The organism is Dubosiella muris, from assembly GCF_004793885.1.
Taxonomy (GTDB): Bacteria; Bacillota_I; Bacilli_A; order Erysipelotrichales; family Erysipelotrichaceae; genus Dubosiella; species Dubosiella muris.
The window spans coordinates 1-57671 of sequence record NZ_SRYG01000015.1; the positions used below are offsets into that span (position 1 = coordinate 1).

General features: G+C 52.0%; 51 protein-coding genes, 1 tRNA gene, 1 pseudogene and 2 other annotated features (1 of these 55 running past the window's edge). Of the genes and pseudogenes, 11 read left to right on the forward strand and 42 right to left on the reverse strand.

Features of this window, described 5'->3' with window-relative positions; translation table 11 throughout:
- Positions 1–73: 73 nt before the first annotated feature.
- Genes E5336_RS07770 through E5336_RS07800 form a run of 7 tightly spaced genes read right to left on the reverse strand, consistent with a single transcriptional unit; the run spans position 74 to position 4798 of the window.
- Entirely contained in the window at positions 74–379 is a 306-nt protein-coding gene (locus tag E5336_RS07770; RefSeq protein WP_135980551.1) for a (Fe-S)-binding protein, read from the reverse strand.
- 2 nt (positions 380–381) lie between these two features.
- Entirely contained in the window at positions 382–576 is a 195-nt protein-coding gene (locus E5336_RS07775) for a hypothetical protein (protein WP_135980552.1), read from the reverse strand.
- Positions 576–1151: an electron transport complex protein RnfA gene (locus E5336_RS07780; protein ID WP_135980553.1), complete on the reverse strand. Its 576-nt coding sequence runs from the start codon at positions 1149–1151 to the stop codon at positions 576–578. The genes E5336_RS07775 and E5336_RS07780 overlap by 1 nt, the downstream gene beginning before the upstream one ends.
- Positions 1152–1155: 4 nt before the next feature.
- Positions 1156–1812 carry an electron transport complex subunit RsxE gene (gene rsxE / locus E5336_RS07785; RefSeq protein WP_135980554.1) on the reverse strand — a complete coding sequence of 219 codons (657 nt, stop codon included), beginning with the start codon at positions 1810–1812 and terminating at the stop codon, positions 1156–1158.
- Between the two features lie 10 nt (positions 1813–1822).
- A complete protein-coding gene (locus E5336_RS07790) occupies positions 1823–2332 on the reverse strand; it encodes an FMN-binding protein (protein ID WP_135980555.1) in 510 nt (169 codons plus the stop codon).
- Positions 2329–3492: an RnfABCDGE type electron transport complex subunit D gene (locus E5336_RS07795; RefSeq protein ID WP_135980556.1), complete on the reverse strand. Its 1164-nt coding sequence runs from the start codon at positions 3490–3492 to the stop codon at positions 2329–2331. Before E5336_RS07795 ends, E5336_RS07790 begins: the two co-directional genes overlap by 4 nt.
- 16 nt (positions 3493–3508) lie before the next feature.
- Entirely contained in the window at positions 3509–4798 is a 1290-nt protein-coding gene (locus tag E5336_RS07800; protein WP_135980557.1) for an RnfABCDGE type electron transport complex subunit C, read from the reverse strand.
- Between the two features lie 252 nt (positions 4799–5050).
- On the opposite strand from E5336_RS07800, the gene E5336_RS07805 reads away from it, so the two are divergent.
- Positions 5051–6157: an FAD:protein FMN transferase gene (locus tag E5336_RS07805; RefSeq protein ID WP_135980558.1), complete on the forward strand. Its 1107-nt coding sequence runs from the start codon at positions 5051–5053 to the stop codon at positions 6155–6157.
- 99 nt (positions 6158–6256) lie between these two features.
- Entirely contained in the window at positions 6257–6865 is a 609-nt protein-coding gene (gene epsC / locus E5336_RS07810) for a serine O-acetyltransferase EpsC (RefSeq protein ID WP_135980559.1), read from the forward strand.
- Positions 6866–6942: 77 nt separating this feature from the next.
- Here the strand turns inward: epsC and E5336_RS07815 are convergent.
- Positions 6943–7027, reverse strand: a tRNA-Leu gene (locus E5336_RS07815).
- Between the two features lie 93 nt (positions 7028–7120).
- Between E5336_RS07815 and E5336_RS07820 the strand changes: the two genes are divergently transcribed.
- On the forward strand, positions 7121–7375 hold the full coding sequence (locus E5336_RS07820; RefSeq protein WP_135980560.1) for a DUF2500 domain-containing protein: 255 nt from the start codon (positions 7121–7123) through the stop codon (positions 7373–7375).
- 180 nt (positions 7376–7555) lie between these two features.
- A complete protein-coding gene (locus E5336_RS07825) occupies positions 7556–7999 on the forward strand; it encodes a hypothetical protein (protein WP_135980561.1) in 444 nt (147 codons plus the stop codon).
- Positions 8000–8049: 50 nt separating this feature from the next.
- Here E5336_RS07825 and E5336_RS07830 read toward each other — a convergent pair whose 3' ends face one another.
- From E5336_RS07830 to hpf, 5 genes are all read right to left on the reverse strand, one after another.
- Positions 8050–9456, reverse strand: coding sequence for an amidophosphoribosyltransferase (locus tag E5336_RS07830; RefSeq protein WP_135980562.1), 1407 nt, complete (start codon positions 9454–9456; stop codon positions 8050–8052).
- 73 nt (positions 9457–9529) lie between these two features.
- Positions 9530–12259, reverse strand: coding sequence for an isoleucine--tRNA ligase (gene ileS / locus E5336_RS07835; protein ID WP_135980563.1), 2730 nt, complete (start codon positions 12257–12259; stop codon positions 9530–9532).
- Between the two features lie 245 nt (positions 12260–12504).
- The gene (locus E5336_RS07840; protein ID WP_135980564.1) at positions 12505–13239 is read right to left on the reverse strand and encodes a YlmH family RNA-binding protein; all 735 of its coding nucleotides are present in this window, start codon (positions 13237–13239) and stop codon (positions 12505–12507) included.
- Positions 13240–13304: 65 nt separating this feature from the next.
- Complete coding sequence (locus E5336_RS07845; protein WP_135980565.1) at positions 13305–13745, reverse strand: cell division protein SepF; 441 nt, start codon at positions 13743–13745, stop codon at positions 13305–13307.
- A gap of 224 nt (positions 13746–13969) precedes the next feature.
- Positions 13970–14503 (reverse strand): ribosome hibernation-promoting factor, HPF/YfiA family, encoded by a 534-nt coding sequence (hpf, locus tag E5336_RS07850; RefSeq protein WP_135980566.1) that lies wholly within the window; start codon positions 14501–14503, stop codon positions 13970–13972.
- 350 nt (positions 14504–14853) lie between these two features.
- Between hpf and aroF the strand changes: the two genes are divergently transcribed.
- Together aroF and mnmL are read left to right on the forward strand one after the other, a co-directional pair.
- Entirely contained in the window at positions 14854–15867 is a 1014-nt protein-coding gene (aroF, locus tag E5336_RS07855; RefSeq protein WP_135980567.1) for a 3-deoxy-7-phosphoheptulonate synthase, read from the forward strand.
- On the forward strand, positions 15864–16829 hold the full coding sequence (gene mnmL, locus E5336_RS07860; protein WP_135980568.1) for a tRNA modification radical SAM protein MnmL/YtqA: 966 nt from the start codon (positions 15864–15866) through the stop codon (positions 16827–16829). The genes aroF and mnmL overlap by 4 nt, the downstream gene beginning before the upstream one ends.
- On the opposite strand, the gene E5336_RS07865 is transcribed toward mnmL, so the two are convergent.
- The 5 genes and pseudogenes from E5336_RS07865 to E5336_RS12730 all read right to left on the reverse strand — a co-directional run.
- Entirely contained in the window at positions 16814–17728 is a 915-nt protein-coding gene (locus tag E5336_RS07865; RefSeq protein WP_135980569.1) for an alpha/beta hydrolase, read from the reverse strand. The genes mnmL and E5336_RS07865 overlap by 16 nt on opposite strands.
- 88 nt (positions 17729–17816) lie before the next feature.
- Positions 17817–19052 carry a tyrosine--tRNA ligase gene (gene tyrS / locus E5336_RS07870; protein WP_135980570.1) on the reverse strand — a complete coding sequence of 412 codons (1236 nt, stop codon included), beginning with the start codon at positions 19050–19052 and terminating at the stop codon, positions 17817–17819.
- Between the two features lie 35 nt (positions 19053–19087).
- Positions 19088–19274 (reverse strand) — a binding site (T-box leader).
- Positions 19275–19294: 20 nt separating this feature from the next.
- On the reverse strand, positions 19295–20584 hold the full coding sequence (locus tag E5336_RS07875; RefSeq protein WP_168353599.1) for a patatin-like phospholipase family protein: 1290 nt from the start codon (positions 20582–20584) through the stop codon (positions 19295–19297).
- A 130-nt stretch (positions 20585–20714) separates the two neighbouring features.
- A complete protein-coding gene (locus E5336_RS07880; protein WP_277820823.1) occupies positions 20715–28571 on the reverse strand; it encodes an InlB B-repeat-containing protein in 7857 nt (2618 codons plus the stop codon).
- 555 nt (positions 28572–29126) lie between these two features.
- Positions 29127–31070: pseudogene (locus E5336_RS12730) on the reverse strand (hypothetical protein); the annotation flags it as partial.
- Here E5336_RS12730 and E5336_RS12425 point away from each other — a divergent pair.
- Positions 30970–31242: a hypothetical protein gene (locus E5336_RS12425; protein WP_168353601.1), complete on the forward strand. Its 273-nt coding sequence runs from the start codon at positions 30970–30972 to the stop codon at positions 31240–31242. The pseudogene E5336_RS12730 and the gene E5336_RS12425 sit on opposite strands and share 101 nt — an antisense overlap.
- A gap of 1895 nt (positions 31243–33137) precedes the next feature.
- Positions 33138–33629, forward strand: a complete 492-nt coding sequence (locus tag E5336_RS12430; protein ID WP_168353602.1) for a hypothetical protein — start codon at positions 33138–33140, stop codon at positions 33627–33629.
- A gap of 60 nt (positions 33630–33689) precedes the next feature.
- Here E5336_RS12430 and leuS read toward each other — a convergent pair whose 3' ends face one another.
- The 13 genes from leuS to E5336_RS07945 form a co-directional block, all read right to left on the reverse strand.
- Entirely contained in the window at positions 33690–36086 is a 2397-nt protein-coding gene (gene leuS, locus E5336_RS07885; protein ID WP_135980573.1) for a leucine--tRNA ligase, read from the reverse strand.
- 41 nt (positions 36087–36127) lie between these two features.
- Positions 36128–36325, reverse strand: a binding site (T-box leader).
- A gap of 34 nt (positions 36326–36359) precedes the next feature.
- A complete protein-coding gene (locus E5336_RS07890; RefSeq protein WP_168353603.1) occupies positions 36360–36788 on the reverse strand; it encodes a hypothetical protein in 429 nt (142 codons plus the stop codon).
- On the reverse strand, positions 36730–37134 hold the full coding sequence (locus E5336_RS07895; RefSeq protein ID WP_135980575.1) for a hypothetical protein: 405 nt from the start codon (positions 37132–37134) through the stop codon (positions 36730–36732). The genes E5336_RS07890 and E5336_RS07895 overlap by 59 nt, the downstream gene beginning before the upstream one ends.
- A gap of 84 nt (positions 37135–37218) precedes the next feature.
- Positions 37219–37602 carry a prepilin-type N-terminal cleavage/methylation domain-containing protein gene (locus E5336_RS07900; protein ID WP_135980576.1) on the reverse strand — a complete coding sequence of 128 codons (384 nt, stop codon included), beginning with the start codon at positions 37600–37602 and terminating at the stop codon, positions 37219–37221.
- Positions 37580–37900, reverse strand: a complete 321-nt coding sequence (gene comGC, locus E5336_RS07905) for a competence type IV pilus major pilin ComGC (protein WP_135980577.1) — start codon at positions 37898–37900, stop codon at positions 37580–37582. Before comGC ends, E5336_RS07900 begins: the two co-directional genes overlap by 23 nt.
- A 9-nt stretch (positions 37901–37909) precedes the next feature.
- A complete protein-coding gene (locus E5336_RS07910; RefSeq protein WP_168353604.1) occupies positions 37910–38806 on the reverse strand; it encodes a type II secretion system F family protein in 897 nt (298 codons plus the stop codon).
- A 7-nt stretch (positions 38807–38813) separates the two neighbouring features.
- Positions 38814–39809 carry an ATPase, T2SS/T4P/T4SS family gene (locus tag E5336_RS07915; RefSeq protein WP_135980579.1) on the reverse strand — a complete coding sequence of 332 codons (996 nt, stop codon included), beginning with the start codon at positions 39807–39809 and terminating at the stop codon, positions 38814–38816.
- Positions 39810–39934: 125 nt separating this feature from the next.
- Positions 39935–40744, reverse strand: coding sequence for a tyrosine-protein phosphatase (locus E5336_RS07920; RefSeq protein WP_135980580.1), 810 nt, complete (start codon positions 40742–40744; stop codon positions 39935–39937).
- Entirely contained in the window at positions 40737–41495 is a 759-nt protein-coding gene (locus E5336_RS07925; protein WP_135980581.1) for a YveK family protein, read from the reverse strand. The genes E5336_RS07920 and E5336_RS07925 overlap by 8 nt, the downstream gene beginning before the upstream one ends.
- A gap of 155 nt (positions 41496–41650) precedes the next feature.
- Complete coding sequence (gene srtB / locus E5336_RS07930; protein WP_135980582.1) at positions 41651–42406, reverse strand: class B sortase; 756 nt, start codon at positions 42404–42406, stop codon at positions 41651–41653.
- A 23-nt stretch (positions 42407–42429) separates the two neighbouring features.
- Positions 42430–43455 (reverse strand): LCP family protein, encoded by a 1026-nt coding sequence (locus E5336_RS07935; RefSeq protein WP_135980583.1) that lies wholly within the window; start codon positions 43453–43455, stop codon positions 42430–42432.
- A 131-nt stretch (positions 43456–43586) separates the two neighbouring features.
- On the reverse strand, positions 43587–44219 hold the full coding sequence (locus E5336_RS07940) for a hypothetical protein (RefSeq protein ID WP_135980584.1): 633 nt from the start codon (positions 44217–44219) through the stop codon (positions 43587–43589).
- Between the two features lie 312 nt (positions 44220–44531).
- Positions 44532–45692, reverse strand: a complete 1161-nt coding sequence (locus E5336_RS07945) for a CHAP domain-containing protein (protein WP_277820824.1) — start codon at positions 45690–45692, stop codon at positions 44532–44534.
- 529 nt (positions 45693–46221) lie between these two features.
- Between E5336_RS07945 and E5336_RS07950 the strand changes: the two genes are divergently transcribed.
- Positions 46222–47169, forward strand: a complete 948-nt coding sequence (locus tag E5336_RS07950; protein ID WP_135980586.1) for an alpha/beta hydrolase — start codon at positions 46222–46224, stop codon at positions 47167–47169.
- A 41-nt stretch (positions 47170–47210) separates the two neighbouring features.
- Here E5336_RS07950 and E5336_RS07955 read toward each other — a convergent pair whose 3' ends face one another.
- From E5336_RS07955 to E5336_RS07990, 8 genes are all read right to left on the reverse strand, one after another.
- On the reverse strand, positions 47211–47969 hold the full coding sequence (locus E5336_RS07955) for an HD domain-containing protein (RefSeq protein ID WP_168353606.1): 759 nt from the start codon (positions 47967–47969) through the stop codon (positions 47211–47213).
- Positions 47962–49401 (reverse strand): glycoside hydrolase family 32 protein, encoded by a 1440-nt coding sequence (locus E5336_RS07960; RefSeq protein ID WP_135980588.1) that lies wholly within the window; start codon positions 49399–49401, stop codon positions 47962–47964. The genes E5336_RS07955 and E5336_RS07960 overlap by 8 nt, the downstream gene beginning before the upstream one ends.
- 23 nt (positions 49402–49424) lie before the next feature.
- Positions 49425–49907 carry a dihydrofolate reductase gene (locus tag E5336_RS07965; protein WP_135980589.1) on the reverse strand — a complete coding sequence of 161 codons (483 nt, stop codon included), beginning with the start codon at positions 49905–49907 and terminating at the stop codon, positions 49425–49427.
- A gap of 9 nt (positions 49908–49916) precedes the next feature.
- Positions 49917–50789: a thymidylate synthase gene (gene thyA, locus E5336_RS07970; RefSeq protein ID WP_135980590.1), complete on the reverse strand. Its 873-nt coding sequence runs from the start codon at positions 50787–50789 to the stop codon at positions 49917–49919.
- Positions 50773–51633, reverse strand: coding sequence for a Cof-type HAD-IIB family hydrolase (locus tag E5336_RS07975; RefSeq protein WP_277820825.1), 861 nt, complete (start codon positions 51631–51633; stop codon positions 50773–50775). Before E5336_RS07975 ends, thyA begins: the two co-directional genes overlap by 17 nt.
- Positions 51634–51721: 88 nt before the next feature.
- Positions 51722–52528, reverse strand: a complete 807-nt coding sequence (locus tag E5336_RS07980) for a MerR family transcriptional regulator (RefSeq protein ID WP_168353607.1) — start codon at positions 52526–52528, stop codon at positions 51722–51724.
- 219 nt (positions 52529–52747) lie between these two features.
- A complete protein-coding gene (locus E5336_RS07985; protein WP_135980593.1) occupies positions 52748–54016 on the reverse strand; it encodes an iron-containing alcohol dehydrogenase in 1269 nt (422 codons plus the stop codon).
- Positions 54013–54453, reverse strand: coding sequence for a MarR family winged helix-turn-helix transcriptional regulator (locus E5336_RS07990; RefSeq protein WP_135980594.1), 441 nt, complete (start codon positions 54451–54453; stop codon positions 54013–54015). The genes E5336_RS07985 and E5336_RS07990 overlap by 4 nt, the downstream gene beginning before the upstream one ends.
- Positions 54454–54568: 115 nt before the next feature.
- Between E5336_RS07990 and E5336_RS07995 the strand changes: the two genes are divergently transcribed.
- Positions 54569–54904 (forward strand): TfoX/Sxy family protein, encoded by a 336-nt coding sequence (locus tag E5336_RS07995; RefSeq protein ID WP_135980595.1) that lies wholly within the window; start codon positions 54569–54571, stop codon positions 54902–54904.
- Positions 54901–55506: a pyridoxamine 5'-phosphate oxidase family protein gene (locus tag E5336_RS08000; protein ID WP_135980596.1), complete on the forward strand. Its 606-nt coding sequence runs from the start codon at positions 54901–54903 to the stop codon at positions 55504–55506. Before E5336_RS07995 ends, E5336_RS08000 begins: the two co-directional genes overlap by 4 nt.
- A gap of 220 nt (positions 55507–55726) precedes the next feature.
- On the opposite strand, the gene E5336_RS08005 is transcribed toward E5336_RS08000, so the two are convergent.
- The 3 genes from E5336_RS08005 to E5336_RS08015 form a co-directional block, all read right to left on the reverse strand.
- Entirely contained in the window at positions 55727–56182 is a 456-nt protein-coding gene (locus E5336_RS08005; RefSeq protein ID WP_135980597.1) for a hypothetical protein, read from the reverse strand.
- Positions 56183–56256: 74 nt separating this feature from the next.
- Entirely contained in the window at positions 56257–57279 is a 1023-nt protein-coding gene (locus tag E5336_RS08010; protein WP_135980598.1) for a hypothetical protein, read from the reverse strand.
- Between the two features lie 200 nt (positions 57280–57479).
- Positions 57480–57671, reverse strand: the 3' end of a protein-coding gene (locus tag E5336_RS08015) for an oxygen-binding di-iron domain-containing protein (RefSeq protein ID WP_135980599.1). 996 nt of this gene lie beyond the right edge of the window; 192 of the gene's 1188 nt are visible here — the last part of the coding sequence; the start codon falls outside the window, past its right edge — the gene reads right to left on this strand; its stop codon occupies positions 57480–57482.

Consider the following 57671-nt stretch of genomic DNA (forward strand, 5'->3'; position numbering starts at 1 on the left):
CATCTGGAAATTAATCTCCAGATGGTTAAGCCATTTCTTAACTAAATGACATTGCGGGTTTCCCCGTTTTTTTTTATCCCTTGATCGTAATGGTGCTGCCATCCGGTCCGGGCGTGCTTTTCAAGTATTCGATGATTTCCGCTTTTTTGTCCGCTTTGCACGGCTTGCATTTGAAGTCGGTCACGTCGCCGCCAACCATCGCTTCCGCCAACGCGCCGCAGCCCGCGTAGCCGCAGCCGCCGCAGTTGTAATTTGGAAGGGCGGCCGTCACCCAGTCTACGCGCGGATCGGCTTCCACATGCAGAAACTTGCTCGCCAAAGCCAGACCGCATCCAAGCAAAGCGCCAAGGACAAGCATCATCAAAATCGCACTGACCATACTCAGGATCCTCCTTTTGTCTTATCATGATTGGGATTGTTCATGCAGGAATAGTCCTTGCATCCATCGCAATCCGCTTTTAAATTTTCACATCCAGGCGGCAGGGGCGTCCGCTTGTTCATCAAAAACAAGACGATATAGACGCCAACGAGTCCGCCGAATAAAATGATCGCGCCAAGAATCGTTTGAATCGGCATTAAACGATACCGGCAAATCCGCTGAACGCCATCGCCATGATCGCGGCCACGATCAACGCGATTGGATTTCCTTTCAATGGCGCCGGAACGTTGGCGATATCCAGACGCTCGCGAATCGTCGAGAAGATGTACAGCACGATCGCGAAGCCAAGCGGCGTTCCAATCGAGTATACGAGCATCTGCGCGAAGTTGTAGCTGTTCGAAATGTTCACAAGGCACACGTTGAGCACGACGCAGTTGGTTGTGATCAGCGGCAAGTAAACACCGAGCGATTTGTACAGCGCCGGACTTGTCTTTTTAATAAACATTTCCGTCAGCTGCACAAGTGATGCAATGACGAGAATGAACGTGATCAAATCCATGAATTGCAGCTGGAGCGGAACAAGTACCAAATAGTACAGGCCATATGTGACCAGCGCAGCCACGACGATAACGAACATAACGGCCACGCCCATGCCGATTGCCGAGCTCTTCTTTCTTGAAACACCCATGAACGGGCACATTCCAAGAAACTGGTTGAGCACGACGTTGTTGATCAAAACGCTTGTCACCAACAAAGTAACCAATTCACCCATAGTTCTACTTTACCTCCCCGGCCTGTGCCGCTTTTTCATCAGCGTGTTTTTTGTACGCGCCAACGAGCGCTGCCAAAATCGCGAAGGTGATAAACGCACCTACCGGCGAATTGAACAGCGAAATCGTATACGCTTCCGGAATCAGCCGCACGTTGAGCCAGACTTGCGCCTCGTTGAACGGATTGACTAAATTGAGAACGCCAGTCGCGAGCACTTCACGAATGAACGACATGGCCACGACAGCCAGCGTGTAGCCAAGTCCCATTCCCAATCCATCCAGCGCGGAATCCGCGATGCCATGTTTGCTGGCGAACGCTTCCGCCCGCCCGAGAATAATACAGTTTACGACAATGAGCGGAATGAAGACGCCCAGACTCGTGTTCAACGCCGGCGCGTAGGCCTCGATCAGCATTTGGATGATCTTAACGAGCGTCGCGATAATCACGATATACACCGGAATGCGGATCTCATCCGGCACGATTTTTCGAATCGCCGAAATAATCACGTTGGATAAGATCAAAACCATAATGACTGCCGCTCCCATACCAATCGCGTTGTTGACGGTTGTCGTGATGGCCAGCGTCGAACAAATACCAAGGTACAAGGAGAATACAGGGTTGTCTTTGATCAAACCGGCTTTAAAATTTTCAAATCGGTTCATGATAGTCCCCCTATTCTAATCCAGCCGCAATATCGGCTGCCTGATGAATGCCGTCGACGACTGGTGTCGAAGTCACGGTCGCGCCCGAAATCGTGTCGATCGGACCAGCTGCCTCTTTGCCGACAACGCCTTCTGCGAACGCCGATTCCATGATCTTGGAACCAATGCCTTTCGTGTCGCCGTTGGAAATCGCCTTGAAGGCCGTCACTTTCAAATCATTTTTGTCGATCGCGACAAGGAATGTCGTCCCGTCTTTGTAGCCGGAAACGCTCATATTGAAAATATAGTTGTTTTCAAACGAATAAATTTTATTGATGCTTGGATTGTCCGTCGTCACGTCCATGATTTCGAATTCATCGACGTTGGCGTCCGGATACATTTCAAGCAGCACTTGTTTTTCGGCCCGTTCGTTGTTGGCCTGGATGACCGGCGCGGTCATTTGGTTCGCAAACGCCAAAGCGCCGCCCGCCAGCGCGGATACGATCGCCAAAAACAAAGTCAAATGCAGGATTTGTTTCATAGCGCGGCCTCCCCTTCCGTCGTTTCAGGCACGACGTACGCCGTCGCGCTGGACGAGGTTTTCAATGTCGTGACTGGCTCGATCGTCTGCGCCGCGAAGAACGAAACGCCCAACGCGCATAAACAGAAGCAGGCGAACGAAATATACACTTTTTTGCGAATCTTGAGCTGGTTGCCGTCCAGTGCCGACTCGATCATCGGCGTGAACATGTTCATCAGCAAAATCGAGTACAGGCAGCCTTCCGGCAAGTTGGCCTTCATTCGGAACAACACCGTCAGGATCGCCGCGCCCAGCGCAAAGAGCACACGGCCCGCCGCGCTTGTCGGATTCGTTACCGGATCCGTCAGCATGAACACGGCCCCGAACACGACGCCGCCCGTCACCAAATGAAGCGCCGGATACCACAGGAACGCCGGAATGCCGTTGTACGATTCCAGTCCGGCCATGAGCGCGATCACCGCGGTCATCACCGCGATGCCGCCCAAATACACGACCGGCACGCGCCAGTCGATAACGTGGCGAAGCGCCAGCACCAATCCAACGAGCAAAATCGCGATCGTGAAGGTTTCTCCCATCGCGCCGGCGTAGGTTCCCATCGCCACCGACCCGAAGCCGCCAAACTGCTCCAAAAAGCTTTCCAGCACTTCCGGCGTGGCCGGCAGCCAATGGTAGTCGCCCGCGATCAGCGCGGTTGGCGTCGCCGAAGTCACAAGATCGGTCGTCGCGCCTGTGAACGCGGCGAAAATCACCGCCCGGCCAACACCGGCCGGATTAAAGATATTTTGTCCGAATCCACCAAAAAGAAGACGGCCGACAACGATCGCGAACACCGTCGCGATGATCAACGCGTACGGCGTGATCGTGATTGGGCACATCAGCGTCAAAATGATCGCCGTCACCCATCCAAACGAGTGCGCCAGAAACGGCTTGATTGGCTGTTTGGTCGCTTTGGCGAAAATCACTTCGCACACCAGCGTCGTCACGAGCGAGCAGACAAGCAAAAGCACCGCCTGCAGCAAATACTCCATACCGTACGCTGTGGCGTAATACGCGCAAGCGCAGGCGAAAATGATCATCAGTCCGATGGTCAAATCGCGCATGATGTGTTGTGTCGATTGTTTTCCTTTGATATTCGGGCTTACGTGAAAATTAAACTTCATATGTTTTCATGGCCCCCTATTTCTTTTTCTGCAAAGCCAACGCCCGTTTCGCTTTGCGTACATTTTCCGTCACGTCGATTTTGGACGGGCACACATACGTGCACAAGCCGCACTCGATGCAGCTCATCGCCTGCCGGCGCTCCATCTCCTCGATGTTGCCTTCCTTCATCGCCATGGCGATTCGAACCGGCTGGAGTCCGGCCGGACAGTGGTCGGAACAGCTGCCGCATCGCAGACACGCGATGGCGTTGTCCGCCGGATTGTCAAGAATCGTCAAGGCGTTCATCGCCCGGTCGATGACGAACATGTCGTTTGGAATGGCTTTTCCCATCATCGGACCGCCCGCGATCAATCGAACGGAGTCCAGCTTGAATCCTGTATGTTCGAAAATTTCCTTGACCGGCATGCCGACTGGCACGCTGACGTTCATTGGATCTTTGACACCCGCGCCCGAAACCGTCACGATTTTATTGGCGATCGCCTCGCCATGCTCCATCATGCGGGCCAGCTCGATCGCGGTGCCGGCGTTGTTCACGATGCATCCGGCCTCGGCTGGCAGGTTGCCGTACTCTTTGTGCAGCACTTCGCGGACAAGCACGCGCTCCCATCCCATTGGATAAACGTCCGGCACCTCGCGCACTTCCACGCCGGTGTTTTCAGCCGCCTGTTTCACCACGGAAATCAAATCCGGGTGCGTCTTTTTAATACAGATGATCACACGCTGCGCTTCCGCCATTTTCTTCATGATGAGCGCGCCGGTCACAAGATGCTTCGGATCGTCCATCATCATTTTATAGTCCGCCGTGATGTACGGCTCGCATTCGACGCCGTTGATGAGCACGGTGTCAATGCCGTTTGGCTTCAAGTATTTGACATACGTGGGAAATCCAGCGCCGCCCAAGCCGACCAAACCGGCGTTTTTCGTAAACTCCACCAGTTCCTCCCGGGACGCGTTTTCGTATCGAATCGGCGCAAACGCCTGGATTGCGGTTTGTTTATGATCCACTTGAATGACCATATGCGGTTGCGGACGCAGCGACGAGTGCATCCGTTTGGCGATCCCGGTAAACACGCCGGAAACGCTTGAATAAATCGGAACGACAAAACCGGATTTTGTCTGTGCCAGCTTTGTACCAACAAATACCTGGTCACCTTCGTGAACCAAGACTTCAAAATCAGTATTGTTGCCTGCGACTAAAGGAATGTAGACTTCCTTCGCGGGCATGATTTCCAGAACTTTTTCATGTTCGGTCTCGGCCTTATGACCAGGGATGTGTTGACACATTTTTCCTAGAAAAAGTGACATATTTTTCCCTTTACCTCCATTTGTTATACATGGATAATTCTATTCTATTTTCTTGAAAGATTCAATGACGTATGCTAAACTATTCACAAAAACAGTTTTTTAACTTTATCTAAAGAATTCCATCAAATAATTATCTGAACAAATTCCCTCGCGTTGTCTCTCTTTCCCTCGCGTGTTCCCCCTTTGGACAAAACCGGAAAATCTCCATGGATTTCCCTGTCGAATTCCGCGTTTGCGGGTATAATAGAATGTATGGAAAAGAAGAACACAAATACGAAATACTGGATCTTTGGCTCGATCGCGTTTCTGGTGCTTGTTATCGCGCTGGTCGCCTCGACCACTTATCGTCCTAAATCGGCCGTCCAGACGTTCAACGAAACGTATACGGATTTAGGTTTCGACACGCCAATCACATTTCAAGCCACGTGCACCGAGGCTGAATTTGAAAAATACGAATCCATCCTGAAATCGACATTTGTCGACTACAACAAGATTTTCGACCAATATGATGAATACGAGGGCGTCAACAACGTCTACACCTTGAATCAGGAAGCGTACGACCACCCCGTCGAAGTACCCAAAGCGATGATCGAATGTCTCGACATGGCGATACGGGCCGGCGAAATGGACGAGCGATTCGATATCAGCGAAGGCAAAGTGCTCACGCTTTGGCATGACGCCAGAGAAGCCGACACCCCCTATGTGCCAAAGGACGCCGACATCCAGGCCGCCCGCCAGCACGAAGGCATCGCCGCGCTGGCAATCGACCACGACAAAAACACCGTCGCCTTCACCGATCCGAACTTGAAACTGGATCTAGGCGCGATCGCGAAAGGATATACGGCGGGTGTGTGCGCCAAGCGCCTGCACGAGGCGGGTCTGGACAACGGCTACATCAACGCTGGCGGAAACGTTGTGCTGCTGGGTGAGAAGCCCGACGGCAAAGACTGGGTTATTGGCATCCAGTCGCCCGACCAGTCGCCAAGCGTCGTCCAGTTTGTCACCCGGCGCCCGGTCGTGATGGTGACAAGCGGCGACTATCAGCGTTATATGGAAGTGGATGGCAAACGCTATTCCCACATTATCGACCCGACGACCGGCTATCCGGCGGCGTTCATGCGCAGCGTGACGGTCATTGCCGACGCCGACCAGTCGGCATGGGCGGACGCCATGAGCACGACCCTGTTTTGCATGCGTGTGGAAGACGGCATGAAATTTTGCGAAGACAACGCGTTGCAAGCGGTATGGATTACCGACAAGGAGCAGTCCGTTCCCGGTTTGGAGCCGGATTTCAAGACCCCGCAGTACAATATTTACTGCACGCCGGGATTGAAGGACGCGCTCAAACTGACAATGTAAGCCCGAAGAGATCGCGAGATCTCTTTTTTTGTGCCGAAAATGCTTTTCATTTGTGGTCGCGTCCAAAATAAGGAACAATAAACCCGAGAAGGTGACGCTATGCAATTTATTCAGTTTATTAAACAGGAAATCGAATGGATCAAACACAACGATCCCTCGCTTTCTTCCACCCTTGAAATTTGGTTCATGCCAGGATTCCGGGCGTTAAAGACCTGGTATTTCACCCATAAGCTTTATCCCAGGCATCCGGCGCTTGCCCGGATCCTCTCGCTGCGCGCCCAGCAAAAAACCGGAATCGACATCCATCCCGGCGCCACGATTGGCGAAAAAGTGTTTATCGACCACGGCAGCGGAGTCGTCATTGGCGAAACGTGCGTCATTCACGACCGGGTCATGATTTATCAAGGCGTGACGCTTGGCGCCACAGGCAAAGTCACCGGAAAACGTCATCCGACCATCGAAAGCGATGTCGTCATCGGCGCCGGGTCGAAAATCATTGGCAATATCGTGCTTCACCACGGCTGCCGGATTGGCGCGGGCTCCATCATCATCAAGGACGTTCCGGCCGACACGACGATGATTCCCGCGCCGGCATACGCTATTCGCAACCAGTACGGCCGGATCGACGTGCCCAACATCGCCTCGCTGGAAGGCAAGCTCAACACCGTGCTTCGAAAGCTGGACGATGACGGTCAAAGAAAAAAATAAAAAAAAGATGTCGGCCGGCATCTTTTTTTGTCAGACGCATAAAAAAAAGCCCTTTATTCAAGGGCTGAATTTACACATGGTGCGGAGAACGGGACTCGAACCCACATGAGTTGCCTCACTAGCGCCTGAAGCTAGCGCGTCTACCAATTTCGCCATCTCCGCAAGTGCAGGACTATAATATCAAACCCCGCGGCCGAAGTCAATCCCGAAAGCACCATATTTTTAAATTCTTTTCTCCTGCCGTATAATGATCCCATGAAAAAAGCAGAAACCATTCGTGTCGAAGCGACACTCGTCAACAAAAGAGTTTCCTCCTACAACGCGGTCGAGGGACTCGAAAATCCAATGGATATGTATGAACTTGATTTTATGGCGGACGGCAAGCCCCTTTCTTTCGAAGTCAGCGTCTTCGAATTCCAGGCCGTGGAAATCGGCATGCAGGGACTTCTCGTGTATCAAGGCTACAACATTGTTTCCTTTGGTTCATGGATCAAAGATTTCAAGATGTAAAACCAGGCACGCAACCCAAAAAATCAATTATACTTATAGGAAAGTCCTATTTCGTTGAGGCTGTCGGCAATTTACTTTACTCAAGTAAATAGAAAATTTTATCTTACTCTTTCAAAATTAGGGATGATTTTTTCAGAAAATAGTCTTATAATTTTCTCATCCTAAAAAAGGAGGTATTCCATGAAAAACACCATTGTTATTGTTTTAGAGGTTTTGATCGTCGTCTGCGTGGCCGCGATCGGATTCGTGTTTTGGAAAAAGCATCAAAAGAATTCCCGACAGCAGCAAAAAGAAAAAATGTTCAAGGAAAAATTCGGCGTCGAACCGCCTAGATCCGGTCAGCTCACGCTGGAAGATCAAAAAGTGTTTCCTTCCTATTATCAGCTTAGCCTGAAGTACAAAAAGGAAAACGACCAATACGTCTGGGAACCTTCCCGCATCCGAATGGGACGGTTTCTCCTCTTGCTTCCCGATCCATACCAGGCAATCGAATACATTCAGTATTTATACAACGAAGGCGTTCCACTCGTTCAAAAAGGCGAGAAGGAGCCTTCCCTGCCAACGCTTGAGGACCTGAAAGCCGCGCTGCCGGCCAAAGCGTTTTTTGCTCTTCGTCATTCCTGAAAAAAAGCTTTCCACGACAATCCCTGTCCATGGAAAGCTTTTTTATTAATTTATTCCTTGCCGTTCCAGCAATACGTGCACAACTCGCACTCGTCGATTCCGATCGACTCGATCATATCGTCCAGACGATGATAGCGCAAGGAAGTGAAATTGAGCTTCTCGCGGATTTTCTCGCACATCGTCGCGTATTCCGGACTGTCGGGATCCGCGTACGTCCGCAACGTTTCCACCGAAACGTCCTCCCCTTCCATCTCTTCGATCACCCGGCGGGTAATGAGCTCGCGCTCCGAATTGGAACGGGAAAAATTCAAATACTTGCAGCCAAACATAATCGGCGGGCACGCCGGCCGGACGTGCACCTCTTTCGCGCCGCTTTCATAAAGAAACTCGGTCGTTTCGCCCAGCTGCGTTCCCCGGACGATGGAATCGTCGATAAGCAGCAGTTTTTTATCCTTGATTAAATCCGCCACGGGAATGAGCTTCATCTTCGCGATCATGTTGCGCTGCGCCTGGCTGGTCGGCATAAACGAACGCGGCCACGTCGGCGTGTATTTAATAAACGGTCTTGAAAACGGGATGCCGGTCACATTCGAGTAGCCAATCGCGTGCGCGATTCCCGAGTCGGGAACGCCGGCCACGCTGTCGACCTCCACATCGTCGCGGGCGGCCAAAATTTTTCCGCAGCGGTTGCGCATCGTTTCCACGTTGACCCCTTCATAGGTCGAAGTCGGATACCCGTAATACACCCACAGGAAGGAACACACTTTTTTTTGCGTATACGGCTTTTGCAGCACTTGCACTTCCTTTGGCGTGATCAAGTCGATTTCCCCCGGTCCAAGGTCTTTCATATGGGTGTAGCCCAAATTCAAAAACGCGCTGCTCTCAAATGTCACGCAATATCCGTTGTCCTTTTGACCGACAATCACCGGCGTTCTTCCCGCTTTGTCGCGCATCGCGTAAATGCCGTCTTTGTTCATCAGCAAAACGCTCATACTGCCGTCCACCAAATCCTGCACCGATTTCAAGCCTTCCACGATCGAGTTTTTCTGGTTGATCAACGCGCCGATCAGCTCGGTCGGGTTGACGCCGCCCACGCTCATTTCCTGAAAATGCGTCATTCCTTTTTCAAAGCAATGCGCTTTCAAGCCTTCCAGATTGTTGATTCGGCCAACCGTCGTGATCGCGAAGCTGCCCAGATGGGAATGCAGCAGCAAGGGCTGGGATTCGTAGTCGGAAATGCAGCCGATCCCGATCTTTCCTTCAAAGCTGTCGAGATCCTTGTCGAATTTCGTCCGAAACGGCGTGTTCTCGATATTGTGGATCGCGCGGGAAAAGCCGTTTGCCCCCCATACCGCCATGCCGGCGCGGCGCGTTCCTAAATGCGAATGATAGTCGATGCCAAAAAACAAATCCAGTACACAACTTTCTTTTGAGGCAACCCCAAAAAAGCCACTCATACTCAAAATCCTCCCTTTCTTTGTCTTTTTAGTATAACACCAAAAGCAAGATCCGAAAATCTTGCTCTTTTTTTTATTCGAGATTTAAAATTTGCGCGCATCGGTCGCACAATCCGTCTTCGTGTTCGCTTTCCGTGTAGTTCCAGCAGCGAGGGCACACATGGCCTTTCGCCTTCTCTACTTCCACGCCGCACACGTCGAAAGCCGTCAACGGCTCCTCGACAAATTCAACGCCGGACACGATCAGCCACTGCGCCGGATTTGGCACGATTTCTTCAAACAGCGCTCTGATTTCGTCGCTGACAAACAAACGAATCGAAGCTTCCAGCGATTTTTTGATCAAGCCGTCCGCTCTGGCGATTTCGAGCGCTTTCAGCACGTCTTTGCGCACTGCCAGCAGCTTGCCCATTTGTTCGACGAGGCGGTTGGCATCGACATCGAGATCCACGCTCGCAAACGAGCTCAAGTGAATCGACTCGTCGTCGAAATGCATGAAGTCGTTGACTTCCTCAGTCGTATGGCAAAGAATCGGCGCCCACAGTCTTGTCAGCACATCGAGGCACAAATACAAAACGGTTTGCACCTGCCGACGCTGCGAATCGTCCACATTTAAAATGTATAAAATGTCTTTCGTGTAATCCAAATAGTAGGCGGACAACTCGTTGGTCATGAAATTCGTCAACTGGCTGACAACGTCCGCGAACCGGTACTCGTCATACGCCTTGATGCACTCCTGTGCCACGCGGTTGAGCTTCACAAGCACATACGTGTTCAGCGGGCTCAGTTCGCCGGTTGGTACAAGATCGGCTTTCGTGAAGGTGTTGTTATCCAGGTTGGCCATGAGGAAGCGGAACGTGTTGCGCACTTTCCGATAGTTTTCCGCCACCTGTTTCAAGATGTTTTGTCCCATCGAGCAATCGGCCTGGTAGTCGACGCTCGTCGCCCACAGACGCAAAATATCCGCGCCGAACTTTTTCGTGATCTCGCCTGGCGCCACCGCGTTCCATTGCGATTTGGACATCTTGACGCCTTTTTCGTCCATGACGAAGCCATGCGAAAGCACCTGCTTGTATGGCGCCTGCCCATACACAGCCGTTCCGACGATGAGCGACGAGTTGAACCAGCCGCGGTACTGATCCGATCCTTCAAAATACAAATCAGCCGGATAGCCAAGACCGCGCCCGATCATCGCGCCGGTATGCGACGATCCCGAATCAAACCAGACATCCATCGTGTCCGTTTCCTTGCGGAAGATGCCGTTTGGCGAATGCTCGTTCGTGTAGCCAGCCGGCAGCAGCTCGTCGGCGTCTTTCTCAAACCACACATTCGAGCCAAACTCGGCGAACAAGTCTGCCACGTGGTCGAACACGTTTTGATCCATGATCGGCGTGTCGTCCTCGCCATAGAAAATCGGAATCGGAACGCCCCACAGACGCTGCCGGGAAATGCACCAGTCGCCACGGTCGGCAATCATGTTGTGCATGCGACCCTCTCCCCACGCCGGAACCCACGAAATCGAGTGGATCTGCTCAAGGAGCTGGTCGCGAATTTTGTCGATCGAAGCGAACCATTGCGTCGTCGCCCGGAAAATGATTGGTTTTTTCGTCCGCCAGTCATGCGGATAGGAGTGCGTGATAAACGTCAAATTGAGCAGCGCGCCCAGCTCGTCCAATGTCTGGGTGACGACTTTGTTAGCGTCCTCCACATACAAGCCTTCCAAATTGGCGCCTGTTCCCGCCATCAGCTTTCCTTGCTCGTCGACGTTGACATCCATGGCCAGTCCGTACCGCATGCCGGTGTTAAAGTCGTCTACACCAAACGCCGGTGCCGTATGGACGCAGCCTGTTCCGGCGTCGGCCGTCACATAGTCCGCGAGCACGACCAGGCTTTCCTTTTCCGGATAGAGCGGATGCGTCGTCGTGATGAGCTCCAGTTCCTTGCCCTGGAACGTTTGCGTGATTTGGTATTGCTCCACGCCGAATTTTGGCATGAGATCTTCCACCAGTTCGCGAAGCACGACCAGCTTGCCGTGGTCGGTATCGACCAGGGCGTACTCCATGTTTGGATGCAGGGCGATGGCTTTGTTGCCCGGAATGGTCCAAGGCGTCGTCGTCCAGATGACGAAATGCGTATCCGTATCCAGCACGCCTTTGCCGTCTTTGACTTGGAATTTCACAAAAATGGTCGGCGACTTGATGTCTTTGTATTCGACTTCCGCCTCGGCCAGCGCCGATTCGCTTGATGGCGACCAGTATACCGGCTTCAGCCCTTTATAAATAAGGCCCTCCATCGCCATCTTTCCAAAGATCCGGATTTGTTCCGCTTCAAAATCTTTCGTCAAGGTAATGTATGGATGGTCGTAGTCCCCGATGCTTCCAAGCGACAAAAAGCCCGCTTTTTGTTTTTCGACTTGCTCCATCGCGTAGTCGTAGCATACTTTTCGGAACGCCGCGATGTCCATTTTCTTGCGGTCGTACCCCAGCTTCGTGACCGCTGTCTCGATTGGCAGGCCATGCGTGTCCCATCCTGGAATGTAAGGTACCTTGTAGCCTTCCATGAACTTCGACTTGTTGATGACATCCTTCAAAATCTTGTTCAAGGCGTGTCCCAGGTGAATGTCTCCGTTGGCGTATGGAGGGCCGTCATGCAGCACGAACGGCTTCGCGTCTTCGCGGCGCGCCAGCATCTTGTCGTACAACTGCTCCTCCTGCCAGCGTTTTTGGTATTTCGGTTCTTTCTTCGTGAGATTTCCACGCATTTCAAAGCCGGTTTTCGGCATATGCAATGTGTCTTTGTAATCCATGTGTTCTCCCTCCTGTTCAACAAAAAAAAGACGTCCTGTTCCAAGGACGTCAATCACGCGGTACCACCAAGGTTCCCGGAAGCTCCGGGCACTCGACAGGGTAACGGCCTGTTCCGGGCAAACCTACTTTTCGTTCGGCATGCCAGCTCGAAAGGGATACCCCCTGCCTGTTCCATCACGCTCTCTCACCGGTGCGAGCGCTCTCTGATCATGGTCGGCGGCAGACGACGCGTCTTTCTCATTGCCTACATATACTTTTCAAACCGCAGCACGAACCGGTCTTTTCTTGTCGTGCTGACCACGTCGAGAAAGCGGAACCGTCCGATTTTGCGGATAGAAACAAAGTCATTATTACACATCTGCCTGTTTTCATCAAGCACAACATCGTTGACTTTCACAAGTCCCTGCTTGAGCATCGCTTTCGCTTTCGCTCTCGAGCAATGGGCTAAGGCCGCCACGACGGCATCGAGCCGCAGTCCCGCCACGTTGACCGTGATTTGCTCGCGCATGATGCGCAATGGCTCGCCGACCTCCCCTTCCGAAAAGGAAACGCTGTGCCGGCCGATTTGCGTCAAAGACGAGGCGATGTAGTCCGCCATCCCCTCGGTACAAAAAATGTACAGCCGCTCTTCCATCACCAGCAAATCCCCGATCGTTTCCCGCTCGATGCCCAAGTGCATGAGCGCGCCCAAAATATCCTTGTGGGTCAGCGCCTTGCCAAAGCGCCCATCGTAGCGCGCCGTCAAAACGCATACGTTTGGCGCCTGGCACGGATACGGGGAAAGCCGCGCGATTTTGCGTTCCGCGTCCTCATAGCCGCCATTCATTTGAAGCGTCAGCTGGTTTCCGGCGAGCGTCTTGACGATTTCCTGCTCGGCCAGGGTGAGAAACCCGGTCGTAACCGGCTGCTGGCGACGCTGACACAGCGCGGTCATATCCTTGATTTTCGCGATAAACCATTCATGTCCTTGTCTGATCATTTTTTGCCTCCATTCCAAAAAAAAGCCGCCCGGCTGGACGGTAAAGTGCCAATGGACTTGGCGGATTACGCTTCGTCTAGATCGTCTGGATCACCCAGGGAGATCTGTCCGGAAACGCCAATCTGCTGCGGTGAGCACAAAATAACGTTTTGTCCGATTTTCTGGATCTTGCCATCCAGCGCGAATACGACACCGGTCAGGAAATCAATCGTGCGCTGTGCGTATTCACGATCCAATTTATGTAGATTCACAACGACCGCGCGCCCCTCTTTAAGACGAAGACCAACTTCTTCCGCTTCTCCAAAACTTCTTGGTTCAAACAAAACCATCTTTGTATTTGGATTTAAAGTGGATGCGTTCGAACGGTTTTTAGGTCTTTCATACTGGCTTTGAGGTTCTACGTCAACTTCGCTTTTGCGTACCGTTTGAGTTTCGTATACAGAGTTTTCTTCTTCACTCTCATCAATCGGAGCAACAAATTCTTTGACTTTATCTATAAATCCCATGTGATAAACCTCCTTATCGTACATAATTATAACACAGTTTTTTCGAAGGAAAGGAATTAAAACCTATTCTCCAGACCATTCGCGTGTCTCATTTTTTGATTATGTAAACTCTTCTTCACTGGAAATCCGCAATGCACGCATTGCACATATGACTATATCACAACTCGGGAAATTAAAAAACTAAAAATCTAAAAAAAAATAAAAAGCCCGAATCGGGCTTTTGCTTATTCGGTTTCGATCAAACCATAACCTCCATCGTGGCGGCGGTACACGACCGCGATCTTGTTCGTCTCGTCGTCGGTGTAAATGAAGAAATCATGGTCGAGCAGCTCCATCTTCGTGATGGCCTCGTCAAGCGACATCAATTCAGGAACAATGGATTTGGTCCGGACGATCTCGTCGTCGCTCACTTCCTCCTCGTCGAACAGTTCCAGATCGAGGAACGCTTCCGAAAGCGGATGCGAGTTCTTTTTCGTGATGCGCGTCTTTTGCCGGCGAACCTGATCCTCCAGCTTGTCAATGGCCCGGTCGATCGCGCGATACAAATCGTCGTCGCTTACTTCGGCCCGCAAAATCGCGAACCGCGTCGGAATCGTAATTTCAATTTTTTGTTTTGTAGGGTATGTACGAATCAAAACATTGGCCGTATCGTCATCGTCGATGATGAAGTACTTGTTGAGTACGGTCAGCTTTTTCTTGATCTTTTCCGCGATCGCCTCCGTCACTGTGATGTTTTTTCCAACAATATTGACTTTCATACTCAATACCTCCTTGTATAGGATCCAACGATCCTTTGGTTACTTGTATTTTACCACAATGTTCCGGTATTGGCGAAACTTTAAGCGCTTTCATGCGTAAAAGACACTTTTTCATCCATTTTCGCCACACGTTTTTTGCGATACGTCGGTTTCCGTTTTCAAAAGCGCTTGAAAAAAAATGAAAATTTCGATACACTGAACCCATGAATCCGACAAAATCCTTTCGATTTATCCACTAACACCCGCAGCATCAAACCTTCGCCGTTTGATTTTTCAGCAGGTGTTCCAAAAAGGCATTTCCCGCAATGGAATGCCTTTTTCTTTTCAGATTCATATCAAGGAGGAAAGTTATGATTATCACATTGAAAAAATCCGCGCCTCAGGCCGAAGTCGACAAGCTGCTGCGCCGTTTCGAAAGCCAGGACCTGCAAGTCACGTTCATCCAGGGCGCCAACTACAACGTGTTCGGCCTTGTTGGCGACACATCCAAAGTCGACGAGAAAAACATCCAGGCCAATCCGATCGTCACGAACGTCCAGCGCGTCGCCCAGCCGTACAAGCTCGCCAACCGCATGTTCCATCCCGAAGACACGATCGTGAACGTGGACGGCATTTTGATTGGCGGCAAAAAAATCGTCCTTATCGGCGGACCCTGCTCGGTAGAAAGCGAAGAACAAATCGTGCGCATCGCCAAGGAAGTCAAAGAGGCGGGCGCCGACATGCTGCGCGGAGGTGCCTACAAGCCAAGAACTTCCCCGTACGCCTTCCAGGGGCTGGGAACCGAGGGCGTTCTCGATTTAGTCAAAGCCAAAGAGGCGACCAGTCTGCCTGTCGTATCCGAGCTCATGTCCATCGACAAGCTCGATGAATTCGTCCAATACGTCGATATTATCCAAATCGGCGCCCGCAACATGCAAAACTTCGACTTGCTCAAGGCGGTAGGCCGCACCAAAAAGCCGGTCCTTCTCAAGCGCGGCTTGTGCAACACGATCGAGGAGTGGATCATGGCCGCCGAATACATCATGGCCGAAGGCAATCCGAACGTCATCTTCTGCGAGCGCGGCATTCGAACCTTTGAAACGTACACCCGCAACACGCTTGATCTCGCCGTCATTCCGATCATTAAAGAGCGCACCCATTTGCCAATCATCATCGACCCGTCCCACGCGGCAGGCGACTATAAACTGATCGAGTCGCTTTCGCTGGCCGCGATCGCCGCGGGAGCCGACGGTTTGATCATCGAAGTGCACGACGATCCGGAAAACGCGTGGTCCGACGGGGCGCAAAGCTTGAAGCCGGCCAAGTTCAACGATTTGATCGCCAAAGGCAAAGCGATCGCCCACGTCATCGGCCGCTCGCTATGAGAAAACCGAATCAAGTCAAAACCAATCCGTTTCCGTATTCCCACACGAATAAGCGCTACTATACGATCGACCACTATTTTCGAAAGAAGTACGGAAAAAAAGTCGCGAAAGTCCCGCTGAACGCCGGGTTCACCTGTCCTAACCGCGACGGAACCAAAAGCGTGGGCGGATGCGCCTTTTGCTCGTCTCTTGGCTCGGGCGACTCCATTCCCGCCTTCTTCGACACGCTGTCCAGACAGTACGAGGAAGGGCTGGGGCGGATGCGGCAAAAATGGCCGGACTGCCTTGGCTTCGCGTATTTCCAGTCGTACACGAACACGTACGCGCCGCTGGAAACATTGCAGGCGATTTACGACCCGTTTTTTGCGCGCGACGACGTGCAAGGCGTGTGTATCGCGACCCGGGCCGATTGTTTAAGCGAGGAAATCGTCGCCTATTTGGCCGAACGAGCCAAACAAAAAGAAGTGTGGATCGAGCTGGGCTTGCAAAGCGTCCACGACAAAACGATGGACGCGCTCAACCGCGCCCACGATTCCGCCATCGTTTTTCAATGGATCGAACGGTTAAAACGCACACCGATCAAAACGTGTGTCCATCTCATCAACTCCCTTCCCGGCGAGAGCGAGGATGACATGCTGGAAAGCGCCAGACAGGTGGCGGCGGCCCGTCCCGACGCCATCAAGATCCATATGCTGCATATCGTCAAAAACTCGAAGATGGGCGCCGACTTCGTCCATCATCCCTTTGCGCTGCTCAGCCGCCAGGCGTATGTCGATGTCGTCGTGCGCCAGCTGGAATGCCTGCCTGCCGACATGATCGTGGAGCGGCTGACCGGCGACGCGATTCAAAGCGAGCTTATCGCGCCGGAATGGACATTAAAAAAGACCATCGTTCTCAACGCGATTGATCAGCGGATGGTCGAATGGGACACGTGGCAAGGCAAGAATCACACATACGTGTGAATCCACTCGCGAAGCGTGGAAAAATACAGCGCGGGATCTTGATAGCGGGCGATGGCGTGCTCCCCGCCCTCGATGAGCAGCAGCTGTTTGGGATAATGGGCGAAATGGTACAACTTGAACACCATATGCGTTGGAACGAACTCGTCTTTCGTTCCGTGAATGAACAGCGTCGGAATGTGCGAACGGTGCACCGCGCCAAGCGGATCGGCGTCTTTGAACCGAAAACCGCCGCGCAGTTTCGTAATCAGACTCGCGACATGAACAACTGGAAAAGGTGGCAAATGCGCCATCTTTTTTAGTTGGTACGAGAATTCGTCCCACGCGCTCGTGTAGCCGCAGTCCTCGATGCACGCCTTGACGTTGGCGGGCAGGTTTTTAGCCAGGCTCATCATCACGGTAGCGGCCCCCATGGACACGCCATACAGCACGATGGAGCAGTTTGGATCTTTTTGCACGACGTACCGGATCCAGTCCACGAGGTCGTCGCTCTCGTAATATCCCATGCTGACCGCCTTGCCTTCGCTTTTGTTGTGGGCGCGCTGCGAAAGGGACAGGACATTGTAGCCTTCTTCCAAAAAGAAGTCGGCGACATCGACAAGCTCGCCGTTGCGGCCCATGTACCCGTGCATGAGAATCGCCCATTTGCTGGCGTGCTGGTCCACTTCGATGCCATGCAGCCGCAATCCCTGGCGGTTCGTCAAGTACACATCCTGCGGGCCGTAAGTCAAAAAGATTTTTTCATATTTCTGGGTGCGCTTGTCCATCACGATCGGTCCGGTGATATACTGTTTGTCGTTTTTCATGTACAGGCACACGCTGTAAAACACATGGCCGATCAAAAACAAAAGCCCTGCCGTCGCGGCCACGATAAGCAGGATGATCAGGATCCACATGAACATCACCTCAATAAAAGTATACCACCGCTTCCTCGCAGCGTCGTGAAGAAAACACAAAAAAACGGAAAGACCCGGCTTCCCGTTTGACTGGCTATCCTTCCAAAGCGACGCAGTAATAGCGTTTCTTGCCGCGGCGGATAATTAAATCGTTGTCGATGTACGCCTGCTCTTGCGTCATGCGCGTGTCGGGATCGGTGACTTTCACGCCGTTGACCGCGATCGAGTTTCCTTTGATCCACTCGCGTCCTTCCCGCTTGCTGGCGGCGATTTTCGTGTCGACGAGCAAGTCGAGCAGCGTCAGACCGGCCGGCGCGCTCAGTTTTTCCATGTTCATGATGGCGTCCTTGCGCATGCTTTCGTCCAGCTCGCTCAGCTTGCCGCTAAAGAGCGCCTGCGTGATGGAAAGCGCCGCCTGAAGTCCTTCCTCTTTGTGCAAGTCGCGCACCACTTCGCTGGCGAGCGCCTTTTGGGCGTTGCGCTTGTGCGGTTCCTCGCGCAAGGAGCGTTCGAGCTCCTCGATTTGCTCGACGGACAGGAACGTCAGCTTTTTCAAATATTCAATGACTTTGTCGTCTTCCGTGTTGAACAAAAACTGGTACAGCTCGTAAGGCGACGTTTTTTTCGCGTCCAGCCACACGGTGCCGGTTTCGCTTTTGCCAAACTTCGTTCCGTCCGCCTTGGTGATGAGCGGCATCGTCAATCCAAAGCATTTCACGTCGTTGCCGCATTTTTTACGAATGAGCTCCAGACCGGACGTGATGTTGCCCCACTGATCCTGCCCCCCGATTTGCATACGGCAGTTTTTTTCCTGATACAAATGCAAAAAGTCGAGCGACTGCAAAATCATGTATGAAAACTCGGTGTAGCTGATGCCCGAGTCCAGTCTTTTCTTGACCGTTTCCTTGTTGATCATGTAGTTGACGTTGAAGTGCTTTCCATAGTCGCGCAAAAAGTCGATGATGGAAATATCCTTGGTCCAGTCGAGGTTGTTGACCATGTCGAAGCCCCATAGCGCGTTAATTTGCCGGTGGAGGGCGTCGTAGTTGGCTTGCAGCACTTCAGGGGTGAGCATGTTGCGCTCGCCGGTCGCTTTCGGATCGCCGATGAATCCGGTCGCCCCGCCGACCAGCATGATGGGATGGTGTCCATGCTGTTGCAGGCGCTTGGCCATGAGCAGCGAGGAATAGTGTCCAATGTGCAAGCTGTCCGCCGTCGGATCCGTGCCGATGTAAAACGTCAGCTCGCCGTTGTTGATTTCGTCTTCGATTTCGGGCGAAGTCACGTTGTCGATCAACCCCCGCCATTTCAATTCGTCAAATAAATTCATAGTTTCCTTCTCCTCCAAAATAAAAAACGTCCTCGTAAAAGGACGTCATAAACGCGGTACCACCTTTTTTCCTGTTTGAAACAGGCTCTCGAACCTTTAACGCAGGTATACGTCGTATCGAAGCTCCGAGGTGTATTCCATGGACCGGTCCGAAACTTTTCACCAGCCAGTTTCTCTCTGCGCGATCGGCGCCCATGTACTCTGTCTCTTCACAGCATTAAATCCATTATATCCAAAAACCGCTAAAGTTCAAGAAGGATCTGCGTCGTTTCCATGACGCGCCACGCCTGGGCGACATAAAAGCACGGGGCGAATTTTTCCTTCATGCAGTCGAACGCCGGCGGCAGGCTGCCATGGAAATACAAAAGCGCCGAATGGAAAAACACGACATAGTCCTGGACGCCTTTTCGTTCCATCGCCTCGAAGCGCCACGGGTACTCGACTTTGTTGGGATCCTCGTAAAAATGGTTGAAGTGGGCCAGAATCAGACGCAGGAAATCTTTGAAATGATACTGGCGCTCCATGGGAATGTTGCACAAAATGCCGAGCACCTCAAGCAGACGGCCGACAATGTAATCGTCGCTGTATTTGTTTTTGAGCGGCTGCGGCTGGAAATGCAAAAAGTAGTCGTACACCATTTCCATCGCGTCGTTGAACTGGGTCAGCATACCAATGCGTCCTTCGCGCAAAAGCAGCTTCAAGCACGCTTTCTCCACCCGCTGCATCAGCTTCCAGTCCTCTTCGAAAAACGTGTACAAGTAACCGGGCGCCTGGTCGAGATATTTAAGCGTTTCAAAATACCCTTCCCGCATTTCAGGAACCATGTCCTTGGCTTCGAAGTCCAACACCGAGTGCAACTTCATCAGCGGACGAATGCGGATGTGGGGCGTGCTGATTTTCGCGACCTTCTCTCCCGGTTCGGCTAAGTCGACGACAACAAGATCCTCTGCGCCCATTTTCACGCACTGGTCGACGGGCAGCGTTTGTTCATAGCCGCCATCGGCATAGTAGTCCTCCCCGATTCGAATAAGCTGGTACGCCGGAAAATACGCCGTGCTCGAAAACAGCTTGGGAACGAAGTCTTCCGGCCCCATGTCCTTTTTCTCAAAAGCGACCAGCTTGTTTTGGTTGAGATTGAACGACAAGCACGCAAAGTCGACGGGCGCGTTTTGAAACGCGTCATAGTCGAAGATTTTTAAATACTCGTTTTGCAGACCGGACACGTCCGGCCCCCCCTTCATGAATTGCTCTAAAAACTCGTTGAAATCCCGCCGGATGAACGATTTCGCGTTGTACTGATTGGGATAGACAAACAAGTTGTTCGACAACGAGGACTGGCGCATGTTCGAGATCCACGGCACAAGCCGGTCCACGCCATCCTGCACGACGATGGCGCCGATCAGCGCGCCAATGCTGACGCCAGTCACCACGTCAAACGTATACCCAAGTTCTTTGAGCGCCATGCACACGCCGACTTCGTAGCTGCCGCGGGCGCCGCCGCCTCCAAGAACCAATCCTTTTTTTCCGTTCATTTCTATCACCTCGATTTTCATTATACCGGCCGCCGGTTCAAAGCGATTTTGGAATGCTCCAAACAGAAAAAAACGACAGGATCCGGATGGATTCCTGCCGTTCGTTCTGGTTGTTTCGAATCATTCTCGATTATTTCCGTTTTTGTTTTTTTCGATACGCCAAGCAGGCCGCAACAAGACCGGAAGCGCCAAGCAGCGTCATCCACAACGCGCGACGCGTGGTTTGTCCGGTATCGGTCGAGTGCGCGGCGCGCGCGGACGGCTTTCTGGATGACGGCGTCCGGCCCGCTTGGGCGCTGCCGCCTTCCTTGCGCCATTGGGCTGTCAGCTGGATGTTGCCAGTAATCGTGAGCGAATCGAATGGCTGCACGATTTTTCCGTCGTTTGTCTTCCAGCCGGTAAAAGCGTAGCCTTGGCGCGCCGGCGCGGCTTGAACGCGATACACGGTTCCTGCCGGCATCGTTTCTGGTGCGTAGCTTGCGCTGGCGACGTTTTGGCCGCCATTCAAGTCGTAGGAAACCGTGTAGCGGATGATCACGTTTGGATCGCGTTTCCATACCGCGTACAGCATCACGTCCTCCGCGCCCATTTCCAGCTCTTTTCCTTCCAGCCCGACGCTTTGACCATCGTCGACCGCTTGTTCCAGCTTTTGCCGGCTCCATCCGGCGAATGTCTCGCCCTCATGGCGGGTAAAGTTCTTTTCTTTCGTCAAAGCGAGAATCGTTCCTTTGCCGACGTTGGTTTGCGGCGCCGGCACGCGGCCTGTGCCGCCGTTCAAGTCGTACGTGAGCGAATACGTTTCGAACACGTCGGCTTTGCCGTCTTTGTTGGCGTCGTAGCCCCAGGCCGCATAAACGGTGACATCGCGTTTTCCCAGTTCGATTTCGCGCAGAAGCGCAGACGTCGGATCCGGATCCTGGCGGGTGTAGATCGCGTGGGCTTCGCGCGTCCAGCCAAGGAAGAGAACTCGCCGGCCGTCGTTGTCGGTATACGTTGGCGTTTTCAGGCTGAGCGCCGCGACGTCGCCTGGCAAGTGGATGCTTGCGGACGGCATGCCATGGACGCTGCCGCCTTCGGCCGCGTTTTTCGCGTAGCGGACATGGACCATCTCCTCAAAGTCGGCGACGCCGTTTTGGTTTTGGTCTTGCGCCCAGACAGCGTAAAGCGTTTGGTTGGCGGAAGGCATCGTGAACGAATCAGCGGCAAGAAGCGCGGTTTGCGCCTGGCTGCCTTCGGTCGCGCTGAACGCGGCCTCGTACGGCTTTAAGCTCCAGCCAATCCATACCTCGTCGTCGGCGCGGGTCAAATCCGCCTCTTTTGGAAGCGAAACGCGCTCTCCTTTCGCCATGCCGGCTTGCGGACGCGGTACAAAGCCCGTGCCGCCGTTGGCGTCGTAAGCCAAGGTGTACGTGTCGAGCACATCGGCTTTGCCATCGCCGTTTTCATCGTAGCCCCAGGCCGCATAGACGTCGATATCGTCGCGCCCAAACGTGATTTCCTGCACGAGATCGTCGGTTGGATCCTGGTCGTCGCGCGTAAAGATCGCGTGCGGCTCGCGCAGCCAGCCCAGCAGGACGACGGCTTTGCCCGCCACGTTTTGGTGGGTTGGATTTCCTGCAAGCTTAAGCGTGTCGCCCGGAATGTGGAAAGCGTCGTCGCTTGGTATGTTTTGCACCGCATCGGTGTTGGCGTTGGCGTGATAGCGGACGCGGACGGTTTCCGCATAATCCGGTACGCCGTTCCGGTTGCGATCTTGCGCCCACACCGCGTACACGTCGTTGTCCTGCTCTTTCATTTTCATTTCGGACAACAACGTCTTTTCAATCGTTTCGTATTGGTCGCTCGTCGCGATGACGTGGTCGACCGGCTTCAAGCTCCAGCCGATGAACACCGCGCTGTCTTTGGTAAACGAATAGTGCTGTAACCCCGCGGCGGACCGCGTTTTGGTTTGGGCGTGTCCGTACAAATCCCTGGCGGTTCTGGACAAGGAGGCTTGCATGCCGACGATGTGGTGGTGAACGCATTCCAGCTCAATGTTTTGCTCGTTGTTCGAATGGTAGCGGACGTGCACGGCGCGCTGCGCGAAATCCGGCGTGCCGTCATGGTTCGTATCGTGCGCCCATACCGCGTACAAGGTGACGTCATGCTTTGGCATCGTGTACTCGTAGGTCATCAAAATCGACGCGTACAAGTCCGGATCCGGATCGTCGTCCAAAATTTGATCGACTGGCGTTTCGCTCCAGCCGGCAAAGACGGCGTCGCCTTTTTTCCAGTTTTCGACTTGAGCGACTGGAACGATCGTGCCCGCGCCGTATTCAATGACGGCTGGCAGCGTGCCGGACGTCTTGCCGTTGCCGTCATAGACGAGCGCGTACCGGTCCTGATAGTCCGGTTTGCCGTCGTCGTTGGAATCGAGAGCCCATACCGCGTAGACGTCGTTGCCTTTCTTTTTCATTTCCATTTCCGTGAAAATGTCTTCTTTGCGTTGGTCGTATTGCGCCTGGGTTTCAATGTCTTTCGGGAACGCCTTCGCGCTCCAGCCGATAAAGACGGCTTTATCCTTCGTGAAGGTGTATCGTCCGACTTCGCCTTTGGCTTCGCCGTTGTGCGCGGTCCGCCGGCCATACAAGTCGACAGCGCTTGAAGAGAGCTTGACGGTGGCGCCGGCCACGTGATGGTGGGCGCAGACAATGTCCATGCTTTGCGCGTTGTTGGAGTGGTAGCGCACTGGAACCGCATCGTCGGCGTAGTCCGGCTTGCCGTTGCCGTTGGCGTCGCGCGCCCAGACGGCATAGAGCGTAAGGGATTTGGCCGGCATCGTCCGTTCGGCGTCCTGAATAATTTTCGATAAAGTTTCCTTGTCGGCGTTTTCATCGAGGACGGCTGTGATTTTGCTCTCGCTCCAGCCGGCGAAGATCGCGTTCTTTTTCGTCAAATCGGCTGGATAGGCGAGGGCGAACGTGTCGCCCTGACGATGGTCTTGCGCGGCAGGAACTTGGCCGGTTCCGCCATTGGCGTCGTATCGCAACGCGTACCGGTTGAGCACGTCGGCCATACCATCGCCGTCTTCGTCGTAGCCCCAAGCCGCAAAGACGCGAAGATCCTGGCTGCCAAACGTCACTTTGTCGATTGTTTCAGGCGGCGTGTCCAGCCGGCTCAAGATCATTTCGACCGGCTTGCGGGTCCAGCCGACGAAGACAACCGCTTTCTTTTTGACTGGATCGTGGACCGGTTTGGCTTGGCTGAGCGAAACCGTTTCTCCAAGGATATGTCCGGTTTCTTTTGCCGGCAGGCGCCAAACGGTTCCACCGGCCTGCGCGTTTGGCTCAAAGACAAGGGCGAGCGGGCGTTCCAGATAGTCGGCGATGTCGTTACCGTTTCGATCGTTGGCCCACACGGCGTAGAGCGTGCTGTTTTTAGCGGGCATCGTCGCTTTGCGCACGATTAGTCGTTCGGCTTCCTCTTTGTCGGCGGCGGTTAGCGCGTCTAGCCGGACCGTCCAGCTCCAGCCGGCGAAAACCTCGTTTGCGTTCCGGGTGTATTCCCTTGTTTGCGGCAAGTCGATTTCCTCGCCCTTTCGCATCCCTTTCTGTGTCTGGGGCGCTTTCCCGCGCCCTTCGTTCAAATCGTAGGAAAGCGTGTACGTTTCGAGCACGTCGGCCGTGCCGTCTTTGTTTTCATCGTAGCCCCAGGCCGCGAAGACGGTTACGTTCTGGCGATCCAGACGAATCGCGTCGATCGTTGTTGGCGCTTCGTCGCCGCGTTTGAAGATGGCTTGCGCCTGTTCTTTCGTCCAGCCGATGAATCGCACAGGAACCCCGTCGATGTCGTCGTGCGCTGGAACCGGCTTGTTTGCGAGTTGAACATTCGTTCCGGCAAAGTAGTTCGTCGTGTCGACCGGCACAGAGTCCGGATGGCCGCCATTGGCATCGTAGAGCAGATGAATTTGCTCCTGATAGTCCGGGACGCCATTTTGATTGGTGTCGGCGGCCCATACGGCGTACACGTCGTTGCCGTCGGCTTGCATGGTCACTTTCGACAACAAAGTCAGCGTTTTTAATTCCGCCATCGTTTGAATGTCTTGGGAAACCGGCTGTTTGCTCCAGCCAATAAAGACGGCGTTTTCCTTTTGAAAGCTGTGGTTTTTGATCGTTTCGTCCGTTTCCGTTCGCCCATACAAATGTTCGGCAGCTGACGACAATTCCGAGTCGGTGCCGACAATATGATGATGCGGACAAATCACGGCTTCTTCCGATTGGCCAAGGTTGGCGTGATAACGGACTTGAACCGCGTGTTCGGCATAATCGGGAACGAGATCGCCATTTTTGTCTTCGGCCCACACCGCGTAAAACGTCACATTCCGGTTGGGCATCGTGTACGTATCCTGCGTCACGATCGAACGGATCAGCGCTTGTTCGGTGTCCGCTTTCAAAATCGTTTCGATTTGGTTTTCACTCCAGCCCGCAAAGATCGCGCCTTCTTTTTGAAGGTCGGACGTGTACGCAATCGGGAATACATCACCTTCTTGATAGTTGGCGGATGGCGGGACATGGCCCGCGCTCTGCCCGTTGCCGGCATACGTCACCAAATATTCTTTTTCGTAATCCGGAACTTTGTCGCCATCCAAATCGACGGCCCATACGGCGTAGACGTCATTGCCTGTCCGTTTCATTTCCATTTCGGTAAAGATTTCCGCTTGAAGCGCGTCGTATTCCTTTTGCGTTTTGATGTCGGCCGGGAACGCCCGCGTGCTCCAGCCGACAAACACCGCGTTGTCTTTCTTGAAAGCGTGCGCTTCTATCTTGCCGGCAACTTTTTCGCCATGGGAAACGAGGGATCCCCAAATCGTATTCGCCGTCGTGGAAAGCTTGGCGTTGGCGCCAACCACATGGTGGTGTGGACAAATCACATCCACATTTTCGCCGTTGTTGGAGTGGTAGCGTACGTGTACCGCGTTGTCGGCATAATCCGGTTTCCCGTTGGCGTTGGCGTCTTTGGCCCAAACCGCGTAAAACGTCACCGCTTGGGCGGGCATCTCGTACTCGTCTGCCGTAATAATGGATTCGATCGTTTTCGTATCTGCGTTTTCATCCAAAACTCCGGATATCTTCCGGACGCTCCAGCCCGCAAAAACCGCGTCTTGTTTTGTCAAATCCGCGCTGTGGCGCATTGGAAATTTTTCGCCCGCCTTGTGTGCAGTTTCCTGCGGCGCCGTTCCCAGGCCGCCATTTAAATCGTACGTCACGGAATAAGTGTCCAGCACATCGGCGGTGCCATCCTCGTTCGAGTCATAGCCCCAGGCCGCGTAAACTTTCACATTCTCGCTTCCGAACCGAATCGTTTGTATGGTTTGCGGCATGCGGTCTTTCGCTTCGTAAATGTTCCGGGTCGGCTCCAGCGTCCAGCCAAGGAAGACGACCGCCTTGCTTTCGACCGGCTCGTGGGTTGGCCTTCCTTGCAGAGCGACCAGTTCGCCTGGCACTTGATGCTCGCTGTTTTTCGGCATGTTTTGCACTTTATCCTGAATCGGGTTGGCGTCATATTCCAGCCGGAACGAGCGTTCCAAATAATCGGCGATGCCATTGCCGTTGCGATCTTCCGCCCAAATCGCATACAAGGTCGTCGCTTTTGCCGGCATGACGAACAAATCCATCGACACAAACTCTGGCGCTTTGGAGCCCGCCATGAGCACGTTTGTGCTTTGCGTTTCACTCCAGCCCGCAAATAAAATCTGGATCCCGTTCCTTTCTTCTCTTGTCGGGATTTTTTCGTTCAGCTTCACTTTCTCCCCGGCTAAATGCTGGGATAGCTCCGGCATGTTCTCCACGCTTTCCGAAGTGTTTGGATCATAGTTTAGCGGATATACCGCGTTTTTTTCCTTCCAGTCCGGGATGGCGTTGTTGTTTTTGTCCACCGCCCACACCGCGTACACTTGGACATGCGAATCTTTGACCGGCACGTTTTCCACCACTGGTACTTTCGCGAACTCCTCCTCGGTTTGGATGATGGAATTTACCGGAGTCTGGCTCCAGCCCATTAAAACCGCGTTGTCCATCGTGAACGTGTAAGGCGCGGTCGCCGGAATGTCCTTCTCGCTGCCGAAAAGATTTTCTTTTGGCGTATACAGCTTTACGATTTCCCCGTTCACATGATGATGCCCGCATTGAACGACCAAACCGCTTTCGTTGTTGGCGTTGTAAAGAATCTGGTATCCATCCTCTTCATAATCCGGCGTTCCGTTTTTATTTTTATCGGCAGCCCACACCGCATACACGTCGTTTCCGGTTTCTTGCAAGGTGAATTGATCCACCAGCTCCGCTTTCTTTTCCCCGGCTGCGGTCGTGATCAAATCGGTTCTGGTCTTGCTCCAGCCAATCCATACGGCGTTTTCTTTGGCAAAGCCAAGCGCTTGCGCAGTGGCCGATAACGCGCATGTTTCTCCGGCCACATGGTGATGCGTACAGTTTTCCGCCTTCTCTTGTTCGGTATTCGAATGGTACGTCACGTGCAGCGCCTCGTCCTCGCCATCCGGCGTTCCATTTCCATTTTTATCATCCGCCCAAACCGCGTAAATCGTCGTATGGGCGTTGACTGCAATGGAAGAGCCTGGTTTCAAAAGATCCTCCGGGGTCTTTGAAACGGCTGCCGGATAGCGTGTCATACTCCATCCGATGAAAGTTTCCAACGCCTCGCGGGTAAAGCTTCCGCTTGCGACATCGACCTTTTGATTTTTCTTCAAATCGTTTCGGGAACTTGGCAAGGTTCCTTTTCCGCCATTGAGATCGTATCGAAGCGTATACCGTTCCATGACGTCCGCCACGCCATACCCTGTTTCTCCTTCGGCATCCAAATCGTAGCCCCAGGCCGCGTAGACGGTAATATCATGATTCTTATCCTTGTCAAACGTGACTTGCGAGGCCAAATTCAGATTTTCCACCGAATCCTTTGGTTCATATATTTTCGTTGATGGATTTCTTGTCCAGCCCATAAACACGACCCGTTTGCCATCGACATTGGAATGCGTCGGTTTTGGTGACATTTTCAACGAAACCGTATCTCCCGGAATGTGCACACTGTCGAGCAGCGATTTGTTTACCGTGCCTTGCGATTGCGGATTGCCGTTGTAAATCAGTTTCACCAGCTCCTTATAATCCGGCTTGCCGTTGGCGTTGCTGTCTTTGGCCCAAACCGCGTATAGAGTAATATCTTTCGTTCCCATCCGGATTTCTTTTCCGGAAATCAAGATTTCATTGATCGAATTTCCCTGAGCCGCAGTAAACGCCTCCTGGTGTTGTTTTAAGCTCCAACCAACAAAGACTTCTTTTTCCGCTCGGGTAAACTTAGTTTCTTCGCTAATAAGAACGATCGCTCCTTTTTGAATTCCAGTTTCTTTACTTGGAGGAGTTCCATGTCCACCATTCAGATTATAAGTTAAGAAATACGTCTCTAGAACATCCGCTGTCCCATCCTCATTTTCATCGTATCCCCAAGCCGCATAAACCGTCGCGTCCGTATTGCCAATCGTCACTTCTTTTATTGTTTCCGGAGCCGTATTTTCACGACTAAAAATAATGGTCGTTGGCGCCGATGTCCATCCAATAAAGATCACATTTGTCTCTTCAGGATCGGAATCATTTTTCTTCACCGGAGAATGTGTCGGAGTTGTCGTGCTTAATGGGACTTCATCGTTCGGAATCAGAGGCTTGTTGTCCGTTGTTTTTGTGACAGGAGCCGGTACAGAAGTCACTTCACCTTTCATTGCATTTCCGTCATACGTCAACGTACGCTCTTCCTCGTAATCCGGTTTTCCGTTTTTGTTACGGTCAGCCGCCCATACCGCGTAGACATTCGTATTTCCGTCTTCATCCGCGTATGGACCCGTATAACCTTCCTTTGCATCAGCTTCTTTTGGAAGCATTGTGATTGTAGTCCTGATGCTGTCTTTCAGTTCGTTATACTGTTCCTTCGATACAATCACATCCGGCATTGCGGCCGTACTCCAGCCGATGAAAATATGACTCGTCTTCTCAAATGTATGTGTTTTTACTTCCGAATCCATAGAACTTTGAGACGCATCATGTTCTACTTTGTTTCCTGACACAGTTCCATTTTCAGAAAGTTCTACTGTTTCCCCCACTACATGATGATGTGGACAAAGAATATCTTCCATTTCATCGTTGTTTTCGTGATACCGGACACGGACCGCGTCATCGTAATAATCCGGGTTCCCGTTCTTGTTCTTATCGTAGGCATACACGGCAAACAGAGTCACGTTCTTTTCCGGCATTGTATGCACATCGGTTGTGATGATTTTCTTTTTAGCTATCTCTGAGTCATCTTCTGTAAGGATTTGAGGAATTGACTCTGTACTCCAACCGGCAAAGATCGTATCCCCCCCTTTCGTCAACTGATTTGTTCCCGTATAATCTGGTTTGACTTGCTCTCCGGCAATATGCTGCGTAGGCGATGGGACTGTACCATATGTATTTCCATTTCCATCATACGTCAGCGTATAAAGTTTTTCGATAACCGCCGTAATGGTTGTATCTTTTGATACCTTATACGCCTTTAGTTCATCCTTGGAATATAATTTATCTTCTCCATCCACATTCCAGCCTGTAAACCGGTATCCCTCATTAACTGAAACTAACGGAACTGTACCCAATTGCTCATCATGCCAAACGTTTCTTGAAGATTCACTTAACGTCGCATTCTCCGTTTTAAACGTTACTGTATGCGGCTTTTGAAGCCCGATGGTAAGCTTTTGCGCCGCAGAAATATCATTCGGGGTTTTGTTCTTATCCAAAACAAACGTGGCAGTTGCGGTTTTTCCCTGGTCAGCAGACGAAAATTTTCCATTCGCAGGCAGAGAGAATCGTAATGGATTTTCACTGGAAGCATTCGGACTTCCCGGGTTCGTAATCAGCACATCATACGTATCGGCTCTTCGCCGACTGAATTTGAACACGCCATTTTCAGTCTGAAGCTCCTGGGTTTCAGCCGAATCGGCCACCGTCGCGTTTTGGTGTTGTGCTTTCACCATTACGTTGTTTTCTTTATAAAGCTCGTCAACACCCTCGTCAAAAATACCATTATAATTATTATCAATAAAAACTTTTCCTTCAATAACACCGGTTTGAAATTCAACTTGGATGCGAGGCAGAGGGTTGTGGCCCTGATTGTGCGCCGCACCGACCGAGTAAGGAGAAACGCCACAAGGACCGAAGTTGATTTCACTGCCGACCAAATCAGCCATTTCGTCAAAATGGTCCTGATCCTTTGTGAATGTCGGTTCTAAACGCATATTAACTGCCAAATACGCATCTTCGGATATTTTTTTCACATCGTCTTTTGCGGCAATTCGGATCATTTTCACTTTTTTCCATTGTGCCGCTTTCTCTGCTTCGGTTGTACAACCTTCTAATAATTGATTTTCTGTTATATAGTTCTCTTTTTTATTGTAATACTTCAAGTCATTAGATTCTGCTTTTGAATCAATATCGGTCGCGTAAGTCACCACAACATTTCCTTGCGACACTCCGTCTAAAGATGGAGCTCGAGTCAAATTCATATCAAACTCAAACAGCCGGTTTTGCATATGACTATCCCAGAAATCTCCTGCCTTTGGCACCGGAATAAAGTAGTAAAATGCTCTTGCTTCAGCTTCACTAAATTCTCTTCCTGTATTGTTGTCCAAGGTAAACAGCATGTCGATCACATGGTTTTCATCTTTCAAGTAGACCTTTTCCTTATTCTGCTCAAAATTCGAATACTTTGTTGGATCAAATTCAAGAGCTGACCCTTTCTCGGCCACTCGCGCGCCAAAGGTGAAATCAAGACCAAGACGCGCCGCGACGATCGACAGTTTCGTTCCGCTCGTCGTGTTGTTATTAAAAGTTCCATATTTCTCACCATTTACTTCAACAACACTATTTTCACAGCTAGACATTCCGGTATCGAAGTAAATTTCTTTTCCCTGAGACTTTACCAATATACATTCCCGCATATCTAGCGCCATCGCATCCGCGTCGTGCGCAATATTCAGTGTAAAGGAAATTCCCAATTGGTACTGCGTTAGATCATCCTCAGCAAACCAACCTAACTTCGTAGGATTTTTAAAAGTAATTTTATACTCTTTAAATGCCTCGGCATCCGCATTTTGTTGGCTCTCTGATGGCTTAATAAAATTATAATCTCCTTCTTTAATCTCTGTTTGGTTGATTTTCCCGGTTTCAACCGCGGAACTCTCAAATAAGACATAATCCGCGGCACTACCTTTCTGTTGATAGAGTCGAAGATTTTCAATAGAAATCTTCTCCGGCAGCCGAATAATAATTTCCGGATCCGTTATAATTGAATATTTTGTATAAGGATACGCAGAAGCCATGGCCACACCATTAAACTCAACCTCTTCTCCCGCTGTACAAAGAACTTTATCCAAAACAGGTAGTTTCTCATTCGTCTTAGGATCCACCGCATTGACCATTCCTAAGGGAATACTTTTATCTATTATAGTCATCTCTGATTCTTCGGTCACATTCGTTATATTTAAAGAAAAAGACTTAGATTCCCCTTTTTGTGTTCCACTTTCTGAGTTTTCGGCTGTAGCGGATGAGGCAGGGGTTACTTTCAATGTGCAAAAATTATCGTTATTATAAGCTCCTGGTTTCAATATTTTTCCAAATGTGGAGCTTCTTGAACTCGCCATGTCATCCAGGCGCGCAATAATCTTACTCGTAAAATCTTTAGGATAGTTGCTTACCGTCGCGGTTATGCTTGTAAAATAGACTCCTTCAGGAGCTCGCAACAAAACATATCCATCCTTATGTTCCAATGTATTGGCATCTACGGGAGTCGAAGTATCGCTTCCTTTGATTGTATAGGAAACATCGGAAATTGTTGCGTTGTCTGGAACTGGTATCTTCTGAACCGTCACCCCTACAAAATCCGTATTGTCATAAGAATATTCTAGGTTCATCGAATCACTATCGGTTAAACCGTTTCCATCAATGTCGATTTTCCCGAAATAATATAAAACGCCATCTATATTTCCAGACTGAGCGGCAATCCCTTGAGGACGCGATTTTCCATTCACTACCACAGGTCCGGCTGTAGCAACCTCACAGGTCCGATTAACTGAGAGTGAATTACACTTCCATTCATCTACATTTTTCCAGTCCTTATAGCTCGTTGCAATATTTCCGTTCCAACTTACTTTTTCACCATTTTTAGCTTCTTCTCCGTTATCCCAAACAAAATATGGGGTAATATAATCATCCGCCTGGATGTATAAATTTTTCCAGGTTACAGTAACTTTATTATCCGTTGTATTATATGCAACCTCGTACTTCTCAGTGTTCTCGTCTTTACCTAAATCATCCAGATTCCACGCTCCGCTATCCGATTGAATGTGATGCAGTTTGGCATATGTGTTTTTTTCATTATTTTTCGGTAATGGCATCGTCATGCTAAAACTTTCGTAGTAGCTTCCAAAACTAAATTGAAACCGATCTGGTCGATACCGAATATCCACCAATTTAAACGGTTCCGTGCTCTCCGCCATCAAATACTTAGAAGATGGTACTACAGCATTTAAAAATGGGCCCGTCCCCAACTTATCATCCTCTGTTAAGGTTCCAACAGCAGAAAATGTATCATATTCGGTTTTTGTTTCTCCCTCAACGCTATACGTTTGAATTTTAACTGCATCAGAGATTACAGGTTTTTGATTCGTTCCATCCTTGTCTTTAATCCACTGCTTATTCCACAACGTCGTATCAAAGGCGAGGATAATGTTAAAACTCGTGTTCTGGGCCGTTTCCTTTAAGGAATACGTGATCGTTCCTGATTTTGGTCGATAGGCTCCAAAATTTTTTTCGCTGTTTAATTCCTCCAGACTTTCTGGCGTTACATCTTCCACAAATCCATTTTTTTCCGCTTGCGGAAATTCAACCACAGTCATTCCATCCGGAATCGTAATGGACACTTTTTTATTTTTCAGATTCAGCTCGCTCTCCACTTCGAAATGCAAAGTCACCTGCCGGTCGTATTTCATTGTAAATTCATTCTTTGTTTCCTGATCCTCGCTTACAAGCGACTGAACAGCACCTGTGCTGTCCTTGATCGAAACCGCGGCGATTTTCATTTTCTTCTCGGTCGCATCCGGCGTTGTGGAATCCGGCGCTTCATCTCCCTCTGCGATGCCGGACTCCTTCTCGTTTTCCTTTTGAGAAGTATCCTTGTTGTCATCGTCCATTGTAATGACTTTTTTAGGCTGTTCGCCTTCTTCCACTGGATCTTGTTCTTCTTCCGGTTTCGTTTCCTGTCCGGCTTTCTCCTCCATGAACGCGCCATACGCCGCGGCCACCTCTTGATAAAGCTGCGTCAGGGTTTGCGCTTCGGCTTGTCCGTTTTCATCGACTTGCTGGTCAAGCGCATCCAAAGACTGAATTATAGACTCCTCCTGTCTTAAAACCGCTTCCATGAAGGCGTACTCGTCCTCTTCCAGCTGGGCGAGCTCATCCTCGTTGAGCGCCACGTACGTGTCGTAGGCATGTTCTATACGCGTGTAGACCGCTTGCAGCGGATCTTCTTCGGCGCTTTCCTCGGTGAGGATGGCGATGATTTCCGCGATATCCTCCTGCAAGCAAGGAACGCAGCGGTATTGGCACGGATCGGTCCCGCATTGGGCGTCGTGCCAAGGATGATGGACGCAAAGTCCTTGCTCGTTTCCGACAGTCGGATTTTCTTCTTCGGAAACGATTTCGGTTTCGTCCTCCATCAGCTGCTGCTCGACGACTTCCGGATCCGTTTCGGCTTCCGTTGCCAAAACCGGCCAGTTCAAGCCGTTCGAAACACTCAAAAGGGCGCAAAGAGAAGAGGCCAGGAATTTTCGTCCAATGCCTTGAATGACTTTACGCTCATGGTTTTTCACAGTTTTGTGGGGTTGCTGTTTCATCATGTTCATAATCTCCTTCCCAATTTACATTTTAAAAACTTTTTTCGCCAATTTCCAGACCTTATTCCAAAAAATATGGGTAAATAAGGGACAAAAAAAAGAGAAGTTCCCAAATTGAACTCCTCTTTGAAATCGTATTTTTACCGCTTAATTCGCGACGATATTGACAACCTTGCCTTTGACGACAATGATCTTGCGAATCGTCTTGCCCTCCAAAAAGCGCTGAACGGATTCCAGAGCGCACGCGTCCTGCTTCAACGTTTCCTCGTCCGTGTCGGCCGCGACTTCCATCTTGCCGCGCATCTTGCCGTTCACCTGAACGACAACCGTCACCTTGTCCTGCTTCAGAGCGTTTTCGTCGTACGTCGGCCATGGCTCGTACGCGAGCGTCTTGTCTTTGTGACAAACAGTCTGCCACAGCTCCTCGCCCAGATGCGGCGCGAAGCAAGCGAACATCTTGATAAATCCTTCCGCGTATGGACGATAAATCGTCTTCGTCTTATAGCAGTCGTTCACGAAAATCATCATCTGCGAAATCGCCGTGTTGAAATTTAGCGTGTCGATATCGCTGCCCACCTTCTTGACCGTCGCGTTGTACACCCGATCCAGCTTATGGTCGTTCTCGTCCGTGATTTGCGCAACCTGCGTAAACAGACGCCACACACGCTCCAGCCACTTGCGCGTACCGTCGATGCCTTGATCCGACCAAGGCAGTCCCGCCTCCAGCGGTCCCATGAACATCTCGTACACCCGCAGCGTGTCCGCGCCATGGGATACAACGATATCGTCCGGATTGACGACGTTACCGCGCGATTTCGACATCTTCTCGCCATTCTCGCCCAAAATCATACCCTGGTGGAACAGTTTCTGGAACGGTTCAGGCGTTGGCAAAATGCCTTGATCGTACAATACCTTGTGCCAGAAGCGCGAATACAGCAAATGCAATACCGCATGCTCCGCGCCACCCACATACAAATCGACCGGTAGCCAGTGCTCCAGCAGTTTCGGATCGCCGATGCACTCGTCGTTTTTCGGGTCGATATAGCGCAAGTAGTACCAGCAGCTTCCCGCCCATTGCGGCATCGTGTTCGTTTCCCGAACGCCCTTCACGCCATCAATTTCCACATGCAGGAAATCCGGGCAGTTCGCCAGCGGGCTCTCCCCCGAGTCGGCCGGTTTGAAATCTTCTGTCGCCGGCAGCTCCAGCGGCAGCTCCTCGATATCCACCGTCCGCATCGTGCCATCTTCCATATGGATAATCGGAATCGGCTCGCCCCAGTAGCGCTGACGCGAAAACAGCCAGTCCCGCAGCTTGTACGTCGTCTTCGCCTCGCCAACTTTGTTTTCCTCCAGCCAGGCAATCATTTTTGTAATCGCCTCCTGCTTGTCCAGTCCGTTCAGCCAGTCCGAGTTGATGTGTACCCCGTCCTGGGTGTACGCCTCGTTCTCGACATCCCCGCCTTCCAGCACCGGAATGATCGGCAAACCGAATTTTTTCGCGAACGCGTAGTCGCGCGTGTCGTGGGCCGGCACCGCCATGATCGCGCCCGTTCCATAGCTTGCCAAAACGTAATCCGAAATCCAAATCGGGATCTTCTTGCCATTGACCGGATTGATCGCGTACGCGCCTGTGAACACGCCCGTTTTGTCCTTGTTCAAATCCGTCCGCTCCAAATCGGATTTCGTCTGGCAAACCGCCTTGTAGGCGTCCACTGCCTCTTTTTGCTCCGGCGTCGTGATTTGATCGACAAACGGATGTTCCGGCGCCATGACACAGTACGTCGCGCCAAACAACGTGTCGCAACGCGTCGTGAACACGGTGAACTCCGCGTCGTGTCCGTCGATTTTGAACACGACATTGGCTCCCTGCGACTTGCCGATCCAGTTGCGCTGCATCTCCTTTGTCGATTCCGGCCAGTCCACCAGCTCCAAATCCTCCAGCAGACGCTCCGCGTAGTCCGTAATCTTCAGCACCCACTGGCGCATCGGCTTGCGAATGACCGGATAGCCGCCGCGCTCGCTCTTGCCGTCGATGACTTCCTCGTTGGCGAGCACCGCTTTCAGTTCCGGACACCAGTTGACCGGGATCTCGTCCACGTACGCCAGGCCGGCGTTGTACAGCTGGATGAAAATCCACTGCGTCCACTTGTAGTAGGACGGGTCGCTTGTCGCGATCTCCCGGTCCCAGTCGTAGCTAAAGCCAAGCATCTTGATCTGGTCCCGGAAATGGTCGATGTTTTTATTCGTGAAAATCGACGGATGGTTGCCCGTCTGGATGGCGAACTGCTCGGCCGGCAAGCCAAACGAGTCGAACCCCATCGGATGCAGCACGTTGAATCCCTCCATCCGCTTTTTGCGGGCGATGATATCTGTAGCCGTGTAGCCTTCCGGATGGCCGACATGCAAGCCGTTTCCGGACGGATACGGGAACATGTCCAGCACGTAGTATTTCGGTTTGGAAAAGTCGGTCGTGTCGGTTTTGAACGTCTTCTCGTCCTCCCACACTTTTTGCCATTTCTTTTCCACGCTTTGATGATCGTACATCTTGTTTTCTCCTCTCTCTCAAATAAAAAACGCCCTTAACCTATAAGGACGTTCATTCACGCGGTACCACCTTACTTCCCGCTCGCGCGGGCGCTTTGCTGCTCTTTATCGCAGAGCGTACGGATAGTTTTTCTATCCACTCCCCGGCGAGTTCGGCGTTTTCTCAACGTGGCCTTCCACCGCCCGGCCACTCTCTGGACATGATGGAAACACCTACTGCTCCGGTTCTATGCGTTAGAAACAAAATAGCATTTTTTCAGGATACCGTCAAGTCTAGATTGGCGTCTGCGGCTCGATGGACACAATCGCCTGATCCGAGTAAAAGAAACGGATCACGATTGGAACGCCATCAAGCCGTTCATAGCGACATGCCACATACGTCTGCTCGTCGTCCAGCTCGACCCGGGTCCCGTCGATCCACACCTCCTTGTGCAAAACGAGAAGGTCGTCGCCATAGCCGCATTGGCGCACCACCGCGTTGTTTTCAATCATCGCCTTCACGTGTGAGAGGCAGCTTAGATCGAGCGTGGACTGGCGCATCGCCGCGTACAAGCCGGCACGCTGCACGCTGTACACCGACAAAAGCGACAGCAGCATGAGCGAAAACAAAAAGAGTACAAGCATTGTCTGGCTGGCGTAGCCGTTACGCGATTTGGAAGCGGCGCCCGTCGATTTCCACGAAAACGGCTTCCCCTTCTTCACAAAAGCGAACCGTTTCCACTTGCTCGTCCAAAATCTCATAGCCGCCCCGCTTCACGAGCCGGCTTCCATCCTGCTCGATCGTAAACCGCTCGTGGCGCACCACCAGCTCGATCCGCTCGCTTTCCACCTCGAGCGTCGTGGCCTGGGCCACAAAATGTCGCAGCTGCAAAATCATGAATTCGCGCTGGGTGTCGACCGGCTCGGCGACAAGCTTTTGCGCCACCCGCAAATACGCCGTCCCCACTTGCAGGCAGACGCTCACAACCAGCAGCGCCAACAGCGCCTCCATCATCGTAAAACCATTGCGTGTCGATGGCTTCGATGCCGATTTGACTCGCTTTTTCATAAACCCGCATACCCTGGTTGAGCAAAGCGCACAAGATGGACAAAATGAGCAGCGCCAGCAGCGCGTCCTGAAGCAGCACCCCATTCATTCGATCCGAACGCGTCCCATTCCCAGCTGGAACACGATGCGCCGCTCGCTTCGCGAACCAAGGCATGTCGTCGAACCCCCTTTCGAAATATTGCCGTTGCCGTTGTAGGAAAACGCCAGCGGTGTGCACGCCATTTTTTCCGGAAAATCGTAGCGCGTGTCGCCAAATCGCGCGCTGTCCACGCCAATCTCGACCGTGATCGTTTCCTTGCTGGCGTAGGCATGCATCTGGGCCTGCAAACAAAGCGCCTTGATTTGCCGGGCCGCCAGCTCTGTCGCGTCGTAGCGCGGCAAGGCGATGGTCGAAAGCAGCCCCACAAGTAGCAGCACCATGAGCGTTTCCGTCATCGTGAACGCGTTATTGGGCGACGGCTTCGCCATGGACGATGGTCACCGCCGATCCATTCGGACACGCGTTTTGCCCTTCCTTCAAATAGCCCTGGCTGATCAGCTCCTCGATAGAGCCGGGCGTGCGTTCCTGGTCGATTTCGTAAAGCAGAATGGCCGAGTTGACGACCTCGACAAGCGCGCCGCACCCTTTGGCGCGGATGATCTTTTCCTTTTGCTGCAAATTGGGCAGCGTCAAAAGCAGAATGATCGCGATAATTAGCATGACCACGAGCATTTCAAGCAAAGTGAATCCGTTTTTCGGATTCGTTGGTTTCGTTTGTGTTTTCATCGTTTCACCTCAAATCGTATACAACACATTCAGCGGCGAGAGCAGGATTTCGTACGCCACAAAGACGAGAATCCCGACACAGCTGTACGAAAGCAGCTGAAGCAGGCGCACCCCGTCGTCTTCGAGCTTTTTCATCCGCTTCTCGCTTCGCCGCAAATACAAGCCCAGCATCGCCTCCATATCCATGCTTTCCATGCCAAGCTCGACAAACGTCAGCAAATCCGGATCGAGCGCGTCCATCGCCTCCAGCAGCGTCTGGCCGCTTTCCAGCCGGTCGACGATTTGGCGGGCGTAGTACGCGATCCGGCTGTCGTTTTCCAGCCGGGCCAACACGTAAAACGCGTCTTTGGTGGACAGGCGCGCCTTCATTAGCGGTCTAAGCAACGTGGCCATTTGCAGCGAAACCCATTTTTTCATCCAGGATCGCGTGCGAAGACGGCGTTCGATCCATTCTTGCGCCGGCAGCAAAAACACGTAGCCAAGAAACGCGAAGAAGCCTGCCAGCCCCGCCAGCAAGACGTTCATAAAAAATTTCAGCAAGGAAAGCGCCGTCCCGAAATCTTGGGCGTAGGCGGCCATTTGGGGATAAATCAGTTGAGAAAAAAAGTAAATCATCGCGAAGGAAAATAAAAAGACGAAAATCGAATAGGCGCATCGCCGTCCAAAAGAGCGAAACGCTTTTTGGGCGTGGCCGTCGTACTCGAGCGCGACGCGATGGGCGTTTGCGAGCGACAAGGAAGGCGCCAGCAAACGTAAAATGGAAAAATACGGTTCGTCGCCCTGGCATAAAATCTCGAGCAGGTCTTCCCCGCGATCGAGGCGTTCGAGCAGCGCGTCGGCCGCCCGAAACGAAAGACGGACGCGTTTTTTGATCGGCGTTCCGTGCGCTCCCAAGGTGACGAACATATCGATCTCATCTTTGGAGATCGAATAAGTCGACGCGCGCCTGCTCGTCCTCGATCGAATGGCGGGCAAGGGCTCGTTCAATTTTTTGAGCCAGCGTCGCGTGGTTTGGCGAATACGCCTTTGTTTGGATGATGTGGAATATTTCTTTCCGCTCGGCAATTTCATATACACACTCCTTTGAGCCGTCGGGTTTTTTATACAGCCGGGAAGCGAACATGCCGCTCAAAATGCCGGCCAGTTCAAATGGCTCGACCCCGAAATCGAGCAGGCGGATCACGGCTTCCCGAATCGTGCCCGCGTGCAGCGTGGACACGACCATGTGTCCGCTCAGCGCGGCGTTCACGAGTTTTTTCGCGCAGTACGCGTTGCGAATCTCGCCAATATACAAGATGTCGGGATCGTGGCGCATGAGCTCTTCGATACCTTTTTCGTAGCCGAAGCCTTCTTGTTCGTTGATTTGAAGCTGGAGATACAGCGGGTCCGCGATTTCGACTGGATCTTCCAGTGAGACGATCTTTTGGCGGTTCGCGCGGGCGATTTCATGGAGAATGGCGTGGATGGTGGTCGTTTTTCCGGAATTGGTTGGCCCGCATGCCAAATACAACCCTTGTCGAAGACGGCATAAGGAGCGCATGAACGCGATGGCTTGCGGATCGGATGTTAATTGTTCGATTTTCAAATCGACCTGGCAGGATAGCAGTCGAAGGACGGCGGTTTCTTTGTCCTGATTGTGAATGACGGATAGGCGGCAGTGAATTGGTTCGCCGCGAACTTCGATGGAAAAAGACCCGGACTGGGGCGCTTTGGGCGCGGCGAGGTCGAAATCGGCGATGTATTTCAAATACGACAAAACGGCCGGACCCCAACGATCCTGACGGATTTCAAGCATTCCGTCGATCGTGCGCAGTTTCATGGAAAAATCATCACGGGTTTTTAAAAAGTGAATGTCGCTTGCGTGATGGTCAAGCGCGAAAACGAGCAGCTGCTCAATGGATTCCTTCATTTTCCCCCTTTCTAAGATTCCCGTTCTCCACCAGGGGGGTGGAGGATTTCATTATACGGGAGCGAGGGACAAAATGTCCACAAAAAAAGATGCCGTTTTTTTTCTTTCGACATCTTTATACACAATTAACGCCGCAGCCAGGTCCGGCTTTTTTTGAAAAAAGACGTTTGCGGCTCCACTTTTTGATCCGGATCCAAATCGTGCACTTTCCGGTTCAGCAAAATGCGCAGCGGGTTGTTGTAGAACAACTCCGTCGCCCACGCCTCGCCAACCCGCTCCACGACGGTTTCGTGGATATCGGACAAAATCGCCACCCGGTGGCCGCTGGCCCGATGGGTGTCGGTGCACACCAGATGCGCGTATCCGTTTTCGAGCAATGTCCACGCGTTGTTTTGAATGGTCGATCCATGCAGTCCTTGCAGCGAGGTCCGGTTGATCTGGAAGACATAGCCTTTATTTTTCCAGTCTTCGATAATGTCCATGTCCAGCCCTTCGTGGAAGTAGCGTTCGACGTGCGCGATGACCGGGATCATGCCGCGCACTTCAATTTCATACAAGTAATCGTTGTACGCGCTAATCGTGTGGATATCGCGCTGGACATCGAATTCGCACAACAAATAGCACGAGTTGTTCAGAGTTTGGTACCAGCCCTCGTCAAGCAGGCGGATGAACGACTCGTTCATGAACATTTCCCCGCCCGAATAAATTTTGATGCCGTACGAGTCCGCCAGAGCGGCGAGCTGTTTTTGACGGGCGAAAATGGCTTCGACAAGCGAATCGTCAAGCTGTCCGCCGACAAAGTGCGGCGTGGAGCAAATGGCGACCAGCCCGTCCTGGGCGGCCGCGCGAAGCGACGCGTTGGCGTCGTCCCGATCCGGCATGCCGTCGTCAATGCCCCAGGCGACATGCGAGTGCATGTCGATAAAGCTAGGCATCGAGATCCGGAAGCTGGCAAAGTACCGGAATGCCTAAGTACTTCTCCGCTTCCTCTTTGTTTTTGAGGCGCTTGTCCATCACGACCTGGAGAACGACGTACAAGCATCCCAATCCAAATCCCAATACGGCGCCGATGAGCGCGTTGCGCTTCACATGCGGTCCGACCGGCACGAAGGAGAGCTTCGGCTGGTCGACGATTTCAATGTTTCGAACATTGAGCGTGTCCTTCATCAGCTCGATGAACGTGTTCACGGTCGAAGACACGATGTTTTTCGACAATCTGGCGTCCTCGGTCACCGCGGTGATCGTGACAAGCGTCGTGTTGGCCGTGTTCGTGACGCTTAGCGCGTCGGCCGCCTCCTGCGAGGAGCCAAGTCCTGTGTCTTTGGCTACCCGCGACATGATATTGTTTTGCTTGATCAGCGTCATTACGTTGTTGATGAGCTTTTCATTGGAGTTCATCGAGTTGACATCGACGTATCCGGCATCGGAAACCATTGGTGTCAAAAAGATGGAAGCCGAAGAAGAATACGTCTTGGGAATGAGCAGTTTTGTGCCGACTCCTCCAAGCACACCGCATAAAACCGTCAAAACGACGAGCAGCATCGCGTGCTTGCGAAGCATCGTCCACAACTCATGCAAGTCGATCGTGATCTCATCCGAATCTTCCACGGGTTCCTGATATACCGGCTGGGCTGCCATCATGCTGGCCCGTCTTAACGAAGTGTTTTTCTTATATCTGTTTGGCATAGATTCCTTCCCTTCTCTTTTCTGTGCGCATAAATCCCTTCCAGATCCACAAACTTAATATTTTCAACGTATCGCACTTTATTCTACCATCATACTTCGGCGAAATAAAGACTGAAAGTTAAAAAAGCTCGATGAAAACCGAGCTTTTCTTTGGCCTAGCGCGCGACTTCCTCCACTTCGATCGCGTTGACAAGCCAGCGTTGATCCGACCCCACGCCAACACACGTCGAAAGCGTGAGCACCTTGTCGTCTTGTGCGATATTCAAATCCCGGTTTGTGATCGCCCCCGGCGTGCTACGCAGCTCGTCGACATAGTTTTGGAAATCGGTCGGATCGTTGAACTGGTAGTTTCCCAAAATGTAGCGGTCATCGAAGGTCACGCAAGAGAAGATTTGGTATTGGATCGTTTTGGAAGGCGTGTATACGTAAATGTACGGGTTTTCCTGCAAGAACGCCTCGTCTTTGTATTTTTGCAAGTCAGAGAACATCGCGTCGTACGACTGATCGTCCGAGAACACGGTATGGCCGTACATAACAGTCACTGGATCGCTAAAATCTTTCGCGTTGTACTTTTCAGTGTAAATCGAACCCGTCTCGTTCGTTTCGCCGCGCAACGTCGTCGTCAAGTATTTCGCGTCGTCCTCGCTTTGCATGATGGGGTAATCGACGGATGTGTTTGGAATGTAAATCCAGCCAATCACGTCCGGATTGATTTCATCCAGCTCGGCGAAGTCGATTGTTTTCGCCATTGGATCGTCGGCGTCGGCCACCACGCTTTTTTGCACTTCCGAATATTCTTCCTGGGCTTTTCCAACTTCTTTTTCTTTCGAGCTCGAGCAGCCGGACAGCACCAGCGCGAACGCCATGAGTCCCAAAGTCAAAAACCGCAGCCTTTTTTTCATTCTCATCATTTTCTACCTCTCGTTTCCTTTTCTTACTGTTCTTCCTCTTCCGGAGTCACTTCTGTATAATACGTGTCCATGATCCATTTTTGCAACCCGTCTTCGTCCACGCGAAACACCGTGCGGCCGCCATGGTAGTTTTCATCGAAAACGGCTTCGCCTGGAATTTGCGTCAGCTGTTCCGGATTGAAATGCATGTTCAGCATTTCGGTTCCCAAATATGTCACGTCTTCGAGCGTCAAATTCGTGTACATGTAGGGCTGAAGCGCGTTGTATAAACCAAGCGGTAGGCCCAAGTCTTTTTTGACCGCCTGCACCGCCTGGGAATAAAACGCGTTGATGTATTGCTTTTGGCGGTTCAGCCGCCCCATGGCGCTGCCGATTTGGTTGACGTCCCGAATCTGAATGTATTTGCGGGCGTCGTCGCCCATCAAGTGCACCAGCTCCCCTTCGGTAAAATACACCGTTCCCGACGATGTTTGCACCGTTTCCAGCGCCGTCACGTCCACACCGCCAATCGTATCGTTCAAAATCGGAATCGCGTCGAGGTTGATCGTGCAGTACCGCTGTATTGGCAGGTTGCGCATCAAGTTGGATACCGTTTTCGCCATCAGCTCGTTGCTTTCTCTGGCGTCCTTGCCATAGCCGTACTGCAAGGTGAGCTTGTCCTGCGTCGTCTGCACGAAATTGCCTTCCACGTCGGTTTGCCGGATCTCGACCATCGTGTCCCGCGGAATCGCCGTCATGTAGAGGTTGTTGTTGGTCGTATCCAGACTTACCAAAATGATCGTGTCCGCCAACCCTTGAATACCTTGCACCTCGTCTTCGATATTTCCCTTTTTATCAATCCCCAGCAGTAAAATGTTGATCATGTCGTCATTGTATTTGTATTCTTTCCCTTGATAGTTGACATAATAGCCTTCCCGATTCGTCTGGTTCTCGCTGCGGATGCTCTCGCTTCCTTTCGAACGCAAGTACCACAATCCGCCCACGACCGCCAGATTGAGAAGAACCAAAACAGCCAGGATCCCGATTATGATTTTTTTCACACGAACCATGTGCTTCCCCTCCTTTTATCAGTGAAAAGGCCGGAGAACAGCAAGCACGCTGCCCTCCGGCCTTCTTCATGCCTAGACATTCACACAAGTACACATTTAATACTTAAGCTTTTGTGATCTAAATTTAAATCTTAGAATCCCGTGTTAGGAGATTTTTTAACTGTTTTTGTCGAAGTCTTTGTTGTTGTGCCAGCAGCTGGTGCTTCGTAGTCAACTTTTACAACTTCGCCATTGCTCATCACTTTCGCGATAACAACAGGAGAAAGACCATTGAGTTCAACAACGACTTCGCCTTTCGAGTTTACATAAGAAGCGATGACTTCCCATTCACCGTTTGCCATTTTGTGCATTACAAATACTGGCTCGCCGGCTTTGAATTCAGTTCCTGCCATGTTGAAGGCGATTTCAACTTTTTCTTTCAAAGTTACATCTTTTCCGTCAACCTGCGCGTCGTATTCAGCACCTGCTACAACGACCGTTGCACCTGCTGGGGCTTTGTAACCTGCGTCTGCAAGGATACCAAGAACTTTTTCGTTCGTGTCAACTTCTTTCAAAGTTGCTTCATCCAGGTTTTCTTTTACGATTTCAACATCTTTTCCGTCTACTTTCGCATCTGTCGAAGCGCTTGGCGCTTTGTCAGCTGGATAAGTCAACGTTGGCGATTTGTCTACATCACCTGCAGTCGAGCTGTTGTCTGCTGCGAATACTGGAGCGGCGCTGAACAGCATCGTGGCTGCCAAGCAAGCGCCTGCTAATTTTTTCATGTTCATGTTCTTCATCTACCTTTCTAAAATTCAAATGTACTGTGTGACTGCGGGAAGAATCATTGTCCTTTCCCACTTTGACAAGATCCTCTCGTCAATACATCCACTATACTCGGTTGGCAAAAAAATAGCAACGCATCCATTAACAAAAATTGCGGTTTTTTCACTTTTTTATATCATATATACTTACATTTTTTGTATTTTTTAATTCCTTGTTTTTATTCGTTTTTAAAAATGAAAAAAATTTATTGTTTGAAATCATATCCATTGGTTTCTCTAACAAAAAAGCCGACCCGCAGGTCGACTGTTCGCTTACTCCATCATCGGTGTGCGGCGCGGCGGATATTTTTTCCGTACCGCGCGTTTCAGCGTGATTTTCTTCTTTTCATTTTCCGGTTTGGTCTTCACCAGTTTGGTTTGGGTCTCGCTTTGGCTTTCCTCGAGGTCGCACACGCCCTTTTTCGGAATGGCGAATACGATATCCGGATACGCGGCTCTGAAATCGCTCCAGCGCACTTTGTGGACCCAGATGTTGCCGCCACGTCCATTGAACATGACATTTCCTTCCGAGATCCAAACGTATTCTCCATCAAACGCTTCGACAAAGCCAACATGGCCATACTGTGGCATGAGGGTGTTGCGCTCCATGCTGAATGTGGCGCCCGCCGCCGGCGTGCTGCTCAATTCAAACTTGTCGCCATGCGCCGCGACGATCTCGAACGCGTTCGTCTTTCCGTTGCCGCGCGCGCCCGAATCAAAACCGTACACCTGGTAAAAACGCGCCCATGCGAACCACGTGCACTGCCCGACCATGAACGGGTTTCCATTGCCTAAAAAGCTTGTCAAATTCGCTGTTTTAAAATCATCCAGCTTCATCGCCTTTTTCAAATTGCCCGCGTAGCCTTTATCCGCGAACGACGTCGTCAAACTTTCCGTCTTTTTCTCCTCGTACGCGATCGTTGGCTTCACCATCTCGACAACCGGCCGCTCTGTTTTTGGCGCCTCCGCTTTCGGTTCCTCCTTCACCACCGGTTCCGACGGCTTGATCGTATCCAGCGCCGGTTTGTCCGGGGTCTGCGCCGGTTTGGATTGGTCCGGCTTGGACTCCTCCGGCGTTTCCGGCTCGTCCGGTTCCGGATCGGGTGTCGGTTCTGCTGGCTCGTCCGGTGCGGGTTGCTCCGGGTTTGGCGTCGGATCGACTGGATCCGCAGGGGGTTCCTCCGGTTCGGATGGAGGCGTAGCCGGTCCCGTCCCCTCCGTGGCTGGCGGAATCTCCGGCGGCATCGAATCCGCCGGCTCAACGACGATTTCGTTTTCCGGCGTCTGCCCGTTCGGATCGTTCGACTGCGTCACAACCGGGGGCGTTTCATCGCCCTCCAAAGTATGTGCGAACGCCGTCGTGCTCGGAATGACCATAGCGGTTACTTGACATGAAAGAAGGATTGTCGCGAAACGTTTCCGATTCTTATTCATAATCAATTCACTCTACTTTCTAAAAAATATTTTTAAATCCCTTTCATTATATACGATTTAAAGGAAATTCCCAATATGTCAGGAAAAAAAAGTATCGTTTTTTTCAAGCAATTTACGCAATCCGCGTGAGAAGAAAGTTCTGAAACAGAAAAAATTCCTTCCATTTTCTTTCTTTTCTTCCAGCGATCTTCATGAAAATCTTAAACAATTTATTTTCGATTTTTCTTTCTTTTTTCACATATTTGTACTCATTTTGTAAACATAAATCAATTTGTTCACCATATTTGTACATATGTTGAGTACATGTAGAAAGTCAAAAAAAGTGTTTCAAAGGTCTTGATTTTAAAGATTTGGGTGATATATTGAAGGTGTAAAAAGTCAATGGAGGAAAGAAAGATGAACAACAATAGCAATTACGTTTACGTGTTGGTTGGTAAACCTCCTCTTCGTTAAGGATACCGAACCACCGATTTCATACACCAGAAGCTCAGCGCTTCTTTTTTTTATTCCCGCGGATTACAATGGAAGCATGAAAAACAAAACAAAAAAACGAATCCTGCTCGCCTCGCTTGGCGCCCTCGCCGCGGGATGCGCCGTCCTCAATGAAAAAGTGTACCGGTTCATCTTCGAACGCGACGCCAAGCCGCTATCGTTCAAAGACGAGCAAATGCCCAATCCCTACTTCAAACGCATCGAGCAGTTCAAAAAACAAAAACTCGAAGCGCTCGAAGATCTCGACCAGCAGCCGCTCCACCGTTGCAGCGCGAGCGGCCGGCACCTGCATGCCACGCTGTTCCCGGCCTCCGTTCCAAGCAAGCGCTATGTCCTTTGCGCCCACGGCTACCGGACCGACGGCTTCCACGAGTTTTGCGCCTTCGTACCGTTTTATTTGGAACAAGGCTTCAATGTGATCCTGCTCGACCACCAGGCCCATGGCGCCAGCGACGGCCACACCATCACATTCGGTCTGGAGGAAACCGAAGACACCCTGGACTGGATCCATTGGATCGTCGAGCACTTTGGCGACGAGTGCGCCATCGTCCTGCACGGCATGTCCATGGGCGCCGCAATCGTCATGTCCCTGGCCGCGACCGCGCCGGACAATGTCAAATTCATCGTGGAGGACTGCGGCTACGCCAGCGCGAAAACCGAGTTCGAACATACGTTAGGCATGGCGCATTTATCCAAAGCGCTCTATCCTTGGATCGCCGCCCTGTTCTTCACGCACGAGCACGCCAGCCTGTCCACGATTCAGCCAATCGAGGAAGTGGCGCACGCCAAAGTGCCCATGCTTTTTATCCACGGCATGAAAGACACGCTCGTTCCATTCTCGATGGCCGAGCGCCTCTACGCCGCCTGTCCGCAGCCCAAAGACCAGCTGTTCGTTCCCCAGGCCGATCACGCCCAGTCGTACTATCTCGACCCGAAAAACTACGAACGAAAAATCAAGCAATTCATCCAAAAATATATGAGTTAAAAAAAGACGTTTTCGCGTCTTTTTGCTTTTACTTTCTTTTTTTAAACGTTTTCTTGCAGCCGCTCGTCAATATAGCGCTCCACTTCCGCCAAAATCCGGTCGATTTGCTCCTGCGCCCTCGTGAACGCCACGCCATCAAACGGCTGGCGGTAGTATCCTTGTTTTTTTGCGATCCGGATCGTTTCCGAAAAATTCATATCGAAGAAAAAGCCCAAAAACGTCATCCACACGTCCAGTCCGGTCTTGCGCTTTTCCTTTTCCACGCACCGGTGCTCGAAAAGCATCCGCTCGATTTCAGCCGACACCACCTCGTCTTGCACCGAGGAAAGCGTCGTCGACGTCGCGCTCGTCAAATCTTTCGAAGCGAACACCCGGAAGATGTCGCACTTGTCCGCGTCCCGAATCATGCGCGCCAGCAACAGGGTCTTCTCGTCCAGCATGGGCAGCTCGTACTTGTTGTGGAGGGCGATCGCCGTCAGGATCCGCTCCTTCTCCTCGTCGCCAAAGCCATCCAGCAACCCTTCCTCTTTGAGGATTTGCACGCCCAGATCGGCATGGTCCACGCTTTGATAGTCGACAAACGTGCCATACCGGCGCAGCTGCTCGAACCGGCCAATGTCGTGAAAGAGTGCGGTCACATACGCGATATCTCTCTCCCGTTCGCTAAGTCCAAGCGATTGGGCCAGCTCGTCCATCAACGCGCACACTTTCATCGTGTGCACGACTTTCAACCGGACCTTGTCGTCTGTCAAATCATAGCGGCCGACATATTCCTGAAACTCCGCCAGCTCGCTACGCATTTTCCATCTCAATCGAGTCAAGCGCATACATCGTCACGGTTCCCTCGCCTTGCGCCTCGATGCGCACGCTTGGCTCTCCTGTTGAATAAACCCGCGAAGAGAACACCGTCCAGCCGTCGTTCACGAAAATTTCCAGCGAGGACGTGTCTTTGAACAGGCGGATATTTTTCACCGCGTCGATCTCGATGCCGCGCTCGTCGCGTCCATAGCCGCCTTCGTTCATCATCAGCCGCAGCACGCTGCCGTCGTAGGCCAACGTCGCCTCGTCGTCCACCGTGATTGAAAACGGCGCGCTTTGCGCAAACGTCACGATCATTTCGTAGCTTTTTCCAAAGCCCGGATCCGCGAAATCCGCGATTGAGGACTCGTATTTCTCCTGGCGAAGCTGCTCGATTTCCACGATTGGCGTTTGGTACAAATGTCCGTCTTTGGCGCGCAGCTCTCTTGGTAGCGTCAGCGCGTGCTGCCATCCACGCTCGATGGTCGGTGCGTTCGTGTACGGCGCGTCCCCCATACCCATCCAGCCAAACTGAATGCGGCGTCCTTGCTCGTCCAAAAAGCTTTGTGGCGCGTAGTAGTCAAAGCCCCGGTCGAGCTCCTGGAACAGCGAAAACGCGTATTCCTTCGTGTCGAAATCGTAGTCCAGCCGGCAATAGCCCGTCTGGTACACGTTGCGGTTGTCCCAGCCTTTGGCTTCCAAACCTTGCGGCGAGAACACGAGAAACAGCTCGCCGTCCAGCTCGAACAAATCCGGACACTCCCACATATAGCCAAAGTCCGGCATCGTCAGCCGGTCAAACAACGTCCAGTCTTTCAAATCGGTGGAACGATACATCAGCAGCAGCCCGTGGCTGTCGACGTCCCGGGCCCCCAGCACCATGTAGTACGCGCCATCCTTTTTGAAAATCTTCGGATCGCGTACGTGGGTCGACATGTCCGCCGGATAGTCGCTGTTCGTCATGACCAGCTCCTTTTCGGTGTGCGAAAAACCGTCTTTGCTCGTCATATGGATCGTGTTTTGTTCCCGGCCGTTGTTGCAGTAGTCATAGTCGTCCCGGTCGAACAGCTTCACGTTGCCCGTGTAAAAGAAGTGGATCATACCATCTTCCACAAACGCGGATCCGCTGTACACCCCGCGCTCGTCATAGCGCCAGTCCGCGTACAAAAACGGCTCGTGGTCCTTGAAATGAACGAAATCCTTCGTCGTGTAGTGACCCCACAGCTTCGTGCCGCCCAGCGGTTCGAATGGCGAGTACTGGTAGTAAATGTGGTACACGCCATCCACCTGGCACAGCCCGTTGGGATCGTTGAGCCAGCCCACCGGCGGCTGCAAGTGAAAGCGCAGCCGGTTCGGATCGCTTTTTACGATTTCCCGTTTCGCCTTTTCCTGCTCCATCCGTTGTTCGTACATTTCCTTTGTCATGTTTCCCATCGTATTTCCCTCCCTTTTTTTTCTTATTTTTTGCGGATATACCGCACGTGGCGCGTCGCCAGACCGCCATCCACACCTTCGTCAATCGGCTCGACCACAAAATCATCCAGGTCGAACGCCGGAAAAAACACTTCCGCCTGCGGATCGGCCGCCTCGACGTGCGTCAGGACGAGCTCGTCGCAATACGGCAGCAGCTCTCCATACAGCATGCCGCCCCCGATCACGTACACCGTCTGGTCGTGGTGCTTGTAGGCGTCGAAAAACGCGTCCAGGCTTTCGAACACCTCGACATCCTCGCTGGCGGGCATCGTCGACGAAATGACGATATGGTGGCGGCCCGGCAGCTTTTTGGGCAGCGACTCGAACGTTTTTCGCCCCATGACGATCGCGTGTCCCTGCGTCTGCTGGCGGAAAAACTTCAAATCCGCCGGCAAATGCCAAATCATCGCGTTACCTTTTCCAAGCTCCCGGTTTTGCCCGATCGCCGCGATCTCGATCAATTTCATCGGATCACCTCACTGTGTCAGGGCAAACGAGATCTTGCCCATATGCTCGTAGCCTTCCAGCTTGACATCCGCGCATTTCGCGCTCGAATCGAAATCGTAAAAGTCCGTTACGTCCGGATTGAGCCACAGTTTTGGCGCCGGCAGCGAGCCTTTCGCCTCGTAGCGGGCGATTTGCTCGCGAACGCCGTCCACCTGGTTGACGTAGATGTGGGCGTCCTTGATCGACCACGACAGCGTTCCGGGCTTGTAGCCGGTCACTTGCGCGATCATGCACAGCAGCACCGCGTACTGCGTCACGTTGAACGGCAGGCCGAGCGGCACGTCACAGCTGCGCTGGTGGACGAGCACGTTGATCTTGCCGTCCGTCACGTCCCATTCCGAGCTCCAAACACAACTTGGCAACACGGCCGTATCCAGCTCGGCATCCTGCCAAAGCGACACGACGCGTCGCCGGTCCTCAGGGTCGTTTTTGAGCGAGTCGATCAGCTTGTCGATGAGCTTGTACTTGCGCACGATGTAGCCGTACGCCGTGCCGATCGTGCCCGCCATGGACGGGTCGAAATGCTTGAGCACCGCGCCCGTGTTTTCGTCGCGCCAGTCTCCGTTGGCGTCGATCATCCACTTGTCCCAGATGTGCACGTTGCGCTCTTGCAGCCACGTCACCTCGTTGGATTGCGCCTGGTAGATCCAAAGCATTTCGAGCACGGCCTGCCGTATGAACAGCTGCTTGGTCGTCAGGATCGGAAACTCCTCGCCTACGTCCAGCGTGAAGTGGAACGTCGGGATCTTAATCGTGTTGACGCCGGTCCGGTTGGCGACTTCGCGCCCCTCGCTTAAAATCGTCTGGCACAAGCCGATGTACACGTCATCCCATTTTGACATTCGCGTCACGCTCCAATCGGTCCGGATTGGCCGGTAAAATGCAGTCGTTGACAAAGTGCGCCAGGGCGTCCTGCTCGTTGGTGTACTCGGATACGACGTCGGCCACCGCCTTGATGTCGTCGCTGGCGTTTTGCATCGCCACCCCGCAGCCGACATACTCGATCATTTCCTTATCGTTGCTCGCGTCACCGAACGCCACGACGTGGTCCGGCGTGATGCCGAAATGCTCGCAAATCTTCTGAATGCCAAAGCCTTTGTTGATGGCAGGATCGACATACTCGTACAAGTTGTTCGCGGTCGCAAAGCTCGTGTACTTCGGATTCGAGAACGTCGCGGCCCGCGCCTTCACCGCGTCCATGTACGATGGATCCATGTACAAAATGAGCTTGTTCACTTTCCGTCCTTTGACGAATTCTTTCAAATCGACGAGGATCTCGTTTTCTCCGAACAGTTTGGCGTGCGCCCTTGTTTCCTCGGTCGACTTGTTCACGTAGCGGTCGTTGCCGACCATGACCTGGAAAATCACGTCCATGTCCTTGAAGTGGTCCATGATTTCCAAAATGAGCTCGCCATCCATGAGATGGAACTGCTCCTTTTGTCCGGTGCGCATATCGTAAATGACGCCCCCGTTCATCCCGATCAAAAACGAGATGTCCGATTCAAGCCCCCAGTCCTTGACGAGGATCTGCCCCGACTCGACGGGTCGTCCGGACGCGATGCCGAACAGGATCCCGTGGTTTTTGAGCTGCTTCATCGCCGCTCTTGTCGCCGGCGTGACTTGTTTTTTATTGTTCAACAAGGTGCCATCGAGATCGGTGGCGACCAATGTGATTGTTTTATCCATTTTATCCATTCCTCCTGTTTTTTTATTATACCCGACGCCCCCTAAAAAAAGGAACCGATTTTTCAATCCGTTCCTTTGTTTCGTTTTCCTATTCGCCTTTTTTTCGAGCCGGGAAATAAATGTCCGTCTCCCACTGATCCAACGGATAGCGGTTCACGCCGCACTTCGTGTACAGCTCGTAGGGCGCGCCCGCCTGCTCGTATCCGTTTTCCTCCATCCATTTCACGATGGCGGCGTACGCTTCCGGCAAGCCGGAATACGGCCCTTTGTGCGTCGTGTGGATCATCGTGCCGCCTTCGATCGTGTCGTTGGCCAGAGCCGGATCGACTTCGACAAACACTTCGATGTCGCTGGCCCCTTCGTCGAACTCCTGGTCGAAATAGCGGGATCCAGTCAAGCCAAAGTCCTTGACGCCGTTTTGGTACAGCTTCTCGAAGATTTCGGAATAGGCGGTTCCAAAGTCGCCGATCCCCATTGTTTTGCGAAGCCCGTATACTGGAAGCGGTTTTTGCTCCAGCTCGTCGATTGTGTAGTTTTCAAATGTGTTTTGTGGCATTTCCTCTTTCCTTTCCAGACGCTCGATCAAAATGTGAAGATCGCGCAAAGCCATTTCCAGCTCCCGCTTTTGCACGAGGAGCGCGGCTTGTTTGACGAGCAACGTGTCTACGTTTTCCTTGGCGGGACGATCGAGCATCGTTTTGATTTCGTCCAGCGTGAAGCCGAAGCGCTTGTAGCGCTGTATCGCGATCATCGTGTCCAGCTGATCGGGCTCGTAGTAGCGATACCCTGTGTTTTCGTCGATGTACACAGGCTTCAGCAAGCCGAGCTGGTCGTATAGCCGCAACGTCTTCACGCTGACGTGGCATGTCTTTGAAAATTTTCCAATGGAAATCATAAGGCACCTCTTTCGCTTAAGCATCCTCATTGTAGTCCCTCCCCCAACAGGAGAGTCAACAAAAAAAGAGAAACCGCGAAACAACGATTTCTCATCCAACTGGCTATCCGTCAAGAAGCTGTCGAAAGGCTTCCTGCACCTCGTCTTGTACATGCCGCCCCACGCCGGAAATGAGGGACATTCCTTATGTGGCGTGGTGAGCCGGCGGCAGGCACGCGATTAAACCGAGGAGCGCGGCCGATAAGCCGGAATTGGCTGGGTCCAGGCCCGCTCTTTTTGGCGGACTTCCAAATTTTTCAATCGGTAAAACATCGCTTCCAGCTCGCCTTCGTCCAAAAGCGACGGCACCGGGTAAAGCGGATTGGCTTCCCTGGCCGCGTGACGGGCCATCGTCGGGATATCCTCTTCCTGGATCTGCCCGATCGTGGCCGGGATGCCCATCATCACGTTGAGCCAGCGAATCGCCTGGATGAACCTTTCGGCGCCGAGCGCGTCGCTTTCCAATGGCGTGCTCAATCCGGCGCACACCGCCAGCTCGTGTAGCGGCTTATGGACGCTTTGCCCATAGCGTTCGAGCATGTACGGCATGATGATGGCGTTGGCCAACCCGTGGGGAATATTGTACTGGCCGCCTAAGGCGTGGGCGATGGCGTGAATATAGCCGACATACGCGCGCGTGAACGCCTTGCCGGCCAAAAACGAGGCGCGCAGCATGTGCTCACAGGCGACCATGTCGTTTCCATCCGCGTACACCCGCTCAATGTTTTCAAAAATCAATCGCACCGCCTCTTTGGCGTACTGTCGCGTCTTGCTCATGTTGGAGCGGCCGATGTACGCCTCGACGGCGTGGCACAGCGCATCCATGCCGGTCGTCGCGCTCAAATGCGGCGGCAAAGTGCGCGTCAGCTCAGGATCGAGAATGGCATATTTTGGAATAAGCGTAAACGAGTTGATCGTGTATTTGTGATGCGTTCGCTCGTCGGTGATGACCGCGGCCAGCGTCACCTCGCTGCCGGTGCCGGCGGTCGTCGGGATGGCAACAAGCGGCGGTATGGATTTGTATACTTTCAGCAATCCTTTGAGTTTGGACAACGGCTTGTTTGGAAACGCGACGCGCGCGCCGATAGCTTTGGCGCAGTCGATGCTCGAGCCGCCGCCCAGGGCGATGAGCGCCGAGCAGTCGTACTGATGGTACAGTTCGAGCGCCGCTTCGACGTCAGACACTTTCGGATTGGCTTGCGTTTTGTCGTACAGCACGCACGACACGTTTTGACAAAACAGCGCGTCGATGAGCGTGGCGGCCATCGCGCTTTTCGCTAACAACGGATCAGTCACGACAAGAACCGTTCGCCCGCTCCATGCGTTAAACAGCTTTTCGGCGTCCTTGAGCGAGGAAAAGCATTCCGGATCGCGGTACGGCAGGATCGGCATCGCGATGTGGAACGCCTGCTGGACGAGGCGGCACGCGCCTTTTTGAATCGGGTTCATCGGGTGAGGTCCTCCTTGCTGATGGAATGCAGGTTGGCGGCAATCGAGCCAAGGCACTTGTACATGATTTCGCGCTCGTCCTCGTCCAAAGCGGATCCCGCCTGGTCGACGGCTTTGTGCGCGATCGTGTTGAGCCGCCTGGCGAGCGCCTGGCCGCTTTCGGTCAGCCTGACCTGGGCGTTGTAGCGGCCGGCTTTGTGGACGAACCCTTTGGCTTCAAGCGTGGCAAGCGACCGGGAAATCTCGGCTTTGTCTTTTTGGCAAATGTCCTTGAGCCTGGCGGCGGTGACGCCATCCGGAAAGCGGGACAGCGTGATAATGTACAAGGCGTGGGTGCCTTTGAGTCCCTCGCCTTTCATAATGTCGCTAGCGATCTTGTTCCAGTATTTCATGATTTCGAAAAGGATCAGTGTGAAGCGTTCAAATCGGGTGATCATACTCGCCCTCCTTTAAAGTTGATTTATCAACATTTGCATCATACCCCTTTTTGTTTTTCATTGCAACGAAAGAGTGAGATTTTGATACAATGGAAAAAGAAAGAGAGGGAATACAATGGCGACATCCAAAGCGTTTTGCGACTATGTGATCGAGTCGTTTTCCATCGCGGGAGCCGTCCGGGTGCGGTCGATGATGGGCGAGTACTGCCTGTATCTTAACGACAAGCTCATCGGCGACTTGTGCGACGAGCAATGTTTGCTTAAGCGCACGCCGACATCGGATGCCATGCTCCAGGGCGAACCGCTCGACTATCCGTACGAAGGCTCGAAACAGCTGATGCACGTCTTCGACGACTTTGACAACAAGGAGCGCGTCGCAGCTTTGCTGGCGGGCATGTGGAACGACTTGCCGGAAAAGAAACCAAGGAAAAAGAAAGGAACGAAAAAATGATCCATTTTGAACGGGAAGTATTCGACCCGGTCTTGATTGAGGAAATGCTGAAGCAGTTTCAGCACGTGAACATCGCGATGAACGACGAGGACGGCTATCCATACGTCGTGCCGGTCAACTACGGCTTCGAGATCAAAAACGAGAAGCTGCTCGTGTACGTGCACTGCATGAAGCGCGGCAAAAAAGTGGATTTGCTGCGCAAGGACCCGCGCGTCTGCCTGGAGTTCAGCGCGTTCAACGATTTTCCGGACCGGCCGTACAAAGGCCACCGGCACGACTATCGCAGTGTCATCGCCAAAGGCGTGATGAGGCTTGTCGACGCCAAAGACGAGTATGAAACGTTCCGGCGCGGCTACGAATTGCTTTATGTGTGCAACGACCGGCCAATCACTCCGCTGGAAAGCCGGAAGGGGGTGCCGAACATGTATATCGGCAAGATCGAATGCGACTGGAACGACGTGACGGCCAAGTCGGAATTTCCGCTTCGTACCAGGGAGGACGTGCCGTTTGTCAACGTGTACGAAGTGGAGGAAGACACGACGCCTTTTGACATCAGGGATTTGATCGTGACCGCCAAAGAGCGGCAGAAAAAAGAGAAATAAGTGAAACGGAATGAACAAGTCCTCGTCTATTTGCTCATCTTCATCGCCGCTCTGCTTGGATTCACGATCCGGCGCTAGCCTGTTTTTATTTCGATCGGACTGGCTGTCGTGGAAATCGTTCTGATTGTGAAGCTGAGGGCGATGAATAAAAAGCGATAGCCATAATAAAGGAAAAGATTGTGTGTTTAAAGAAATCCACACAATCTTTTTTTGATGCTTGTTATTTTCTTTCCTGTCGATGCCTCCAATGGATTCCGACATGTCCGATGCCGAAGATCACTGTCGCTCCCAACAAAAACGGATTGCGTCCATATACCGCCAGGCTGAAACCCGCCGCGACTGGCAAAACGGCGCCGGGTATCGGGATCATCCCCAGATCCCGATAGAAGTCTTGTAGCGTGTGGTGACTTCGAAAATAGCGGATCCAGTACCGCTCATACAAGCCCATGCATCCAAACACGACGACTAGCCACAGCCAGGAACGGGGCGACTTGTTTTCAAAAAGCGCGCAAGCACTCATCGCGACTTGTCCGATTCGTTCCAGCGCGACAAGAACGCGGTTTTCCTGCTGTTCCAGTTGGTCGTATCCTTTTGGACGAACTTTTGTCCACAGCAAATTGGGCACGATCAGCATTGCCAAAAAGACAAGGCCGGCCCACGAAAAAGTCCATCGCATCGCATTCCCTCCCTTCTCAAACGCATTGAAAGTGGAAGCATCCACCCTTCCACTTTCATAAAATCCATCTTTGATCAGCTGACAAGGTATGGAAGCACAAGCTTGCGAATGGCATCCGAATATCCAAGAGCATCGCATGCCTGTTCGGCCGTTAGTTCTTCCGAAACCATTTTCTGTTGGGCTAAGACGACAAGAGTTGAAGTCATTTGACCAAGTTGCTGGTCCTTTTCCTCTAACTGACGGTCTTTTTCCTCTAGCTGCCGGTTGTACTCCTTGTCCTTTTTCTCAAATTTCAAATAAGCTTTCTTTTCGATATAATCGATCACACTCCGCATCGTGATCCCTCCTTTCTTTCGCTCGTATAAATCAAATTGTTCCAAATACACATACAGCGCCTCGGTCAGCTTCCTGTCATTGGAAAAAGCCGCCAGCGTCATCAGCGTCTCCTCCACATGCTCGATTTTCCATTGTTTTGGAGGTTCGTACATCGGATGGTCCGGATCCTTCTTCCGGCTGCGCCGGATTTGCGCGCAATAATCCGCGATGATCCGAAAATCACTTCGAATCGACGCGATTTTCTCCTCGCTCCACCACGCGATGTTTTCTAAATTCATTGTATAACCGGAAACGAAGGGTTTCAAGAAGGGCGTCTTCTCAAGCCGGGTCAAATCATCCAGGGATTTGGCGTTCCAGGCATCGTCGCCATAATGCAGAACAAATATGACACACGGAATAAAACGGGAAAGAGGGATCTCGAATGGAGCTTTCGATTTGTGAAGGATCTGGCTTCGCTGCCAAAAGTAGAGGGTGTCGCCATAGCCTAAGGCGCGTATAGGCATCGTCCAGTCGCGCCAAATCTGGTTTTCAAAGCAGACGATAAAAAGCGGGTTTCCTTGTTTGTCGAGAATCATGGCGCAAACGTCGCGATACAAGTCATGAAGGGAGTCGTCGAATACAAAATGGCTGGGGATGTCAAGATAGCGGATCTGATTCGAAGAAATGATGGGCGCGTTGTGAAACAAAAGCAGGTTCACAAGAGAGGCGAACACATCGGGGACGCGAAGAAGCGCCTTTTGGGTGATGTCTTTGTTGGACATGAATAAGAAATTCCTTTCTATTTAGGATTTCCATGGAAAGATCGTTTTGGGATGACCCGTCGAAAGACGGGGTTGAAATATTTCATTCCGATTATAACAATTTCCCCCTAAAACACAAACAAAAAAAGATTTTTCTGTTTCACAAAAAAGCGGAAAGATTTGATACCTTCCACTCGTTATAGGATCCATATTCGCTGTTTTCACTGCAACAAAGACTGCACAAAGCCGGGAATGGCTTCCCAATCCTCTTCTTTTGGCGCCCAGTACACCTTCACGCCTTCCTCGATGACGTCGAAACCGGCGTCTTTCAAATACTGCTGCAAATGCGGCACGCTCTCGCCGCTCCAGCCCCACGTGCCAAACGCGCCCGCTTTTTTCTTTTTGAATTTCAG

Coding starts and splice junctions, on each gene's coding strand:
- E5336_RS07880 (WP_277820823.1), bottom strand. CDS start 28,571: ATGCCGGATGTGATTGTATCGAAGGAACAGTATAACGAACTGAAAGAC.
- rsxE (WP_135980554.1), bottom strand. CDS start 1,812: ATGAACCGATTTGAAAATTTTAAAGCCGGTTTGATCAAAGACAACCCT.
- E5336_RS07825 (WP_135980561.1), top strand. CDS start 7,556: ATGAAAAACACCATTGTTATTGTTTTAGAGGTTTTGATCGTCGTCTGC.
- E5336_RS07910 (WP_168353604.1), bottom strand. CDS start 38,806: ATGTTCGTCACCTTGGGAGCGCACGGAACGCCGATCAAAAAACGCGTC.
- E5336_RS07795 (WP_135980556.1), bottom strand. CDS start 3,492: ATGAAGTTTAATTTTCACGTAAGCCCGAATATCAAAGGAAAACAATCG.
- E5336_RS08005 (WP_135980597.1), bottom strand. CDS start 56,182: ATGCGATGGACTTTTTCGTGGGCCGGCCTTGTCTTTTTGGCAATGCTG.
- E5336_RS12430 (WP_168353602.1), top strand. CDS start 33,138: ATGTTCTATACGCGTGTAGACCGCTTGCAGCGGATCTTCTTCGGCGCT.
- ileS (WP_135980563.1), bottom strand. CDS start 12,259: ATGGATTACAAAGACACATTGCATATGCCGAAAACCGGCTTTGAAATG.
- E5336_RS07945 (WP_277820824.1), bottom strand. CDS start 45,692: ATGAATAAGAATCGGAAACGTTTCGCGACAATCCTTCTTTCATGTCAA.
- leuS (WP_135980573.1), bottom strand. CDS start 36,086: ATGTACGATCATCAAAGCGTGGAAAAGAAATGGCAAAAAGTGTGGGAG.
- E5336_RS07925 (WP_135980581.1), bottom strand. CDS start 41,495: ATGCCAAACAGATATAAGAAAAACACTTCGTTAAGACGGGCCAGCATG.
- tyrS (WP_135980570.1), bottom strand. CDS start 19,052: ATGAATTTATTTGACGAATTGAAATGGCGGGGGTTGATCGACAACGTG.
- epsC (WP_135980559.1), top strand. CDS start 6,257: ATGCAATTTATTCAGTTTATTAAACAGGAAATCGAATGGATCAAACAC.
- E5336_RS07955 (WP_168353606.1), bottom strand. CDS start 47,969: ATGCGTAGCGAGCTGGCGGAGTTTCAGGAATATGTCGGCCGCTATGAT.
- E5336_RS07805 (WP_135980558.1), top strand. CDS start 5,051: ATGGAAAAGAAGAACACAAATACGAAATACTGGATCTTTGGCTCGATC.
- E5336_RS07965 (WP_135980589.1), bottom strand. CDS start 49,907: ATGAAATTGATCGAGATCGCGGCGATCGGGCAAAACCGGGAGCTTGGA.
- E5336_RS07950 (WP_135980586.1), top strand. CDS start 46,222: ATGAAAAACAAAACAAAAAAACGAATCCTGCTCGCCTCGCTTGGCGCC.
- E5336_RS12425 (WP_168353601.1), top strand. CDS start 30,970: ATGGCCACACCATTAAACTCAACCTCTTCTCCCGCTGTACAAAGAACT.
- E5336_RS07920 (WP_135980580.1), bottom strand. CDS start 40,744: ATGCCTAGCTTTATCGACATGCACTCGCATGTCGCCTGGGGCATTGAC.
- E5336_RS07780 (WP_135980553.1), bottom strand. CDS start 1,151: ATGGGTGAATTGGTTACTTTGTTGGTGACAAGCGTTTTGATCAACAAC.
- E5336_RS07845 (WP_135980565.1), bottom strand. CDS start 13,745: ATGGGATTTATAGATAAAGTCAAAGAATTTGTTGCTCCGATTGATGAG.
- E5336_RS07830 (WP_135980562.1), bottom strand. CDS start 9,456: ATGAGTGGCTTTTTTGGGGTTGCCTCAAAAGAAAGTTGTGTACTGGAT.
- thyA (WP_135980590.1), bottom strand. CDS start 50,789: ATGTCAAAATGGGATGACGTGTACATCGGCTTGTGCCAGACGATTTTA.
- E5336_RS07990 (WP_135980594.1), bottom strand. CDS start 54,453: ATGATCACCCGATTTGAACGCTTCACACTGATCCTTTTCGAAATCATG.
- E5336_RS07900 (WP_135980576.1), bottom strand. CDS start 37,602: ATGGCGAAGCCGTCGCCCAATAACGCGTTCACGATGACGGAAACGCTC.
- E5336_RS07895 (WP_135980575.1), bottom strand. CDS start 37,134: ATGAAAAAGCGAGTCAAATCGGCATCGAAGCCATCGACACGCAATGGT.
- mnmL (WP_135980568.1), top strand. CDS start 15,864: ATGAGAAAACCGAATCAAGTCAAAACCAATCCGTTTCCGTATTCCCAC.
- hpf (WP_135980566.1), bottom strand. CDS start 14,503: ATGAAAGTCAATATTGTTGGAAAAAACATCACAGTGACGGAGGCGATC.
- E5336_RS07960 (WP_135980588.1), bottom strand. CDS start 49,401: ATGGGAAACATGACAAAGGAAATGTACGAACAACGGATGGAGCAGGAA.
- E5336_RS07775 (WP_135980552.1), bottom strand. CDS start 576: ATGCCGATTCAAACGATTCTTGGCGCGATCATTTTATTCGGCGGACTC.
- aroF (WP_135980567.1), top strand. CDS start 14,854: ATGATTATCACATTGAAAAAATCCGCGCCTCAGGCCGAAGTCGACAAG.
- srtB (WP_135980582.1), bottom strand. CDS start 42,406: ATGATGAGAATGAAAAAAAGGCTGCGGTTTTTGACTTTGGGACTCATG.
- E5336_RS07940 (WP_135980584.1), bottom strand. CDS start 44,219: ATGAAAAAATTAGCAGGCGCTTGCTTGGCAGCCACGATGCTGTTCAGC.
- E5336_RS07995 (WP_135980595.1), top strand. CDS start 54,569: ATGGCGACATCCAAAGCGTTTTGCGACTATGTGATCGAGTCGTTTTCC.
- comGC (WP_135980577.1), bottom strand. CDS start 37,900: ATGAAAACACAAACGAAACCAACGAATCCGAAAAACGGATTCACTTTG.
- E5336_RS07790 (WP_135980555.1), bottom strand. CDS start 2,332: ATGAAACAAATCCTGCATTTGACTTTGTTTTTGGCGATCGTATCCGCG.
- E5336_RS07820 (WP_135980560.1), top strand. CDS start 7,121: ATGAAAAAAGCAGAAACCATTCGTGTCGAAGCGACACTCGTCAACAAA.
- E5336_RS07935 (WP_135980583.1), bottom strand. CDS start 43,455: ATGGTTCGTGTGAAAAAAATCATAATCGGGATCCTGGCTGTTTTGGTT.
- E5336_RS07875 (WP_168353599.1), bottom strand. CDS start 20,584: ATGAACGGAAAAAAAGGATTGGTTCTTGGAGGCGGCGGCGCCCGCGGC.
- E5336_RS08010 (WP_135980598.1), bottom strand. CDS start 57,279: ATGTCCAACAAAGACATCACCCAAAAGGCGCTTCTTCGCGTCCCCGAT.
- E5336_RS07915 (WP_135980579.1), bottom strand. CDS start 39,809: ATGAAGGAATCCATTGAGCAGCTGCTCGTTTTCGCGCTTGACCATCAC.
- E5336_RS07975 (WP_277820825.1), bottom strand. CDS start 51,633: ATGGATAAAACAATCACATTGGTCGCCACCGATCTCGATGGCACCTTG.
- E5336_RS07770 (WP_135980551.1), bottom strand. CDS start 379: ATGGTCAGTGCGATTTTGATGATGCTTGTCCTTGGCGCTTTGCTTGGA.
- E5336_RS07985 (WP_135980593.1), bottom strand. CDS start 54,016: ATGAACCCGATTCAAAAAGGCGCGTGCCGCCTCGTCCAGCAGGCGTTC.
- E5336_RS07865 (WP_135980569.1), bottom strand. CDS start 17,728: ATGTTCATGTGGATCCTGATCATCCTGCTTATCGTGGCCGCGACGGCA.
- E5336_RS08000 (WP_135980596.1), top strand. CDS start 54,901: ATGATCCATTTTGAACGGGAAGTATTCGACCCGGTCTTGATTGAGGAA.
- E5336_RS07840 (WP_135980564.1), bottom strand. CDS start 13,239: ATGATCAGACAAGGACATGAATGGTTTATCGCGAAAATCAAGGATATG.
- E5336_RS07980 (WP_168353607.1), bottom strand. CDS start 52,528: ATGATTTCCATTGGAAAATTTTCAAAGACATGCCACGTCAGCGTGAAG.
- E5336_RS07800 (WP_135980557.1), bottom strand. CDS start 4,798: ATGTCACTTTTTCTAGGAAAAATGTGTCAACACATCCCTGGTCATAAG.